At 65.7% G+C, this 56,701-nt stretch carries 52 protein-coding genes and 1 pseudogene (1 of these 53 running past the window's edge); 31 read left to right on the plus strand and 22 right to left on the minus strand.

Annotation, left to right across the window (positions count from 1 at the left end):
- Window positions 1-35 precede the first annotated feature (35 nt).
- Complete coding sequence (locus LRX75_RS09540) at window positions 36-926, plus strand: SMP-30/gluconolactonase/LRE family protein (RefSeq protein ID WP_231813777.1); 891 nt, start codon at window positions 36-38, stop codon at window positions 924-926.
- On the opposite strand, the gene LRX75_RS09545 is transcribed toward LRX75_RS09540, so the two are convergent.
- Window positions 890-2,992, minus strand: coding sequence for a putative bifunctional diguanylate cyclase/phosphodiesterase (locus LRX75_RS09545; protein WP_231813779.1), 2,103 nt, complete (start codon window positions 2,990-2,992; stop codon window positions 890-892). The genes LRX75_RS09540 and LRX75_RS09545 overlap by 37 nt on opposite strands.
- 287 nt (window positions 2,993-3,279) lie before the next feature.
- On the opposite strand from LRX75_RS09545, the gene LRX75_RS09550 reads away from it, so the two are divergent.
- Window positions 3,280-4,047 (plus strand): MOSC domain-containing protein, encoded by a 768-nt coding sequence (locus tag LRX75_RS09550; RefSeq protein ID WP_231813781.1) that lies wholly within the window; start codon window positions 3,280-3,282, stop codon window positions 4,045-4,047.
- 6 nt (window positions 4,048-4,053) lie between these two features.
- On the opposite strand, the gene LRX75_RS09555 is transcribed toward LRX75_RS09550, so the two are convergent.
- Complete coding sequence (locus LRX75_RS09555) at window positions 4,054-5,751, minus strand: FAD/NAD(P)-binding protein (protein WP_231813782.1); 1,698 nt, start codon at window positions 5,749-5,751, stop codon at window positions 4,054-4,056.
- Window positions 5,752-5,969: 218 nt separating this feature from the next.
- On the opposite strand from LRX75_RS09555, the gene LRX75_RS09560 reads away from it, so the two are divergent.
- Window positions 5,970-7,031 carry an SDR family oxidoreductase gene (locus LRX75_RS09560; RefSeq protein WP_231813783.1) on the plus strand — a complete coding sequence of 354 codons (1,062 nt, stop codon included), beginning with the start codon at window positions 5,970-5,972 and terminating at the stop codon, window positions 7,029-7,031.
- A 130-nt stretch (window positions 7,032-7,161) separates the two neighbouring features.
- Entirely contained in the window at window positions 7,162-7,629 is a 468-nt protein-coding gene (locus tag LRX75_RS09565) for a MaoC family dehydratase (RefSeq protein ID WP_231813784.1), read from the plus strand.
- Here LRX75_RS09565 and LRX75_RS09570 read toward each other — a convergent pair.
- Both LRX75_RS09570 and LRX75_RS09575 read right to left on the minus strand, forming a co-directional pair.
- Window positions 7,626-8,690 (minus strand): GGDEF domain-containing protein, encoded by a 1,065-nt coding sequence (locus tag LRX75_RS09570; protein ID WP_338110297.1) that lies wholly within the window; start codon window positions 8,688-8,690, stop codon window positions 7,626-7,628. The two genes, LRX75_RS09565 and LRX75_RS09570, sit on opposite strands and share 4 nt — an antisense overlap.
- Before the next feature lie 36 nt (window positions 8,691-8,726).
- Window positions 8,727-10,463: a methyl-accepting chemotaxis protein gene (locus LRX75_RS09575; protein ID WP_231813786.1), complete on the minus strand. Its 1,737-nt coding sequence runs from the start codon at window positions 10,461-10,463 to the stop codon at window positions 8,727-8,729.
- 270 nt (window positions 10,464-10,733) lie between these two features.
- Here LRX75_RS09575 and LRX75_RS09580 point away from each other — a divergent pair, with 270 nt between their 5' ends.
- From LRX75_RS09580 to LRX75_RS09595, 4 genes are all read left to right on the plus strand, one after another.
- On the plus strand, window positions 10,734-11,507 hold the full coding sequence (locus tag LRX75_RS09580) for an amino acid ABC transporter substrate-binding protein (protein WP_231813788.1): 774 nt from the start codon (window positions 10,734-10,736) through the stop codon (window positions 11,505-11,507).
- 136 nt (window positions 11,508-11,643) lie between these two features.
- Entirely contained in the window at window positions 11,644-12,324 is a 681-nt protein-coding gene (locus tag LRX75_RS09585; protein ID WP_113151003.1) for an ABC transporter permease subunit, read from the plus strand.
- Window positions 12,321-13,076, plus strand: a complete 756-nt coding sequence (locus LRX75_RS09590) for an amino acid ABC transporter ATP-binding protein (RefSeq protein WP_231813790.1) — start codon at window positions 12,321-12,323, stop codon at window positions 13,074-13,076. The genes LRX75_RS09585 and LRX75_RS09590 overlap by 4 nt, the downstream gene beginning before the upstream one ends.
- A 424-nt stretch (window positions 13,077-13,500) precedes the next feature.
- The gene (locus LRX75_RS09595) at window positions 13,501-14,133 is read left to right on the plus strand and encodes a LysE family translocator (RefSeq protein ID WP_231813792.1); all 633 of its coding nucleotides are present in this window, start codon (window positions 13,501-13,503) and stop codon (window positions 14,131-14,133) included.
- A gap of 24 nt (window positions 14,134-14,157) precedes the next feature.
- On the opposite strand, the gene LRX75_RS09600 is transcribed toward LRX75_RS09595, so the two are convergent.
- Both LRX75_RS09600 and LRX75_RS09605 read right to left on the minus strand, forming a co-directional pair.
- Window positions 14,158-14,946: a VOC family protein gene (locus LRX75_RS09600; RefSeq protein WP_231813794.1), complete on the minus strand. Its 789-nt coding sequence runs from the start codon at window positions 14,944-14,946 to the stop codon at window positions 14,158-14,160.
- Window positions 14,947-15,116: 170 nt separating this feature from the next.
- Window positions 15,117-15,539, minus strand: coding sequence for an organic hydroperoxide resistance protein (locus LRX75_RS09605; protein WP_113151008.1), 423 nt, complete (start codon window positions 15,537-15,539; stop codon window positions 15,117-15,119).
- 147 nt (window positions 15,540-15,686) lie between these two features.
- On the opposite strand from LRX75_RS09605, the gene LRX75_RS09610 reads away from it, so the two are divergent.
- The 3 genes from LRX75_RS09610 to LRX75_RS09620 all read left to right on the plus strand — a co-directional run bounded on the left by LRX75_RS09610 (window position 15,687) and on the right by LRX75_RS09620 (window position 18,714).
- The gene (locus tag LRX75_RS09610) at window positions 15,687-16,193 is read left to right on the plus strand and encodes a MarR family winged helix-turn-helix transcriptional regulator (RefSeq protein WP_420851182.1); all 507 of its coding nucleotides are present in this window, start codon (window positions 15,687-15,689) and stop codon (window positions 16,191-16,193) included.
- A gap of 242 nt (window positions 16,194-16,435) precedes the next feature.
- On the plus strand, window positions 16,436-18,319 hold the full coding sequence (locus tag LRX75_RS09615) for a sensor histidine kinase (RefSeq protein ID WP_231813796.1): 1,884 nt from the start codon (window positions 16,436-16,438) through the stop codon (window positions 18,317-18,319).
- Complete coding sequence (locus tag LRX75_RS09620) at window positions 18,316-18,714, plus strand: response regulator (protein WP_231813798.1); 399 nt, start codon at window positions 18,316-18,318, stop codon at window positions 18,712-18,714. Before LRX75_RS09615 ends, LRX75_RS09620 begins: the two co-directional genes overlap by 4 nt.
- A 60-nt stretch (window positions 18,715-18,774) precedes the next feature.
- Here the strand turns inward: LRX75_RS09620 and LRX75_RS09625 are convergent, their stop codons facing one another.
- Window positions 18,775-19,575, minus strand: a complete 801-nt coding sequence (locus LRX75_RS09625; protein ID WP_113151012.1) for a L,D-transpeptidase — start codon at window positions 19,573-19,575, stop codon at window positions 18,775-18,777.
- Window positions 19,576-19,859: 284 nt separating this feature from the next.
- Complete coding sequence (locus tag LRX75_RS09630; protein ID WP_231813800.1) at window positions 19,860-22,196, minus strand: EAL domain-containing protein; 2,337 nt, start codon at window positions 22,194-22,196, stop codon at window positions 19,860-19,862.
- Window positions 22,197-22,307: 111 nt separating this feature from the next.
- Between LRX75_RS09630 and LRX75_RS09635 the strand changes: the two genes are divergently transcribed.
- On the plus strand, window positions 22,308-23,666 hold the full coding sequence (locus LRX75_RS09635) for a TIGR03808 family TAT-translocated repetitive protein (protein ID WP_231813802.1): 1,359 nt from the start codon (window positions 22,308-22,310) through the stop codon (window positions 23,664-23,666).
- 105 nt (window positions 23,667-23,771) lie between these two features.
- A complete protein-coding gene (locus LRX75_RS09640) occupies window positions 23,772-24,431 on the plus strand; it encodes a glutathione S-transferase family protein (RefSeq protein ID WP_231813804.1) in 660 nt (219 codons plus the stop codon).
- A 21-nt stretch (window positions 24,432-24,452) separates the two neighbouring features.
- Here the strand turns inward: LRX75_RS09640 and LRX75_RS09645 are convergent, their stop codons facing one another.
- Entirely contained in the window at window positions 24,453-24,836 is a 384-nt protein-coding gene (locus tag LRX75_RS09645) for a DUF4406 domain-containing protein (RefSeq protein WP_231813806.1), read from the minus strand.
- An 87-nt stretch (window positions 24,837-24,923) separates the two neighbouring features.
- Here LRX75_RS09645 and LRX75_RS09650 point away from each other — a divergent pair, with 87 nt between their 5' ends.
- The 3 genes from LRX75_RS09650 (at window position 24,924) to LRX75_RS09660 (ending at window position 27,217) form a co-directional block, all read left to right on the plus strand.
- Window positions 24,924-25,676 (plus strand): DeoR/GlpR family DNA-binding transcription regulator, encoded by a 753-nt coding sequence (locus LRX75_RS09650; protein WP_231813808.1) that lies wholly within the window; start codon window positions 24,924-24,926, stop codon window positions 25,674-25,676.
- Window positions 25,677-25,720: 44 nt separating this feature from the next.
- The gene (locus LRX75_RS09655; RefSeq protein ID WP_113151018.1) at window positions 25,721-26,152 is read left to right on the plus strand and encodes an EamA family transporter; all 432 of its coding nucleotides are present in this window, start codon (window positions 25,721-25,723) and stop codon (window positions 26,150-26,152) included.
- Window positions 26,153-26,218: 66 nt separating this feature from the next.
- Window positions 26,219-27,217 (plus strand): NAD(P)H-quinone oxidoreductase, encoded by a 999-nt coding sequence (locus LRX75_RS09660; RefSeq protein ID WP_231813810.1) that lies wholly within the window; start codon window positions 26,219-26,221, stop codon window positions 27,215-27,217.
- 401 nt (window positions 27,218-27,618) lie between these two features.
- On the opposite strand, the gene LRX75_RS09665 is transcribed toward LRX75_RS09660, so the two are convergent.
- Window positions 27,619-28,356: a DUF3750 domain-containing protein gene (locus LRX75_RS09665; protein ID WP_231813812.1), complete on the minus strand. Its 738-nt coding sequence runs from the start codon at window positions 28,354-28,356 to the stop codon at window positions 27,619-27,621.
- A gap of 139 nt (window positions 28,357-28,495) precedes the next feature.
- Here LRX75_RS09665 and LRX75_RS09670 point away from each other — a divergent pair, with 139 nt between their 5' ends.
- The 4 genes from LRX75_RS09670 to betB all read left to right on the plus strand — a co-directional run bounded on the left by LRX75_RS09670 (window position 28,496) and on the right by betB (window position 33,357).
- Window positions 28,496-29,506 carry an asparaginase gene (locus tag LRX75_RS09670; RefSeq protein ID WP_231813814.1) on the plus strand — a complete coding sequence of 337 codons (1,011 nt, stop codon included), beginning with the start codon at window positions 28,496-28,498 and terminating at the stop codon, window positions 29,504-29,506.
- 124 nt (window positions 29,507-29,630) lie between these two features.
- Complete coding sequence (gene betI / locus LRX75_RS09675) at window positions 29,631-30,242, plus strand: transcriptional regulator BetI (RefSeq protein ID WP_231813816.1); 612 nt, start codon at window positions 29,631-29,633, stop codon at window positions 30,240-30,242.
- Window positions 30,239-31,780: a choline-sulfatase gene (gene betC, locus LRX75_RS09680; protein WP_338110298.1), complete on the plus strand. Its 1,542-nt coding sequence runs from the start codon at window positions 30,239-30,241 to the stop codon at window positions 31,778-31,780. Before betI ends, betC begins: the two co-directional genes overlap by 4 nt.
- A 113-nt stretch (window positions 31,781-31,893) precedes the next feature.
- Window positions 31,894-33,357 carry a betaine-aldehyde dehydrogenase gene (gene betB, locus LRX75_RS09685; RefSeq protein WP_231813818.1) on the plus strand — a complete coding sequence of 488 codons (1,464 nt, stop codon included), beginning with the start codon at window positions 31,894-31,896 and terminating at the stop codon, window positions 33,355-33,357.
- On the opposite strand, the gene LRX75_RS09690 is transcribed toward betB, so the two are convergent.
- Window positions 33,351-33,719: a helix-turn-helix domain-containing protein gene (locus tag LRX75_RS09690; protein WP_231813820.1), complete on the minus strand. Its 369-nt coding sequence runs from the start codon at window positions 33,717-33,719 to the stop codon at window positions 33,351-33,353. The two genes, betB and LRX75_RS09690, sit on opposite strands and share 7 nt — an antisense overlap.
- 6 nt (window positions 33,720-33,725) lie before the next feature.
- On the minus strand, window positions 33,726-33,971 hold the full coding sequence (locus LRX75_RS09695) for a type II toxin-antitoxin system RelE family toxin (protein WP_231813822.1): 246 nt from the start codon (window positions 33,969-33,971) through the stop codon (window positions 33,726-33,728).
- Between the two features lie 98 nt (window positions 33,972-34,069).
- Between LRX75_RS09695 and betA the strand changes: the two genes are divergently transcribed.
- Window positions 34,070-35,734, plus strand: a complete 1,665-nt coding sequence (betA, locus tag LRX75_RS09700) for a choline dehydrogenase (protein ID WP_231813824.1) — start codon at window positions 34,070-34,072, stop codon at window positions 35,732-35,734.
- A gap of 6 nt (window positions 35,735-35,740) precedes the next feature.
- Here the strand turns inward: betA and LRX75_RS09705 are convergent, their stop codons facing one another.
- Window positions 35,741-36,190, minus strand: coding sequence for a transposase (locus LRX75_RS09705; RefSeq protein ID WP_231813826.1), 450 nt, complete (start codon window positions 36,188-36,190; stop codon window positions 35,741-35,743).
- Window positions 36,191-36,522: 332 nt separating this feature from the next.
- Between LRX75_RS09705 and LRX75_RS09710 the strand changes: the two genes are divergently transcribed.
- The gene (locus tag LRX75_RS09710; RefSeq protein WP_231813989.1) at window positions 36,523-36,819 is read left to right on the plus strand and encodes a hypothetical protein; all 297 of its coding nucleotides are present in this window, start codon (window positions 36,523-36,525) and stop codon (window positions 36,817-36,819) included.
- 31 nt (window positions 36,820-36,850) lie between these two features.
- On the opposite strand, the gene serA is transcribed toward LRX75_RS09710, so the two are convergent.
- Window positions 36,851-38,089 (minus strand): phosphoglycerate dehydrogenase, encoded by a 1,239-nt coding sequence (gene serA / locus LRX75_RS09715; protein ID WP_231813828.1) that lies wholly within the window; start codon window positions 38,087-38,089, stop codon window positions 36,851-36,853.
- Window positions 38,090-38,347: 258 nt separating this feature from the next.
- Window positions 38,348-38,482, minus strand: a pseudogene (locus LRX75_RS23400) (IS5/IS1182 family transposase); the annotation flags it as partial.
- A 362-nt stretch (window positions 38,483-38,844) separates the two neighbouring features.
- On the opposite strand from LRX75_RS23400, the gene LRX75_RS09720 reads away from it, so the two are divergent.
- The 9 genes from LRX75_RS09720 to LRX75_RS09760 all read left to right on the plus strand — a co-directional run bounded on the left by LRX75_RS09720 (window position 38,845) and on the right by LRX75_RS09760 (window position 49,650).
- Window positions 38,845-39,612, plus strand: coding sequence for a phosphoadenylyl-sulfate reductase (locus LRX75_RS09720; RefSeq protein ID WP_231813830.1), 768 nt, complete (start codon window positions 38,845-38,847; stop codon window positions 39,610-39,612).
- Window positions 39,613-39,658: 46 nt separating this feature from the next.
- Entirely contained in the window at window positions 39,659-40,612 is a 954-nt protein-coding gene (gene cysD, locus LRX75_RS09725) for a sulfate adenylyltransferase subunit CysD (RefSeq protein WP_231813832.1), read from the plus strand.
- Window positions 40,612-42,159 carry a sulfate adenylyltransferase subunit CysN gene (gene cysN, locus LRX75_RS09730; protein WP_231813834.1) on the plus strand — a complete coding sequence of 516 codons (1,548 nt, stop codon included), beginning with the start codon at window positions 40,612-40,614 and terminating at the stop codon, window positions 42,157-42,159. Before cysD ends, cysN begins: the two co-directional genes overlap by 1 nt.
- An 85-nt stretch (window positions 42,160-42,244) precedes the next feature.
- Entirely contained in the window at window positions 42,245-42,451 is a 207-nt protein-coding gene (locus LRX75_RS09735; protein ID WP_231813836.1) for a heavy-metal-associated domain-containing protein, read from the plus strand.
- A 109-nt stretch (window positions 42,452-42,560) separates the two neighbouring features.
- Window positions 42,561-45,062 (plus strand): heavy metal translocating P-type ATPase, encoded by a 2,502-nt coding sequence (locus tag LRX75_RS09740; RefSeq protein WP_231813838.1) that lies wholly within the window; start codon window positions 42,561-42,563, stop codon window positions 45,060-45,062.
- A complete protein-coding gene (gene cueR / locus LRX75_RS09745) occupies window positions 45,059-45,505 on the plus strand; it encodes a Cu(I)-responsive transcriptional regulator (RefSeq protein ID WP_231813840.1) in 447 nt (148 codons plus the stop codon). The genes LRX75_RS09740 and cueR overlap by 4 nt, the downstream gene beginning before the upstream one ends.
- A gap of 74 nt (window positions 45,506-45,579) precedes the next feature.
- The gene (locus tag LRX75_RS09750; RefSeq protein ID WP_231813842.1) at window positions 45,580-46,734 is read left to right on the plus strand and encodes an amidohydrolase; all 1,155 of its coding nucleotides are present in this window, start codon (window positions 45,580-45,582) and stop codon (window positions 46,732-46,734) included.
- 117 nt (window positions 46,735-46,851) lie between these two features.
- Window positions 46,852-47,943 (plus strand): extracellular catalytic domain type 1 short-chain-length polyhydroxyalkanoate depolymerase, encoded by a 1,092-nt coding sequence (locus tag LRX75_RS09755; protein WP_231813844.1) that lies wholly within the window; start codon window positions 46,852-46,854, stop codon window positions 47,941-47,943.
- A gap of 174 nt (window positions 47,944-48,117) precedes the next feature.
- Window positions 48,118-49,650, plus strand: a complete 1,533-nt coding sequence (locus LRX75_RS09760) for a cation:proton antiporter (protein ID WP_231813846.1) — start codon at window positions 48,118-48,120, stop codon at window positions 49,648-49,650.
- A 15-nt stretch (window positions 49,651-49,665) separates the two neighbouring features.
- Here the strand turns inward: LRX75_RS09760 and LRX75_RS09765 are convergent, their stop codons facing one another.
- The 7 genes from LRX75_RS09765 to LRX75_RS09795 all read right to left on the minus strand — a co-directional run.
- Window positions 49,666-50,994, minus strand: coding sequence for an LLM class flavin-dependent oxidoreductase (locus LRX75_RS09765; RefSeq protein ID WP_269456133.1), 1,329 nt, complete (start codon window positions 50,992-50,994; stop codon window positions 49,666-49,668).
- A 65-nt stretch (window positions 50,995-51,059) separates the two neighbouring features.
- The gene (locus LRX75_RS09770; RefSeq protein WP_231813850.1) at window positions 51,060-51,713 is read right to left on the minus strand and encodes a methionine ABC transporter permease; all 654 of its coding nucleotides are present in this window, start codon (window positions 51,711-51,713) and stop codon (window positions 51,060-51,062) included.
- A complete protein-coding gene (locus LRX75_RS09775; protein WP_231813852.1) occupies window positions 51,694-52,809 on the minus strand; it encodes a methionine ABC transporter ATP-binding protein in 1,116 nt (371 codons plus the stop codon). The genes LRX75_RS09770 and LRX75_RS09775 overlap by 20 nt, the downstream gene beginning before the upstream one ends.
- Window positions 52,810-52,893: 84 nt before the next feature.
- Window positions 52,894-53,742, minus strand: a complete 849-nt coding sequence (locus tag LRX75_RS09780) for a MetQ/NlpA family lipoprotein (protein ID WP_231813853.1) — start codon at window positions 53,740-53,742, stop codon at window positions 52,894-52,896.
- Between the two features lie 210 nt (window positions 53,743-53,952).
- A complete protein-coding gene (locus LRX75_RS09785; RefSeq protein ID WP_231813854.1) occupies window positions 53,953-55,641 on the minus strand; it encodes a copper resistance CopC/CopD family protein in 1,689 nt (562 codons plus the stop codon).
- Between the two features lie 139 nt (window positions 55,642-55,780).
- Window positions 55,781-56,299 carry a DUF1775 domain-containing protein gene (locus tag LRX75_RS09790; RefSeq protein ID WP_231813855.1) on the minus strand — a complete coding sequence of 173 codons (519 nt, stop codon included), beginning with the start codon at window positions 56,297-56,299 and terminating at the stop codon, window positions 55,781-55,783.
- 170 nt (window positions 56,300-56,469) lie between these two features.
- On the minus strand, window positions 56,470-56,701 hold the 3' end of the coding sequence (locus LRX75_RS09795) for an RBBP9/YdeN family alpha/beta hydrolase (RefSeq protein WP_231813856.1). The gene runs 356 nt beyond the window's last position; only the last 232 of its 588 coding nucleotides appear in the window; its start codon lies beyond the right edge, outside the window — the gene reads right to left on this strand; the stop codon is at window positions 56,470-56,472.

The following is a 56,701-nucleotide window of genomic DNA, read 5'->3' on the forward strand; positions in this document are numbered from 1 at the left end:
AAAAGCAAGCCGTGCGCCAGAGGAGTTAGAGCAGCATGTCGTTTTTCGAAGCCGTCGATCCCGTGTTTTCGACCTATGTCCTCGGCAATGCGCCGGTGAAGCAACTGGCCACCGGCTTCGACTGGGTCGAGGGGCCCGTCTGGTTCGGCGATCTCAACTGCCTGCTCTTTTCCGACATTCCGAACGACCGTATCCTGCGCTGGTCGCCCGATGGCGGGCTGTCGACGTTCCGTGCGCCGTCGAACTTCTCCAATGGCCAGACCCGCGACCGTTCCGGCCGCCTCGTCACCTGCGAACACGGGACGCGCCGGGTGACGCGGACGGAATATGACGGCACCCTCACCGTCATCGCCGACCGCTTCGAAGGCAAGCGCCTGAACGCACCGAACGACGTCATCGTCGCCTCCGACGGCGGCATCTGGTTCACCGATCCGATCTACGGCATCTTCAGCGATTACGAGGGACACCGCGGCGAGCAGGAGCTGCCCTGCAACGTCTACCGGGTCGATCCGTCGGGCAGCATTCGGGCGATGCTTACCGATTTCCGCTCGCCGAACGGCCTTGCCTTCAGCCCGGACGAGCGGCGGCTCTATGTGGCCGATACCGGCCTGCCGGACAGCGACGATCCCCGCCATATCCGGGTCTTCGATGTCGCCGGGGACGGCCGGCTCACCGGCGGCGACGTCTTCCACGTCATTTCACCCGGCGCGGCCGACGGCATCCGGCTCGACAGCGAGGGCAATGTCTGGTCGTCGGCCGGCGACGGCGTGCACTGCATCGCCCCGGACGGCCATCTGATGGGACGCATCCTTCTGCCGGAGCGTGCCGCCAATCTCTGCTTCGGCGGTCGCGCCCGGCACCGGCTGTTTATCACGGCGACGACGAGCCTCTACGTGGTCGCCCTCAACCGCAACGGCGCCCTCTGAGGATCCATCGCGTCGGCGATCATCGCCTCGGTATCGCCGAGCGGACGGGGCCGGCCGAGCAGGTAACCCTGCACCTCGGCAAAACCCTCCCGGCGGAGCGCCTGCAGCTGCTCCTCGGTCTCCACGCCTTCGGCAAGCGTCGTGGCGTTGAAGCCCGAACCGATGCCCACCACGGCGCGGATGATGGCGAGACTGCCGGCATCCGTCTCGATACCGGAGACGAAGCTCTGATCGAGCTTGATCTTGTCGAAGGCGAAGCTGCGCAGATAGGAGAGCGACGAATAGCCGGTGCCGAAATCATCGATGGCGATCCGCAGGCCAAGCGCCTTCATCGCCCGCAGCAGCGGCAGGCTCTGGCCGACATCGGTCAGAAACACGGATTCGGTGATCTCGATCTCCAGCCGTTCGGGCGCAAGTCCGCTGCTCTCGATGGCGAGACGCACCGCATCCAGGAGGCCCGCATCGCGAAACTGGGAGACCGAGAGATTGACGGCGATCCGCAGATGGGCGGGCCACCGGGCAGCCGTCCGGCAGGCCTCGTTCAACGCCCACTCGCCGATGGGCACGATCAGCCCGGTTTCCTCGGCCACGGGGATGAAGTCGATCGGCGCCACCAGCCCGCGTTCGGGATGATTCCAGCGGATCAGCGCTTCGAAACCCGCGAGATCCGGACCGCCGATCCGATAGATCGGCTGGTAGTAGAGCTCGAACTGCCCCTCCTCCAGCGCATGGTGCAGCGCCAGGTTCATCTCGTGGCGGCGTTCAGCTTCCAGGCGCATCTCGGGACGGTAGATGCGAAAGGTCGAGCGGCCGCCCTCCTTGGCGGCGTAGAGCGCGAGATCGGCATCCCGCATCAGCCCGTCATCGTCCGTCGAATGTTCCGGCGCGCGCGCAATGCCGATGCTGCAGGTGACGTGCTCGGCGATGCCGTCGAGATCGAACGGCACGCGCAGGGCAGCCAGCAGCCGGTCGGCCACCTCCTCCGCCACGCGTCCGTCCTGAAGCTGCAGCACGATCGCGAACTCGTCGCCGCCGAGCCGCGCCACGAGATCGCCCTGCCGTATGATCGACAGCAGGCGGCCGCCGACCTGGCAGAGCAGCGCGTCTCCCGCCGCATGCCCCTGGCTGTCATTGATGGTCTTGAAGTGGTCGATATCGAGATAGAGCAGCGCCACCGGCGCCTCCTCGGTCGCCGCAAGCGCCGCACGCCGGATGTGATCGCCGAAATAGGCGCGGTTCGCGAGACCGGTGAGCGAATCGTGCATGGCCATGTAGGCAAGGCGCGCCTCGGTTTCCCGCTCCTCCGTCACGTCCTGGGAAATGCCCAGAACGTAGCGCGGACGGTTGCCCTTGCGGGTCGGCAGCACCCGCTTGGCGGTGCGCAGGATGCGCTTGCCGCCCGAGAGATCCTCGATGGTCTCTTCGAAGCTCACGGTCCCCGAGGTCGCCAGGGCGCGTTCGTCCTGCTTGCGAAACTGCGTCATCTGACGCTCGGAGAAGACCGTGCGGTCGGAACCCATGGCGATCTTCTCGGACGTCGTGCCGAAGATGCTGCCACAGGCGGCATTGTAGAGCACGTAGCGGCCGTCATCCTCCATGTCCTTGACGAAGACGGCGACCGGAAGGTTCTCGATGATGCTGTCAAGCAGCGTCTGGGTCTCGCTGACCTGCTGGCGGGCGGCATTTACCTCCGTCCGGTCCTGAACGATGGCGAGAATGGCCGTCCGCCCCTCGAATTGCAGTTCACGCCCATAGGTCAGGACATCGAGCGCCGTCCCGTCCGCCTTCAGATGCGTCCAGCGCTCGGCGCGATCGACATCGCTGCGCTTCGCCACGGCATCCACCATGCGCTGGCGCTCCGACGCGGGGCGGATGTCGAGCACCGTCAGGCGCGTATAGGCGAGCTGACTGTAGCCATAGAGTTCCACGGCGGCGTCGTTGACGATGAGGAAGCGATAGGTCAGCGGGTCGTAGATCCACATCGGCGAGGGATGTGACTGAAACAACATGCGAAAATCATCCGTCTGCAAAGGCAGGCGTGCGGATGCTCTTAAAGCGCTGACCATCGAGATACCCTGAACCACGTCACGAACGCGGAGCATAACAACGAAACCTAAATGAAATTCGAAGGATATATGCCCCCGAAGGTTGAATTGTCATGCGGAGATCTCCTTAACGTAGGCATCCGGACACCATATCGGCGAGCCGACACGGCACGCCGACGACCTTCTGCGATGCCGTCGGGTCTCCCGCGGGAACCTGCAGCAGGCAGGCGCATTCACAAGGGATCACTGCCACCCGCAGGCTTTCCGCGTACCTGCATATCCCTGACCCCTGCCGGGAGACGACATCCTTGAAATCTGTTGGACGTATCGCCGAACTCTGGCGCTACCCGGTGAGTTCGCTCGGCGGGGAAATGATGGACCACCTCGATGTCGCGGCGGCCGGCACGGGCGAAGACGGCGCGACCGGCCATGCCGGAGGCGGCGTCGCCGGCAACCGCGCCTTCCTTCTTTTCGACCCGGACACGCGAGAACCCGCGGCACCGGAATCGCGCGAGCGCTGGCGCAAGGCGCTGCATCTGGTCGCCCGGCTGCGGGCGGATGGCATGGCGGAGATCGGCTTTCCCGAAGGCACATGGCTGGCGGCCGATGCCGCCGACGTGGAAGAACGTCTGTCCCAGCATTTCGGCTTCCCCGTCGGGCTCGCGGAAACGCGGGGGACGGGCCGAAGCTGGCCGGTGATCGCGCCACGCTATGCCGCAAGTCCGCTCCACCTCCTCACCACGGCGTCGATGACGGCGATCCACGCGAGCGACCCGGCGCTGGTGCTCGATGCGCGGCGCTTCCGCCCGGATATGCTGGTGGACACGGAGGCGGCCTCGGGCTTTCTCGAGAACGACTGGGTCGGCCGCAAGATCGTCATCGGCACGCTGGAGATCACCGTCACCGAAGGCACGAAGCGGTGCGGCATGACGCTGGCCGCGCAGCCGGGCCTGCCGGAACAGCCGGAGGTGCTGCGCAGCATCCTGCGCGGCAACCGGCGCAACCTCGGCGTCTACGCCGAGATCGTCACCCCGGGTCGTGTGTCCCTGGGCGACGAGGTCTGGATCGAGGATTAGAACGGTCTACGCGGCGTTCATGTCGAAGCCGATAATACCATCCGTCCGCTCGCCGCCGATATCGCGCAGGATCGCGGAGGAGACGATGCCGCCAAGTTCATGGGCGCTGGTGATGCCCTGGATGAAGGGTAGCTTGTGCAGCAGGAACGCGATCGACACGCAGTAGAGACGGCGCGTGACCGGCGCCTCGAATAGCGGCCGGAAGGCATCGTCCAGATCGACGCCCCCCGTGCGCACCATCGCCGGCTCGTCCGGCATGTCGATCAGCACGGACGAGACGGCTGTCTTCGCCTTGCGCACGAAACCGCGATTGACGAGGCTCGGGAACGGAATGTCGCGCGCCGACAGCGTGTGCTGCCCGGTGGCGTCGATGAAGGAATCGAAGACCTCCGCCCGCCCGTCGAAGGTGACGACGGCTCCGCGCTCCACGCTCTCGTTGTCGATATCGGACTCCCGGCCGAGACGCAGCACGTCGAGCTTGCCCGCGCGCCGCAGCGCCAGCAGCCGGCGGATCGACTGGTGCGGAACCGTTGCATAGTCGTCGATGAACACGGTCTTGAAGTGCTTGTGGAAACGCTTGAGATCGTCCTCGTTGAAATGCGGCACCGCCCGCGCGATCACCTCGTGCATGCGCAGGATCGCGTAGCGCCAGCCGATGGTGCGCTGTTCCAGCTCGTTCTTCTCGGCCTCCGCGAGGTTTGCGGCCGCCCAGACGAAGGCATCCGCGCCCTCGCGGTCCGCGAAATAGGCCGGTGCCAGCGTCTCCACCGTCAGCATGCCGAGCCCGATCCGCCCGGCATAGGCCGGGTCGGCCGCCAGCAGTTCGGCGCGGAACAGGTCGAAGATCGGATCGAGCAGATCGCCCCGGCCGCTCGCCACCAAGGCATCCACCGCCTCCGGCGTGCAGATCGACAGCGGCAGATAGGGATAGGGACAGTAGAAGTCCGCCTCCGGCAGCACGCCCTTGCGCGACATCAGCGCCGCGGTAAACGCCTCGCTGCCGGGCGACGGGAAATATTCGAGCGATCCCGCCGCATCGAGATAGAAGGCGCCATGGGCCGTGGCGACCGAAATCAGCGCATCGATGGCGCTGAGCGACGTGCCGAGAATACCGACGCGGCCCGGCGGAATGGTTTTGAGCACCGGCGCCGGCCAGGGCGACATGAAATAGCCCGGACGCGTTTCGGTCGTCTCCGGCCAGTCATGGCCGGTCGCCATGACGACATGGTCGAAAGCATAGTCCTGCTCCCCGTCCGGCCCGCTGGCCTTGACGGCGATGTCGCTGGCATGAAGGTCGATATCATCGACGCGATGCAGCGCCTTGATCTCGATCACATGCCCGGCCTTGCGGCCTTCGGTGACGCACTGGCGGAACTGGTCCTGGAAGAACTCGCCCAGCACAATGCGCGGATAGAAGGCACGCTCGGCGATGGCGCTGCGCACGACATTCATCCGCTCGAGCTCGCTGTCCGGCTGACGGCGCAGCCATGTGACGAGCGTTTCGTAGATCGGCGGCAGCTCGATGCTGGCGATATTGGCGAGCATGGCCTGATCGTTGATATCGGGATGATAGGGCGTCCCCTTCCCCGGATCGGCTTCGCTTTCGAACACGGTGATGTCGAGCGGACGCTTCGAGGCGACGAGGCCGTGCAGCGTGTAGATACCGGTCGGACCAGACCCGATGATCGCAATTTTGACTGTCATGAAAACACCGGAACTCGACGGTTGAGGAGGAAACGCGTTTGCCGGACGGTACGCCCGGCGTCACGGCCAAGGTCCGGGACGACGGGTAACCAAGCCCTGCGGGGAATGTTCCCGTCAGGAGCCGATGCGCCTGCCCCGGCACACTGACCCACAAGATAGCGCGGGTGGACAGAAAGAAAGGGATGCCTATGTCCGCCGTGAACGCAAGGAGAATGCAAATGCAAAACAAGGCTTTGATCGTAGGTGCCAGCGGCGTGGTCGGCAGCGCCACCGCGAATGTGCTGGCAGAGGCCGGCTGGGACGTCACGGGACTGGCGCGCAAGCCGGGCCGGCAGGAGAACGTGACGCCGCTGTCCGCCGATCTTCTCGATCCCGCCTCGCTCGGCAAGGCGCTCGCCGATGTCGCCCCGACCCATGTCTTCATCGCAAGCTGGCTGCGTCAGTCGAGCGAGGCCGAGAACATCCGCGTCAACGCCGCCATGGTGCGCAACCTGCTCGACGCGCTGCGCCCCGCCGAAAGCGTGCGCCACGTCGCGCTCGTCACCGGGCTGAAGCACTATCTCGGCCCCTTCGAGGCCTACGGAAAGGGCAAGCTGCCGCAGACGCCGTTCCGCGAGGAGCAGGACCGCCTCGACATCGAGAACTTCTACTACGCCCAGGAGGACGAGGTCTTTTCGGCCGCGAGCCGCGACGGCTTCAACTGGAGCGTCCACCGCCCCCACACCATCATCGGCAGGGCCGTCGGCAATGCGATGAACATGGGCACGACGCTGGCCGTCTATGCCGCGATCTGCCGCGAGACCGGCCGCCCGTTCCGCTTTCCGGGCGTGGAAACCCAGTGGAACGGCCTGACCGACATGACGAGCGCCAACGTGCTCGCCCGCCACATGCTCTGGGCCTCCACGACGCCGGACGCGGCCAACGAAGCCTTCAACGTCGTCAATGGCGACATCTTCCGCTGGAGCTGGATGTGGCAGCGCATCGCCGCCTCTTTCGGTATCGAGGCCGTCCCCTTCGACGGCACGGTCCGCCCGCTGGAGGAGCAGATGGCGGACGATGCCGCGATCTGGCGCGACATCGCCGCGCGGGAGAACCTCGTGGAGCACGACATCGACCGGCTGATTTCGCCCTGGCACACGGATGCCGATCTCGGCCGGCCGATCGAGGTCGTCACCGATATGTCGAAGAGCCGGCGCCTGGGCTTTACCGTCTACCAGCCGACCGACGATGCCTTTACCGGCCTGTTCGACGAGCTGCGGCGCGAGCGTCTGATCCCGTAAGGCGGGATCTGCCATGACGGCAAAGCCCTGAAACCCGCCGGGCGTCGAGGATTGCCCTTGCCGCCCGGCGCTGGTAGCCTTTCCCGCAGCGATCGCTCATATGCGCACGCCGAGCCTGGGGAGGGTGGAGATGGACCAGCAGAAGACGCGCCTGTTTCTGGACGACCTCGTTGTCGGCATGCCGTTCAGCAGCGGCACCATCGACATCACCGCCGACGCGATCCGCAGCTTCGCCAGCCAGTTCGATCCGCAGCCGTTCCATCTCGATGAGGAGGCCGCGCGGCCCACGCTGTTCGGCGGGCTCGCCGCCAGCGGCTGGCATACCGCGGCCCTCACCATGCGCCTGATCGTGGACAGCCTGCCCTTCGACGGCGGCCTGATCGGCACGCGCTGCGACCTGACCTGGCCGCTGCCGACCCGCCCGGGCGACCGGCTGCGTGCGGAAGGCGAGATCGCCGAGATCAACCCGTCGCGATCGAAGCCCGACCGCGGCATCGTGGTCATGCACTGCCGGACGCTGAACCAGGATGGCGGCGTCGTGCAGACGCTGACCGCCAGCCTTCTCGTCTTCCGCCGGCCGGCGACGGAAACCCTCTAATCGGCCGCGCCGTCCACCCGCACGACATACCGGTCCCGCCCGTTCGCCTTGGCCTCGTAAAGCGCCCTGTCGACGGTCTCCAGCAGCTTTTCCCGGCTGGTGCCGCCCTCGGGTGCTGCGGCCGCGCCGACGCTCAGATGCGCCATCACCGCGATGCCGCCGATGAGGAACGGCGCCCGAAAGGCATCGACCAGACGGGCCGCGATGGTCGTCAGCGCATCCTCGCAACCGCAATCGGGGAAGAAGACGACGAACTCGTCCCCGCCCATGCGCAGCGGGATATCGCCGGCGCGGATGACGGAGCGGATGCGCACGGCCGCCTGCCGCAGCACCTCGTCGCCCGTCTGGTGGCCGTGCCGGTCGTTGATGCCCTTGAAGCCGTCCATGTCGAGATAGGCGGCGCCGAACGGCCGGCCCGCCGCGAGCGTGTCGCGCATCTCGCTGTCCACCAGTTCCGGCAGAGCCTGCCGATTGTAGAAACCGGTCATCGGGTCCGTCATCGCCGCCAGCCGCAGCGCGATCTCGCCCTTCACCATCAGCAGATTGGACCGCTGCAGCCGGAAAAGCGCGCTCGCGATCCGTGCGAATTCGCTCAGCTGCCGCCGCTGGCGCGCATCGAGATCGCGCGGATCCGTGTGCATGATGCAGAACGAGCCGACCGTCAGCCCCGGCTCCAGCTCGATCGGCGCACCGGCATAGGAACGCAGATGCGGCTCGCCCGCGACATAGGGCAGGGCCGCCATATCCGGTTCCAGCATCAGATCGGCAACGACGACGACAGTGCCCTCATGGACGACATACTGGCAGATGGATTCCTCACGCGAGCATTTTTCGACGAGGATGCCGGACTGCGCGGTGATGCGCAGCCAGTCCTGATCCACGATATTGACCGCGGCAAAGGCACACTCGAACACGTCGCGGGCAAGAAAGGCGAGATCCTGGAGTTCGGGCATCGTCTCGACGGCACGGATCCCGATGGAGCGGACGGCGGCGAGACGATCGATCTCGTTTTGCGGAATCAGGCGCTGTGACAGCACCTTCCTGCGCCGGTCTTCCTGCATGATAGATCCTTTCCCGCCCGAAGGCGGCATTGTGCCTCAGGCGGCAAAGCTCCTCCGCCCAGGCATGGCCTCGCCGCGCGCGGGGCGCGACTGATCCGAGATGTCCGGCCCGCGCGGGACGGTGCGCCGGTTGAGCTTGAACAGGCTGACCAGAGCCGCCAGCGAGTCGGCGCCGTCCGCCAGCGCCCGGCTGATGTCCGTCGTCCGCTCGCTCATGGCGGCGTTTTCCTGCGTCATCCGGTCGAGATCGTTGACGGCCTTGTTGATCTCGCGCAGGCCGACCGACTGTTCCTTCGCCGCGGTGGCGATCGCATCCACGTTCTGGTCGATCCGGCGCACGAAGACGTCGATCTCCTGCAGGGCAGCGCCCGTCTTGCCGACGAGGCGCACGCCCTCCATCACCTCCTTGCCGGAATTGGTGATCAGCACCTTGATCTCCTTGGCAGCCTTGGCCGAACGCTGGGCAAGCTCGCGAACCTCCTGCGCGACGACGGCGAAGCCCTTGCCGGCCTCCCCCGCCCGCGCCGCCTCGACGCCGGCATTCAGCGCCAGAAGGTTGGTCTGGAAGGCGATCTCGTCGATCACGCCGATGATCTGGCTGATCTCGCGCGAGGCCTGCTCGATCCGCTGCATGGCGGTCACGGTCTCCTCGACGACCGCGGCGGAAGCCCCGGTCGAGACGCGTGCATTCTGCACGAGCGTGCGCGTCTCCTGGGTGTTCTCGGTCGAGGAATTGACGGTCGCCGTCACCTCGTCCAGTGCCGCCGAGGTCTGCTCAAGCGCCGCCGCCTGCTGCTGCGACCGCTCCGCCAGCTGCTCTGCGGCCTGGCGCATTTCCTGGCTGCTGTCGTTCAGCGCGCTGGTCTGGCTGAGCACGTTGGTCAGCGTCTTCTGGAATTCGGCAATCGACGTGTTGAAATCTAGGCGCAGCCTCTCGAACTCGCCGACGAAGGGCTCGTCGAGCGACATGCGGATATTACACTGGGACAGACGCTCGAGCGCCGCGCCCAGTTCCTCCACGGCGTGCATCCGGTCGGTGACGTCGATCGCGAACTTCACCACCTTGAAGACGCGGCCGGCATCGTCGAAAATCGGATTGTAGGACGCCTGGATGAAGACCCGCTTGCCGCCCTTGCCGATGCGCATGAACTGGTCGGTGACGAACTTGCCGTCGCGCAGGTTCTCCCAGAAGGTCCGGTATTCGGGCGAGGCAGCATAAGTCGGGTCGCAGAACATCGAATGATGCCGCCCGGCGATCTCGGCGTGATCGTAGCCGAGCGCAGCCAGGAAATTGTCGTTCGCCCGGATGATGTCGCCCTGCGGCGTGAACTCGATGATGGCCTGCGCCCGCGACAAGGCCAGAAGCTTGCCGCCATCCTCCGCGCTCTGCATCTTGCTTGCGGTGATATCGGTGGCGAACTTCACCACCTTGTAAGCCTTGCCGTTGCGCATGACCGGATTGTAGGACGCCTCGATCCAGACCTCGCGGCCGCCCTTGCCGAAGCGCTTGTATTGCTGGCGCTGAAACGTGCCGCTGGCAAGCCCTGCCCAGAAGGCCTTGTATTCCGGAGATGCGGCTTCCTGCGGCGAGACGAACATGCTGTGATGCCGACCGACGATTTCGGACAGGCCGTAGCCGAGGGCCTTGCAGAAGTTCTCGTTCGCATTGAGGATCCTGCCCGTCAGGTCGAATTCGATGATCGCCTGCGACTGGCTGATGGCCTGAAGAACGGACTTCGAATCGAAGCCGAGAGAGTGAGACAAACTGCGCATAGGCTTCTCCGAATCGCCATCCCGGCCGCTCTCGTCCGGTAGCTCAACAGAATCCGACATAAACGTAAAGGAAGCTTTGCCTAACATAGGGTCATCGCTAAACTTCGCTACCTGCCGACGGTTTACGCTGTGGACAGGAGTAAGATTTTCGCATTTGCCGGTTTCATTCGCAGTTTTCTTTCAATCCTCGGCGCCTATTTCCTGCGATGACAGTCGCGACCGGCCGATGTGCCGACAGGACAGATACCGCCTCAGAAGGACGAGAAGACCATGAACTGGCTCAAGACCATCGCCACAGCCGCCCTCCTCCATGCCGCCGCCATCGCACCGGCGCTGGCAGGAGAGAACCTGTCGGCCATCACGACGGCCGGCGTGCTGAAGATCGGCACCGAGGGCACCTACGCGCCCTTCACCTTCCACGATGCCAGCGGCAAGCTGGTCGGTTTCGACGTCGAGATCGGCGAAGCCGTCGCCGCCAAGCTCGGCGTCAAGGCGCAGTTCATCGAGGGCAAGTGGGACGGTCTGATCGCCGGTATCGACGCCGGCCGCTACGACGCCGTCATCAATCAGGTCGGCATCACCGAGGCGCGCAAGCAGAAGTACGATTTCTCCGAACCCTATATCGCGTCCAAGGCGGTGCTGATCGTCCGGCAGGACAATGACGACATCAAGGGCTTCGCCGACCTCAAGGGCAAGACCTCGGCGCAGTCGCTGAGCAGCAACTTCGGCAAGATCGCCCAGGCTGCCGGCGCCGAACTGGTCGGCACCGATGGCTTCGACCAGTCCATCCAGCTCGTGCTGACGCGCCGGGCGGATGCGACCGTCAACGACAGCCTGTCCTTCCTCGACTTCAAGAAACAGAAGCCCGATGCGCCGGTCAAGATCGCCGCAGAGCAGGACAACGCCGATTATTCCGGTATCATCATCCGCAAGGGCGAGCCGGAACTTCTCGCCGCGATCAACAAGGCCCTGGCGGACATCAAGGCCGACGGGACCTACAAGACGATCGCGGACAGGTATTTCGGTCAGGACGTATCGCGCTAAACACCTGAAATTCCATGGCGAAGCGTCCTTGCTTCGCCGTGGGACGCTACGGTCGCAACACATGATGAAGCCTGTGCGGCGAACGCGGATTCGCCGGACGGGCTTTCTTTCGATTTCGCGCAATTGAGGAGATAACGTGCCGCACTGGCTGCAACTCATGATCGACTCGCTTCCCGCACTGTTGTGGGCGGGCGCGAAATTCACGGTCCCCCTCACGCTTCTCTCCTTCTTTCTGGGCGCGATCCTCGGCCTGATCACCGCGGTGACGCGGCTGTTCGCGCCGATGCCGCTAGCACTGATCGCCCGGTTCTATGTCTGGGTCATCCGCGGCACCCCGCTTCTCGTCCAGCTGTTCGTGATCTTCTACGGCCTGCCGAGCGTCGGCATCCTGCTCGATGCCTTTCCCGCCGCGCTGATCGGCTTCACGCTGAATGTCGGCGCCTACAGCTCCGAAATCATCCGCGCCGTCATTTCCTCCGTGCCCAAGGGGCAGTGGGAGGCGGCCTATTCGATCGGCATGACCTGGAACCAGGCCATGCGGCGCACCATCCTGCCGCAGGCGGCGCGCGTCGCGGTGCCGCCGCTGTCGAACACGTTCATCTCGCTCGTCAAGGACACGTCGTTGGCCGCCGCCATCACCGTCCCCGAGCTTTTCCAGTCGGCCCAGCGGATCGTCGCCACGACCTACGAGCCGCTGATCCTCTATATCGAGGCGGCGCTGATCTACCTCGCCCTCAGTTCCGTCCTGTCCTCGCTGCAGGTGCGGCTGGAACGGCGGTTCGCGCGCTATGGCGGCATGATGGAGGCCAACCGATGATCGAGCTTCGCCACATCGAAAAGCGCTTCGGCGATGCCGTGATTCTGAAGGACATCAACCTCACGATTCCCGAAGGCAGCGTCACCGCGCTGATCGGCCCGTCCGGCGGCGGCAAGAGCACGCTCCTGCGCTGCATCAACCTCCTGGAGATCCCGAGCGCCGGCACCATCCGCATCGGCAGCGAGGAGACGAGCTTCGTCAACGGGCGCAAGCCCGGCTGGAACGACATCCAGAAGATCCGCCAGCAGACCGGCATGGTGTTCCAGAATTTCCAGCTCTTCCCGCATCGCACGGCCATCGAGAACGTGATGGAAAGCCTGACGACCGTGCTGAAATGGCCGGCCGACAAGGCCCGCACGCGCGCGATGGAACTGCTGACCAAGGTCGGCATGGCGGAAAAGGCCACAGCCTGGCCGGCCACGCTGTCGGGCGGGCAGCAGCAGCGCGTGGCGATCGCCCGGGCGCTCGCGCCCTCGCCCCGCGTGCTTCTCTGCGACGAGCCGACCTCGGCGCTCGACCCGGAACTGGCCGCCGAAGTGGTGGACGTGCTCGGCACGCTGGCACGCGAAGGCACGACCATGGTCATGGCGACGCATGACCTGCGCCTGGCCTCCAAGCTCGCCGATCAGGTCATCTTCCTGCAGGCCGGCGACATCGTCGAGTCGGGCCCGGCGCGAACCGTATTCGACACGCCGCAACGCGAGCGCACCCGCCAGTTCGTGTCCTCGATCAGCGCCGCACAGGTTCTGTAGGACCCGCGCCCGGTGGTGGCGCCGCCGCCGTCATGGCGCGTCGCACCTGCCGGCTGTTGAGATGAAACGCGGTCATGGAGGCTGGGGCGGCCCCCGCAAGGCGCGCGCGTGCCGCAGCGAGGAATGCCTCGGCATGCGCCTCCACAAAGGCGATGCAGACCTCCGGCGCCGCAGGAGATCCCCGCAAGGTGCGAAACACGTTCCGGTGCACCACGACGCGGTATGCGCCGTCGAGGTGAAATTCCACGGCGTCGATCTCCGCCCGCCAAGTGGCGCCCGTTGCAGGCATGTCTCGTCTCTCGTCGCTCACAATCCGGCGGCATCGTAGCACGGGTCATGCAGCGGACGGGAGATCTTCTCGAGGCAGCGCTTCCCGTCTACGATGCGTCGAGACAGAACGCGAGTCCCGACGATGGAGCCGACCATGCCCGACCTGAACAGCCTGATCGGATTCACCCTCATCGCCGTGGGCATGGCCATGACGCCGGGGCCGAACATGGTCTACCTCGTCTCCCGCTCGATCTGCCAGGGACCTGCGGCCGGCCTCGTCTCGCTCGGCGGCGTCGCGCTCGGCTTCGTGGTCTACATGCTCTGCGCGGCCTTCGGCATCACCGCTCTGGTTCTGGCCGTCCCCTACGCCTATGACGCGGTGCGGTTCGCCGGCGCCGTCTACCTGCTCTGGCTCGCCTGGCAGGCCGTTCGCCCCGGTGGCCGCTCTTCCTTTGAGGTGCGCAGCCTGCCGAAGGACAGCCCGCGCAAGCTCTTCCTCATGGGGCTCGTGACCAATCTGCTCAACCCCAAGATCGCGGTGATGTATCTCTCGCTGCTGCCGCAGTTCATCGATCCCGCCAATGGCAGCGTGCTCCTTCAGGCGCTCGTGCTCGGCACCATCCAGATCGTCTTCAGCGTCGCCATCAACGCCATGATCGCCCTTTCCGCCGGCTCGATCTCGACCTTCCTGACGGCCCGTCCCGGCTTTGCGACCGTCCAGCGCTGGATCATGGGAACGGTGCTGGCCGGGCTTGCGGTGCGCATGGCAACCGAAGCCCGGCGGTAGGCGCAGGCGGATAGCGCCACCTAGCTAGCGCTGCGCCGCAACGAGCGAGACGAACGCACCCTGCGGATCGACGGCATTGACGATGTAGGCGGGGCCGGGAACCTCCATCGGCCCGTTGACGACGCGGCCGCCGCCCGCCACGAGGCGGGAGATGGCAGCGTCGAGCCTGTCGACGGTGATGTAATAGGCCCAGTGCGCCTTCGGCATCTGCGGCGGACGCGTCATCATGCCGCCGACAGCCTGCCCGTCTTGGGCGAAAATTCGGTAGATGCCGAGGTCGCCCATCTCCATGTCGTGATCGACCGTCCAGCCGAACACATCCGCGTAGAAGGCAAAGGCCGCCGCGCAATCGTCGGCGTAAAGCTCGTACCAGCCGAATTGCCCCGGTGTCGTGGCGGGGACCGCCCGCGGCGGAACGTCCATGGGCAGCGGCGTCATGATACAGAGCACGGCGCCGTGCGGATCGGCAATGACGGCGAAACGGCCGATCTCCGGAATATCCTCCGGCGGCCGGCGGACCGTGCCGCCCAGCGCCTCGACCCGCGCGACCGTCGCATCGCAGTCGGCAACGGAGACATAGGCCGTCCAGTTCGGCGGCACGTTCTCCGCCACCAGTTCCGGCGGGATGGACATCATGCCGGCAATGCCGACCCGCCCGTCGCCATCCGGCCGCGCGGTCTCGAAGACCGTGTAGTCATAGGCGGCCATCTCGACCGTGGTCCAGCCGACCACGTCGCTGTAGAACGCCGCGGCCGCCACCCGGTCTGTCGTCATCAGCTCCGTCCAGATGAATGTTCCATGCTCGTCCGACATCCTGCCCTCCCCGCATTCATCAGTTTTCGCGCGCATCATGCCACCCTTCGCCGTTACGATCAAACGACGACGGCTTGACCCGAAAGCGGGACCGGAAACGCAAAAAGGGTGAAGACGGACGCGCCGTCTCCACCCTTTGCAGTGTCGGGCGATAGCCTTCAGGCAGCCGATCAGGCGACCTTGACCGGCACTTCCGTCGAGGTGCGCATGGCGTGGCTGTAGGGGCAGACGATGTGCGCGGCGGCAACCAGTCGTTCCGCCGTTTCGCGGTCGAGGCCGGGGATGTCGACGAGGAGCGAGACCTCGATGCCGAAGCCGGTGCCGTCGTCACGCGGGCCGATGCCGACCGTCGCGGTGACCTTGGTGTCTTCCGGAACCTTGACCTTTTCCTTGCCCGCCACATTCTTCAAGGCACCAAGGAAGCAGGCGGAATAGCCGGCCGCGAACAGCTGTTCGGGGTTCGTGCCCGTGGCGCCATCGCCGCCGAGTTCCTTCGGAACGGTCAGGACGACGTCAAGCACGCCGTTCTCGGACACGGCGCGACCCGCGCGGCCGCCGGTGGCAGAAGCTTTGGTGGTGTAGAGAATAGCCATTGGTGTCTCCTGTCGTCGCTTGCGACGCGTTTCATGAAGAAGATCTGCTGTCTTCCCCTCCTTCATATCGCACAATTAAATTGTTCTCAACTGAATTTTGCAAATTGCGTTTTATGCCGAGATGTGTAAGGTGGCGGCATGGAAACGATGATGGCAACGGAGACGGGACAGGAGGCGCAGACGGCGCCGTTCAGCGTTCCCCTGCCGATCAGCGACATGCTCTGCTTCGCGGTCTATTCGCTCTCCCACGCCTTCAATCGCACCTATAAGCCGCTGCTCGACCGCCTCGGCCTGACCTATCCGCAATATCTCGTCCTTCTTGCCCTGTGGCAGCACAAGGTCATGACGGTGAAGCAGATCGGGGAGCAGCTGGGGCTCGATTCCGGCACGCTCTCCCCGCTCCTCAAGCGCCTGGACACCGCCGGCCTTGTCAGCCGCACGCGCGACCGCAAGGACGAGCGGCAGGTCAATATCGCGCTGACCGAAAAGGGCGAGGCTCTGCAGGCCGACGTCGGCCATGTGCAAATGGTTTTCGGCAACGCGATCGGCTGCAGCACCGAGGAGGCGCGTTCGCTTCAGATCGTGCTGGAGGCGCTGACCCAGAAGCTGTCCCAGCCGGAGCCTTCGGAGGCGGCAGACGCAGACGACGTCTGACAAGGCCTGCCGCACGCAGCCCGTTGCGGGATGATGCGTTGACGCCACCCGCATGGCGTGATCTCTTCGCCCGGGAGGGACGAAGCGGAGGGTGCCCCAGGAGAATGGTTCGCGCGCAGCCGAGGGAGACGCAGGCCGGGCGACGAGAAGGCGCATCGCTGCTTGGCGCAAACCGCTCCCGCTCGACCCGGAACCGACAGGTCCGGCCGCCGCCGGCCGGCATGATCTGGCAGAAGACCGGCATGGCTGCCGCCGGGTTCTGCGTTCTCGTCGGCATCGCCATCGGCAGTCTCTGGGTGTTGAAGTCCGGCCATATCGCCGACACCCTGCCCGTTCTGTTTCGCATGCAGTTCAACACCGCCGTCAGCTTCGTCCTGACCGGGCTTGCCGTGGCCGCCCTTCTCAAGGGTGCGGGCCGGATCGCGGCCGGGCTCTCGATCGCCGTCATGCTCATCGGCCTCGCGTTCCTGCTGGAACCGTTCATCGACGCCGGGCACCCGCTCGACACGCTGCTGGTCGATCCCTTCCGCCAGACGGCGCCCTATCCCGGGCATCTGGCGAGCGGCACGGCCCTCTCCTTCGTGCTGATCGGCGTCTGCATCCTCGTCAGCGCCGTGACGGGCAGGCCGACGCTGCTGCGCATCGTTCTCGCCGCCACGGTGTTCATGGCCGCCGCCGCCACGCTGATCGGCTACGGGCTGCAGCTGGTCACGGAAAGCGACTGGCCGCGCTATGGCCATATGTCGCCGCACACCGCCTTGTGTTTCGCAGCACTTGCCCTTCCCCTGATCTTCCTGCGCGCCGACGAGCTGGACTACGACGCATCGACCATCGCCGCCATGCTCGGGGCGGCAAGCTACCTCCTGCTGCTGGCTCTCACGCTGCTCGACCTGCAGGACGCCTTCGAGGGCAGCGGCCCGACGATCATTCTCGATCCGGACGGCAAGCCGGTCTCGCAGGCCATCCTCGCCGGCCTGCTCATCGTCTCCGGCATCGTCTATGCCGGCCTCATCGTCTACGCCTTCCGCAACGCCCAGCGCTACCGCGCCATCGCCCTGCAGCTGCGCGAAAGCCAGGAACGCATGAGCGCGATCATCGACACGGCGGCCGACGGGATCGTCACCATCGATGCGCGCGGCATCATCCTGTCGGCGAACCGTGCCATGGAAACGATCTTCGGCTATCGCAGCGACGACATGCTCGGACGCGACATCCGCACCCTCGTGCCGGACCTTCTGCCGGCCGCGGACAACGACGATCACCCCGTGAACATCGCCTGCACCGGGCGGGAAATCGTGGGCACGCGCCGCGGCGGCATGCGCTTTCCCGTCGACCTCTCGGTTGCGCGGATCGAGCTCGACCACACCGTGCTCCACAGCGGCATCATCCGGGATATCTCCCAGCGCAAGCAGCACGAGCAGGACATCCTCGAAATCAATGCCGAACTGGAAGAGTTCGCCTGGCGCACCTCCCACGACCTGCGCGCGCCCATCGCCTCCTCCATCGGCCTCACGGCCATCATGCGCGACATGATCGGCCTGAAGGCCCCGGCGACGCAGCTCGCGCCCGTCATCGGGCGGCTGGAACGCGGGCTGCAGAAGCTCGATGGTCTGATCGAGAACATCATCCAGCTGAAACGCAGCCGCCTGCTGGACGAGCCCGCATCCTGCATGCCGCTGGCCGCCACGGTCGAGGAAACCATCGAGCAGCTGCGGTTCATCGACCCGGGACGGCAGGTCTCCTTCACCGTCGATATTTCCGAAACGCTCGTCGTCCGGACCAAGCCGGCCCGCCTGCGGATGATCCTCGACAATCTCGTCTCGAATGCCATCAAATATGCCGATCCCGACGCGGAAACGCGCCGCGTGACGGTGGATGCCGCGATCGGTGGCGACGGATGGCTGGAACTGCGCGTGTCCGACAACGGCCTCGGCCTCGCCCGGGGCGACGAGAGCGGACTGTTCCAGATGTTCAAGCGCTTCCACCCCTCCCGGTCCGACGGCAGCGGCCTCGGTCTCTACATCGTCAAGAAAAGCGTCGAGCATCTCGGCGGCACGGTGGCCTATATCCGGCTCGACAAGGGCAGCCGGTTCGTCATACGCTTGCCCCAGAGGAACGACGCATGACCATCGGCTCACTCCTGATAATCGACGACGACGAGACGGATCTCTTCATCTGCGGCTACACCATCCAGCGCTTCGACCCGGACATCAAGGTCGTGCAGGCGCTGAACGGCCGCGAGGGCCTGGACCTGCTGCGTCGGGAACGGCCGGACGCGATCATTCTCGACATCAACATGCCGGTCATGAACGGCTTCGAATTTCTCGAGACCTATGCCCGCGATTTCGCCCGCGGCGCCGACGATCCCGTGCCGCTGGTCGTCATGCTCACCAGCTCGCACCTCGGCGCGGACCGGGAGAAGGCACTGCAATATGATTTCGTGAAGCGCTACTTCGAGAAGCCGCTGACCCAGGACAATTTAAAGGCGCTGGCTGGGATCATCGAGACGGGTCGGCACTGACGCACGGCAAAAAGCCGGCGGAAACCGCCGGCCTTGCTGTCGAAGAACGTATCTGGAATGTCAGACGACGAGGATCGGAGACTTCGCCCGCACGCGATCGTAGAGGTCGATGACGTCCTGATTGATCAGGCGGACGCAGCCCGACGAGACAGCCTTGCCGATCGACTGCCATTCCGGCGAGCCGTGCAGGCGGTAGAGCGTGTCTTGTCCGTCCTTGAAGATGTACATGGCGCGCGCGCCGAGCGGGTTGGAAAGGCCCGGCTCCATGCCGCCGTTCTCGATGGAATAGGCGGCGAGATGCGGCTGGCGCGCCACCATCTCGTTCGGCGGCTTCCAGCGGGGCCATTTCTGCTTCCACTGGATGACGCCGCGGCCCGACCAGGCAAAGCCTTCGCGGCCGATGCCGACGCCGTAGCGCATCGCACGTCCGCCCGGCTCCGTCAGATAGAGAAACCGGTCCTGCGTATCCACGATGATCGTGCCCGGCGCCTCGCCGAAGGGGTCGGCGACCTCCTGGCGGTAAAAGCGCGGATCGATCTCCTGATAGGGCACGGCAGGAATGGCATAACCACCATCGACGACCGGGCCGTAAATGCTGGCGGCATAGGCCGAGCGCGGCGGCAGGCCGGTCATGTAAGCGGCGTTCTGCGGCTGGCCGAAGGGCGGGTAGCTGCCGTTCGCGGGCGCAAAGCGATTGTCGAATTCCGGATTGCGGAAATAGGGCCGCGTCTCGGCATTGAAGCTGGCGGTGTTGGACGTGCTGTTGCAGGCCGACAGGGCGGCCGTTGCAGCGGCCACGCCGGTCAGGTTGAGAAACTGACGGCGAGACAGCGGGGATGTCGGAGGCTTGAGCGGGCTCATAAGGGGCGGACTTCCGGTTGACGCGACGATCATGGTCCGTTTTGCCGATCGTGCAGGTCCGTTCAGAGAACGGGCCCGGGCCTTCGGTTTCAACGAGCACAACAGCCAAGCTAGTGCGCGGCAAACGGAGGAACAGCAGGCCTCAACGGGTTTTTGACGACCGTTGCAACTTTGCATCCATCCGCTGCCGGCGGTTGTCGCCCTTTATGGCAGAGACGCGCTGGCGCGAGGCTTGCCACGCGACGGGAAGCGACATGGCGGCGGATGTCGGGCCGGTCGCGGGATCAGGCGTTCACGGCGTCGGCCGTCCGGCCCGTGGCAAGACGCGCCACGAAGGCCGCCGGCGGCAGCGGACGACTGACCCAGTAACCCTGAATCTCGTTGCAGCCGGCATCCCGCAGGAAATCGAGCTGTTCCTGCGTTTCCACGCCCTCGGCGATCACGTCGAGTTTCAGCTTCTGCGCCAGCGAGATGATCGCCGCCGTGATCGCCATGTCGTCCTCGTCGTCGGGGATGTCCTTGACGAAGGAACGGTCGATCTTCAGGCGGCTGACGGGGAAGCGCTTGAGCGCGCTGAGGCTGGAATAGCCGGTGCCGAAATCGTCGATGGCAAGCCGCACGCCGAGCGATTCCAGCTCGTGCATCGTGGCGATCGCCTGCGGCACGTCCTGCATGATCAGGCTTTCGGTGAGTTCGAGCTCCAGATATTGCGGGTCGAGGCCGGTCTCTGTCAGCGTCCGGGCCACGCGGGAGACCCAGGCCTTCTCCGCGAACTGGCGCGCCGACACGTTGACGCTGACGATCAGGCTCGGCAGCCCGGCATCCTGCCATGCCCGGTTCTGGCGACAGGCCGCGTCCAGCACCCATTCGCCGATCTCGACGATCAGCCCCGTCTCTTCCGCAAGCGGCACGAATTCGCACGGAGAAATCAGACCCTGCTGGGGATGGTTCCAGCGCAGCAGCGCTTCGGCCGCAAAGATGCGGCCCGAGGCGAGATCGAGCTGCGGCTGGTAGTGAAGCACGAATTCGTTCTGTTCCAGCGCGTGCCGCAGGGCCTCGACCCGCAAGAGCTTCGCATGCGCGGCATCCGCCATCTCGGACGAGAAGAGCTTGAGATTATTTCGCCCGAGCGCCTTGGCCCGGTACATCGCGGCATCCGCATTGGCGAGCAGCTCGCCGGTGCTTTCCCCCTGCTCCGGATAGCACACGACGCCCATGCTGCAGGTGACCTGCAAGGTCTGCCCGGCCAGCGTCATCGGACGGGCGATCGCGCTGCGGATGCCTTCGAAGCGCGCGAGCACGACCTCGCGGTCGGCCTGAAGCCCGGTGAGGAGAATGATGAACTCGTCGCCGCCGACGCGGATGATCATGTCGCCCTTGCGCACGCAGAGGCTCATGCGCTGGGCGACCGTGCGCAGCAGCTCGTCGCCGGCATTGTGGCCGAGACTGTCATTGACGAGCTTGAAATTGTCGAGATCGAGGAAGGCGAGCGCCACCCACTCGCCCTTTGCCCGCGCCTCCGCCATGGCCGTTTCCATGTGCCCGTCGAGCATGATGCGGTTCGGCAATCCGGTCAGGGCATCGTGATGCGCCATGAAGTGGATCCGTTCGGCCGCCTCGCGACGCTCGATCGCGATCCCTGCAAGACGCGCGGCCATGGCGATCAGGTCGCGCACCGGATCCGCCGGCAGGCCGACCGTCTTCGAATAGAGCGCGAAGGTGCCGAGCACCTTGCCATGGAACGACAGGAGCGGAGACGCCCAGCAGGCGCGATACCCGAAGGGTTTGACGAAATCGACATAGGGCGCCCAGAGCGGGTCGTTCAGAATATCGCCGACGAAGACGGATTCGCCGAGGAACGCCGCCGTACCGCAGGAGCCGTGGTTCGGTCCGATCGGAAAGCCTTCGAGCGCGCTCGCATAGGCGGGATCGAGACCGGGCGCCACACCCTTCAGCAGTCGCTGCCCGTCCTCCGTCAGCATATAGACCGAGCCCTGCACCCCCGGCACATGCGCCTCGATCATCAGGATCAGCTCCCGGAAGAGATCCGGCAGGGGCGTGTCCTTGGCGATCATCTCCAGGACGCGCGTCTGCCCGATCATCAGCTGCTCGGCGCGTTTGCGGTCGGTGATATCCCGCGACACGCCGACGGTGCCGATCGTTCGGCCGAGCTTGTCGCGCAGCGGCACCTTCGACGTCATCAGCCAGCGCTCGGAGCCCTTCTCGACGGCTGCCCGCTCTTCCATGCCGATGATCGGCTCGCCGCTCGCGATGACCTGCCGCTCGCCCTCCGTGATCCGGGCGGCGATCGCCTCGTCGTGCAGATCGAAATCGGTCAGGCCGACGATCTGGTGCATCTCGGCAAAGCCGTTGTCCCGCACCGTCGCCTCGTTGGCGATGAGAAAACGGCCTTGCAGATCCTTGGCGTAGATGTAATCGGGAATGTGGTTGACCATCGTCTCCAGCCAGTAATGGCGTTCGGCGATGTCGGAGCGGGGGCCGTAGAGGCGAGCGGCTTCGCTGGCGAGCCGGCGCGTCGCATCGATCAGGCGCTGCGTATGGTCGTCGCCCGAAGGACTTTCGCCGATCGTGCTGCGTCCGCGAAGGGTCGTTTTGCTCAAGGCTGTCTCCCGCCAGTCATTGGCGTGCGCTGTCCGATACGAAGTGCTAAAGGAAAGAAGTTATTCTTCCCTAAAGATGCCCGATCTCCAGACACCTTCCGCGGAGAAGATATGACGACGCGCCGCACCGTTCTTTTCGCCCTTGCGAGCCTGCCGGTTTCCCTCGGCATCCCGCAGACGCGCGCAGCGTCCCTGCCGGAGGGCTTTCGCGGCGCGCTCGATGCGGCCGATTTCGGCGTCAGGCCCGGCAGACGCGCCGACCAGTCGAAGGCGTTCCGGGCACTGCTAGCCGAAGCCGTCGAACGCCGCCTGCCGGTCATGCTGCCGCCCGGCGATTACAGGCTTTCCGGGATCGCGCTGCCCGACGGCCTGACGCTGGCCGGCACGCCGGGCGCCACGCGGCTGATCGCCTCGGATGAATCTCCGCTGCTGACAGCCGAAAACCGGGCCCGCCTCACCCTGACCGGGCTGACGTTCGACGGCGATGGACACGCCGGCGACCCCGGCCGCGGCCTCGTGGACCTCGACGGCATCGAGCGGCTGACGATCGACAATTGCGCGATATCGGGCCGCACGGCAGGCCACGGCCTCACTCTGAAACGCTGCGCCGGCCGCATCCGCGACAACGACATTTCGGACGCCGGGGGCGTCGGCATCTTCGCCATCGACAGCCGCGGCCTCTCGATCACGGGCAACACCGTCGCCGACTGCGGCAATGGCGGCATCCTCGTCCACAGGTCGCAGGCCGGCTCCGACGGAACGCTGGTCTCGGGCAACCGCATCTCCCGCATGGCCGCCCGCGATGGCGGAACCGGTCAGAACGGCAACGGCATCAATATCTTTCGCGCCGGCGACGTCATCGTCTCCGGCAACCACGTCTCCGACTGCGCCCTTTCCGCCATCCGCGCCAATGCCGCCGAGAACGTGCTGATCTCGGCCAACCAGTGCCTGCGCTCCGGCGAAACCGCCATCTACTCCGAATTCGGCTTCCAGGGCGCCATCGTCACCGGCAACGTCATCGACACCGCAGCCAACGGCATTTCGATCGTCAACTTCGACGCCGGCGGCCGGCTTGCGACCGTCGGGCAGAACATCGTCCGCAACATCACCGGCATCGGCCCCTATGTCTCCGACGGGGCCGGCTTCGGTTTCGGCATCTCGGCCGAGGCCGATACGGTCGTGACCGGCAACGTCATCGAACAGGTGGCGCGCTGGGCGCTGGTGCTCGGCTGGGGCCCGTATCTGCGCAATGTCTCGGTAACGGGCAACGTCATCCGCGTCGCGCAGCTCGGCTGCGGCGTCACCGTTGCCGACGGTGCCGGCACGGCTCTCATCACCGACAATCTCTTCGAAAGCGTCGGCGACGCCATCCTCGGCTATCGCTGGACGGAGAAGGCGAGCGCCGACCTCGTGGACGGGAGGACGGAGGCGTTTCCGCATCTGACGGTGACGGGAAACCGCCGCGTGTGACGCGCCAACCATCAGCAAACATCATGCCTTGCATCAGCGCACCGGCCTTCCATCGCCCGGCGGAAACGTTAGTTTGACGTGGACCATCGGGAACGGGAGATCATCATGCTGACCATCTACGGCGTCTATCGGTCGCGGGCTTCGCGCAATTACTGGATGGCCGGTGAACTGGACATCCCGTTCCGCGCCGTTCCGGTCGTCCAGGCGCGCCGGCTGGTCGATCCGCAGGCGGAGACGGCGCCGCTCAACACCCGGTCGCCGGCCTTTCTGGCCATCAATCCCCGCGGCACGATTCCCGCCATCGACAATGACGGGCTGGTGCTGGCGGAATCGCTTGCCAACAATCTCTATCTGGCCCGCACCCATGGCGGACCGCTTGCCGGCGCGGATGCCGCCGAGGAAGGGCAGATCCTCGACTGGACGCTGTGGGCCGCAAACGAAATCGAGCCGCACGCGGTCAAGATCGTGCTGGCCTATGATGCCGAGCCGAACGGCCCGGCACGCGGCCGGGCCATCGTGGAGGCCGCGACAAAGGTGCTGGAGACGTGGTTCGGCGTTCTCGAAGCCCGCCTGTCGCAGCATGCCCATGTCGTCGGCGACCGCTTTACGGTAGCGGACCTGAACCTTGCGGAAGTGTTTCGCTATGCCCAGAGCCAGACGGCCCTGTTCGACCGGCACCCCGGCATCAAGGCCTGGATCGAGCGCTGCCAGTCGCGCCCGGCCTTCCGCGCGATGATGGCCGTGCGCGAAGCCGAGCCCGCCTGAGCGGCGGGCGGCGGGAAAGGTTCAGGCCGGCACCGCGCGCGGCGCGACCCCTGCGCAACCCGGCACATCCTCCAGCCTCTCATAGACAGGAATGCCGCGTTCGCGTGCGATCCGCACGTCGTTGTCGGCCCCTTTCGAGGCGCCGGGCAGCCGCAGCACGGCATCGCAAAGCGCGAGCAGCCGGCCGGCGACCGGGTGGAAGATCTCCTCGTAGAGCGCATCCCCGACCGTCTTTCCGCCGGCGGCATGCCAGATCGGCAGCGCCACCCATTCCCCGATCATCGGCACGTGGCCGGCCTGAAACAGCGCATGCGACGGCGCCTCCAGCACCTTCAGATTGGCTGCCATCTTCGCGGGATCGTCATGCGTGCCGGAGCGATAAGGGCCGGCGATCAAAATCAACATGGGAACTCCTTCATGGTTTTGCAGGTATTTTCTTGATATTTCGCGTTTGACCACGCATTATAGGGAAGAGTCAAGAAGGAGATTTTGATGCTGACCAGCCAGCGGCACGCCCTCATCCTCGATCGCCTGCGCCGCGACGGGCAGATCGTCGCGACCGCGCTCGCCGGTGAGCTCGGCCTGTCGGAGGACACGATCCGCCGCGATCTGCGCGAGCTTGCGGGGGCGGGCAAGCTGCAGCGCGTCCATGGCGGCGCCCTGCCGGTCGCCCCGCCTCTCCCCGATCTCGGCGCCCGGAAAGAGATCGCCAAAGCCACCAAGCAGGCTTTAGCGCTGCGGGCGGTCGAGCGGATCGCCACGGGCCAGCTCGTCTTCCTCGATGGCGGCAGCACGAACGAGGCGCTGGCCCGCGCCCTGCCGCGCGATCTGCGCATCACCATCGCCACGCACAGCCCGACGATCGCCGCAGCGCTCTCCGGTCACGATGCCGAGGTGATCCTGATCGGCGGCCGGCTCTACAAGCACTCGATGGTCGCAACCGGATCGGCGGCACTGGCCGCCATCGAGACGATGCGCTTCGACCTGTTCTTCCTTGGCGCAACCGCCCTTCATCCGGCGCACGGCGCCACCACGGGCGATTTCGAGGAGGCGGCGATCAAGCGCGCCATTGTCCGGCAATCTGCGCAGACCTTCATTCTTGCCGCTGGCGACAAGCTGGGCGCCGTCTCGCCGCACCGCATCCTGCCGCTTGCCGACCTGACCGGTCTTGTGGTTCCCGCCGATATCGAGGACACGACACTCTCGCTCTATCGCGAGGCCGGGCTGGAGATCCTTCCGGCCTGAGCCCCCCGCGACCCACGATCAACGGCGCCGGAAAGGTCTGACCGATGCGATCCCTGTTTCTTTCCTGGCAGGCCTGGGCCCTGCTCTCGGCCGTCTTCGCGGCGCTCACCGCCATCTTCGCCAAGATCGGCATTGAGAACGTCAATTCGGACTTCGCGACCTTCGTGCGCACCGTGGTCATCCTCGCGGCGCTGGGATTGCTGCTCGCCATAACGGGACACTGGCAGTCGCCCGCCACCGTCTCGCCGAAAAGCTGGCTCTTTCTCGTCCTGTCGGGGCTTGCGACCGGCGCATCCTGGCTCTGCTATTTTCGCGCACTGCAGATCGGCGATGCGGCGCGGGTGGCGCCGGTCGACAAGATGAGCGTCGTTCTCGTCGCCCTCTTCGCCGTCCTGTTTCTCGGCGAAAAGCTGTCGGCCCTGCACACGCTCGGCATCGGCCTCATCGCCGTGGGCGGCGTCCTTCTGGTTCTGTAAGTGCCCGGCCTTTGACCCCATTGCGCAATGCCCTACCTCTTGCAGCAACCAAGCACAGGAGTTCCCATGCCGCTGCCGACGCAAATGACGTTCATCGACCTGCCCTCGCCCGGCGGACCGGATGCCATGGTGCTTGCCAAGGGCCCGCTGCCGCAGCTCGACGCCGGCCACCTGCTGGTGCGCGTCGAGGCCGCCGGCATCAACCGGCCGGATGTGATGCAGCGCAAGGGGCTCTATCCCGCCCCGCCCGGCGCGAGCCCCATCCTCGGATTGGAGGTTGCGGGCGAAGTGGTTGCCATAGGGGACGGGGCCGAAGGCTTTGCCATCGGGGACCGCGTGACGGCGCTCGCCAATGGCGGCGGCTATGCCGAATATTGCAGCGTGCCCGCGACGCAGGCTCTGCGCTGGCCGACCGGCTATGACGCCGCCCGCGCCGCGGCACTGCCGGAAACCTTCTTCACCGTCTGGGCGAACGTGTTCCAGATGGCGGATCTGGTGGAGGGAGAATCCATCCTCATTCATGGCGGCTCGAGCGGCATCGGCACGACGGCAATCCAGCTCGCCGGCGCCTTCGGGGCGCAGGTCTTCGTCACCGCCGGCAGCGGCCCGAAATGCGAGGCCTGCCTCTCCCTCGGCGCCGTCAGGGCCATCGACTATAAGCAGGAGGATTTCAAGGAGGTCATCCTGGCGGAAACCGGGGGGCGCGGCGTCGATGTCATCCTCGACATGATCGGCGCCTCCTATTTCGAGCGCAACCTCGAATGCCTCGCAACCGACGGCCGGCTTTCCATCATCGCCTTCCTCGGCGGCGCCAAGGTGGAGAGCGCCAATATCGCCCCGATCCTCTCCAAGCGCCTCCGCATCATGGGCTCGGCCCTTCGCCCGCGCACGGCCGTGGAAAAGGAAGCGATCCGCGACGATCTGGAGGACAATGTCTGGCCGTTGCTCGACGACGGCACCGTCGCCCCTGTCATGAGCGCCGTCCTGCCCTTCGCCAACGTCGCCGAGGCCCACCGGCTGATGGAGGAGAGCGGCCATATCGGTAAGATTGTGATTACTCTTTAGCGATGCGGCGTGGCGTTCACGCCGCAACAAGCAAACGTCATTCTTCGTGATCGCCGTTGCTGAACCGATCTGAAAGAAGGACTTGCACTTCTTCGAAAATCACCTATCTTTTCCTCATGTTCAACGTAATGAAAGGAAGGTGGTCCAATGTCTAATGAGATTTCGGTACTCGTAACGGACACGGGAAGCATGGTTGCGGAAACGAGGCAGCCCTCGCTCTGAGCCTTCCTTCTACGGACTGAGCCAGCAGCCAGTCCGGGCCGTTTACGGGCCGTATTTCGTGGAAAGGGTCGCTAACGCGGCCCTTTTTCCGTTTCAGGGATTCGTCAGGCGCCGGCAGGGCTCGCGCTTTCCACGGCATCCGTTAAACGTAAACGTAGAATTACTATTGACGGCAGCCCTTAGACCCCCAGCCGTCCGAAAGCGGGGATCTTGAGCGCGGGGCGTGCGAAATCCACGCCGGCGACGAGACCGAGGAAATGCAGCTCGAACCCGCTGCGCACCCCGGCGGAGATGCCGAGCAGACCGTAGAGCGTGGCATGCATGTCGCGACCGTCGGCATCGATCGAAAACAGCCTGCCCTCCGGCAGGTAATCGCGCCCGACGGCATCCGGCGGCAGCACGGCGCCGAGATCGGGCACGGTGCGCAGCACATGCGCGACGAAGGTGTTGGAGTTCGGACCCGGCCAGATGCGGTAGGCGCCGGGCGTGGCATAGGGGTAGGACTGGATCGCCGCCTCGACCTGCGGGATGAGCCGTGCCGCCTCCGCGCCCGTGATGGCGACGACCACGTTCGGCCGGTTGGAATACCAGGCACCGTCGGCCTCGCGCATGTTGCGCCGGATGGGCGTCCCCCAGCCGACCTTGTCATAGCGGTTGTAGACGCGATCCCCCGCCGCCTTCGTCACGATCCAGGCATGGCTCGCGACCGCGCCTTTCAGACCGCCTGTCGCCGCCGAGAGCACATAGACGGCGGCCTCGCCGTCCGCTGTGGCCTTGGGCAGCACGCCCGACGAGGACCAGTCGGCATTGCGCCAGCTCTCCGGACGCTCCCGGACATACCAGAGGCCGGCCGATGCCAGTGCCGGCAGGAGATAGACGACGAGGATGCCAAGCAGGAGAATACGGATCAAATTCATGCAATGTCCGGGTTTGACGGGGAAGCGCGATCGGTTATGGCAGGGGATGGAAAGCCGCGGTGATCTCGCAAGAGAGATCGTCGTGCCGGGAACGGATGGCAAGATCCGCACCGAAATGTGATGACGAGAGGCTTGTGACATGACGAATCCGGTACTGGTCGAGGTGACGCGCGGGCCTCTGGTGGAAAGCCGCCATCGCGGCATGGTGATCGCGGTCGATGGCGACGGCCGTACCGTCTTCTCCCTCGGCGATGTCGATGCCGCCATCTTCCCGCGGTCCGCCTGCAAGGCGATGCAAGCCCTGCCCCTCGTTGAGACCGGCGCCGCCGACGCTTACGGGCTCGACCAGCGGATGCTCGCGCTCGCCTGCTCCTCCCACAACGGCGAGCCGGAACATGCGGCCCTTGCCGCCGACATGCTGGCGCTGGCCGGGCGCGACGTCTCGACGCTCGAATGTGGCGCCCACTGGTCTTTCAGCCAGCCGGTGCTGATCGACCAGGTGCGGGCGATGGACAAGCCGAACGCGCTGCACAACAACTGCTCCGGCAAGCATTCCGGCTTCATCTGCGCCGCCTGTCATGCGGGCGTCGATCCGCAAGGCTATATCGGCTACGACCACTTCATCCAGCGCGAGATCCGCGATGCGATGGAAAGCCTGACGGGCGCCGCCCTCGGCCACGACAATTGCGGCATCGATGGCTGCGCCATCCCGACCTACGCCGTGCCGCTGAAGGGTCTCGCCCACGGCTTTGCAAAGATGGCGACCGGAACGGGCCTTGCCCCCGAGCGCGCCAGAGCCGCGCGCCGGCTGATCGACGCCTGCATGGCCGAGCCCTTCTACGTCGCGGGAACGAAACGCGCCTGCACCCGCCTCATGCAGATCGCGCCGGGCCGCATCTTCGCCAAGACCGGTGCGGAAGGGGTCTTCTGCGCCGCCATTCCCGAACAGGGCATCGCCATCGCGCTCAAATGCGAGGACGGCACCACCCGCGCCGCGGAAGCGATGATCGCCGCAACGCTCGCCCGCTTCTTCCGCGACGAGCCCGAGATCGAAGCTGCCTTGCTGGCGGAAGCGACGACGTCGATGCACAACTGGAACGGCATGCATGTCGGCGATGTCAGAGTCACCGAGGCCTTCGGCCGCGCCTGAAAGCAGAACCCTCGGCAGGTTACAGCGCGTTCCGCAATGACTCCATGCGCGAAGCCGCACCCTCTTTTTTTCTTGATTGACGGATCAATCAAAATTAAGCTCTCGCCGACGACGGGAGATGCGGATGCCGAAGGTCGGAATGGAGCCGGTGCGCCGAAAGGCTTTGGTCGATGCTGCCATCAGCGCCATCGGGGACCAGGGCACGCTCGCCGTGACCATGTCGGATATCGCCCGCCGCGCCGGCGTCTCCCCTGCACTCGCCCATCACTATTTCGGCAGCAAGGACCAGCTGCTGACGGAAACCATGCGCTCGCTGCTGCGCGACCTGCGCCGCGATACCGTGTCGGCACTGGCCGAGGCTGACGGCCCCCGCGCCCGCGTCTCGGCCATCATCCGCGTCAGCTTCCATGCCGGGCAGTTCGCGCCGGAAACGGTGGCCGCCTGGCTTGCCTTCTACACCGAGGCACAGCGCTCGGAAGCCGTCCGCCGGCTGCTGGCGCTCTACGCCCGCCGTCTGCACTCGAACCTGACGGCCAGCCTCTCGCAGCTCTGCCCGAAAACCGAGGCCTCGCGCATCGCCGAGGCGACGGCCGCGCTGATCGACGGCCTCTACATCCGCCGTGCCCTGGGCGCCGCGCCGCTGACGACCGAGCGGTCCATCGCGCTGGCGGAAGACGCCGTCGATGCCGCCCTCGCCCGTCTCGCGCCCCCACAAGAGAAAGGATCCGCCGCGTGAGCCCCGTCGAGAGCAGCAAGCCGAACATCCTGATCATCATGGTCGACCAGCTCAACGGAAAACTCTTTCCGGACGGCCCGGCGGAATGGCTGCACGCGCCGCACCTGAAGGCTCTCGCCGCGCGCTCGGCCCGCTTCGTCAACAACTACACCTCGTCGCCGCTCTGCGCGCCGGCCCGCGCCTCTTTCATGGCGGGCCAGCTGCCGAGCCGCACCGGCGTCTACGACAATGCGGCGGAATACGTTTCCTCCATTCCCACCTTCGCCCATCATCTGCGCCGGGCCGGCTACTATACGGCGCTCTCCGGCAAGATGCATTTCGTCGGCCCCGACCAGTTGCACGGCTTCGAGGAGCGGCTGACGACGGACATCTACCCTGCGGATTTCGGCTGGACGCCGGACTATCGCAAGCCCGGCGAGCGGATCGACTGGTGGTACCACAACCTCGGCTCCGTCACCGGCGCGGGCGTGGCCGAGATCACCAACCAGATGGAATATGACGACGAGGTCGCCTTTCTCGCCGAGCAGAAGATCTATCATCTCGCGCGCGACATCGGCGCCGCCGGACGCCGGCCCTGGTGCCTGACGGCCTCCTTCACCCATCCGCACGACCCCTACGTGGCCCGCCGCCGGTTCTGGGATCTCTACGAGGACTGCGCTCATCTTCTGCCCGACGTCGGCATGCTGGAAACGCAGGACCCGCATTCCCAGCGCCTGATCGCGGCCTGCGACTATGCCAGCTTCACCGTAACCGAGACCGACATCCGCCGCTCGCGGCAGGCCTATTTCGCGAATATCTCATACATCGACGAAAAGGTCGGCCGGCTCGTGGACACGCTGGAACGGACGCGCCAGCTGGACGACACGCTGATCCTGTTCTGCTCGGACCATGGCGACATGCTGGGCGAACGCGGCCTGTGGTTCAAGATGAACTTTTTCGAGGGCTCCGCCCGCGTGCCGCTGATGATCGCGGGGCCGGGCGTCGCGCCCGGGCTGCACACGGCCCCCGTCTCCAACCTCGACGTCACCCCCACGCTCTGCGACCTCGCGGGCATCTCGATGGACGAGATCATGCCGTGGACGGACGGGGAAAGCCTGCGGCCCGTCATCGACGGCGCCGAGCGCGCCTCGCCCGTGCTGATGGAATATGCCGCGGAAGGATCGATCGCCCCGCTCGTCGCCATCCGCGAGGGCAAGTGGAAATACGTCCATTGCGCCGATGACCCCGACCAGCTGTACGATCTGGACGCCGATCCGCTGGAACTGGACAACCTTGCTCCATCCCCCCCGACCCCCGCCATCGCCGCAACGCTGGAGGCTTTCCGCCAGATGCGCGAGGCCCGCTGGGACATGCCGGCCTTCGATGCCGCCGTGCGCGAAAGCCAGGCCCGCCGCTGGGTGGTCTACGAGGCGCTGCGCAACGGCGCCTACTACCCCTGGGACCACCAGCCGCTGCAGAAAGCCTCCGAACGCTACATGCGCAACCACATGAACCTCGACAATCTCGAAGACTCCAAGCGATTTCCACGCGGAGAATGAAGGATGGCGAAAGCGCAACGGTCGATCTTTCTCAAAGGCCCATCTGGCCGAAGCATGAACCGTCCGGCCGACGAGGCCTCGAAAAAAAGAACCGCCCTGAAGGACAAGACAACATGAGAGCCCAGCCGAAAGCGTCCCACTTCATCGATGGCGCCTATGTCGAGGATACCGCGGGCACCCCGTTCGACAGCCTCTATCCCGCAACCGGCGAGGTCATCGCTAGGCTCCATGCCGCAACGCCCGCCATCGTCGAGCAGGCCGTGGCGGCGGCGAAACGGGCGCAGCCGGAATGGGCGGCGCTGAGCCCGACGGCACGCGGGCGGATTCTGAAGAAGGCGGCCGACATCATGCGGACGCGCAACCGCGAACTGTCGGAGCTGGAAACGCTCGACACCGGCAAGCCGATCCAGGAAACGATCGTCGCCGACCCCACCTCGGGCGCCGACAGCTTCGAGTTTTTCGGCGGTGTGGCGGCTGCGGCGCTGAACGGCGAGCACATCCCGCTCGGCGCCGACTTCGCCTACACCCGGCGTGTGCCGATCGGCGTCTGCGTCGGCATCGGCGCCTGGAACTACCCCCAGCAGATCGCCTGCTGGAAGGCGGCACCGGCGCTCGTTTCGGGCAATGCGATGGTGTTCAAGCCCTCGGAAAACACGCCGCTCGGCGCGTTGAAGATCGCCGAGATCCTCATTGAGGCGGGGTTGCCGAAGGGGCTGTTCAACGTGATCCAGGGCGACCGGGACACCGGCCCCCTGCTCGTCGGCCATCCCGATGTCGGCAAGGTGTCGCTGACCGGCTCGGTGCCGACCGGACGCAAGGTCGCGGCCGCAGCGGCCGGCCAGCTGAAGCATGTCACCATGGAGCTCGGCGGCAAGTCGCCGCTGATCGTGTTCGAGGACGCCGATCTCGACAGCGCCATCGGCGGCGCGATGCTCGGCAATTTCTATTCGACCGGCCAGGTCTGCTCCAACGGCACGCGCGTCTTCGTGCAGAGGAGCGTCAAGGACCGCTTCCTCGCCGGCCTCAAGGCCCGCACGGAAAAGATCGTCATCGGCGACCCCATGGACGAGGCGACCCAGCTTGGGCCGATGGTCTCGCGGGCTCAGCGCGACAAGGTGCTCGACTACATCGAGACCGGCAAGGCGGAAGGCGCAACGCTCGTCACCGGCGGCGCTATCCCCAACGACGTACCGGCCGAAGGCACCTACATCCAGCCGACCGTCTTTGCCGATGTCACCGACACGATGACGATCGCCCGCGAAGAGATCTTCGGCCCTGTAATGTGCGTGCTGGATTTCGACGATGAGGACGAGGTCGTCGCCCGCGCCAACGCCACCGAATTCGGCCTCTCCGCTGGCGTGTTCACAAGCGACATCACCCGCGCCCACCGCGTGGTGGACAAGCTGGAGGCCGGCACGCTCTGGATCAACACCTACAATCTCTGCCCGGTCGAAATCCCCTTCGGCGGCTCCAAGCAGTCCGGCTTCGGCCGCGAGAATTCGGTGGCAGCACTCCAGCACTACACCGAGCTGAAGACGGTCTATGTCGCGATGGGCAAGGTCGAGGCGCCCTATTGATGGGCGTCGCGCTCCACCACGAGATCGTCCAGATCGACGTTCAGCGCCGTGGCGATGCGAGTCAGCACATCGACGGAGCCTGTTGTCGTGTTGCTCTCGATGTCCGAAAGGTCTTGTTCCGAAATATCTGCTGCTTCGGCGAGGGCGGCGGTAGAGATTTTGCGGTACTCCCGAAACGTCCTCACGCGACTGTCTGTCTCAAACAGTTCTTTCACCAGATCGAGAGGCCATGTCTCCTCGCCGGCAGCAATCCGCGCCATGATCGCGCTGGCCTGAAGTCCGTCGACCAGATCCTCGTAGTCGTCTTCGCTGAGGAGAACATAGTTCTTGCCGTCGATCGTCAGTTTTTGAACATCGCTCATTCGTCGTTACCTTTTATAGATGCTTCCGCGCGGCCCCGCGTCGATGACCGTAATCACGCGGCCCAGATCGTCGATCACGACGCGATCCTGTCCAACCCGGATGCGGAAATAAGGGTATCCCTGCATTTTCTTGATGTCGACAGCTTCACCACGCGCATAGGCGTCAAGTCTTGTAAAAATGGCAGCGCGGCGCTGTGGCTGCATCTTTTTCAAGCTTTTCTGCGCCTCGCGCGTCACGACGATCTCTTTCATCCGGCAAACATACCTCCGAGGAAATTCGACGGCGAGTCCTTTCATCGCAAGCAGCGCATTTGCCAGGACGTCTTTCACTAGGGCGACAGGATACCATTATGGAAGCAGACTTCATCATCATCGGCTCCGGGTCCGCCGGCTCCGCGCTTGCCTATCGCCTGTCCGAAGACGGCCGGAACACCGTGATCGTCATCGAGGCCGGGGGGTCCGATATCGGGCCGTTCATTCAGATGCCGGCGGCGCTCGCCTGGCCGATGAGCATGAAGCGATACAATTGGGGGTATTATTCGGAGCCCGAGCCGAACCTCAACAATCGCCGCATCAGCGCACCGCGCGGCAAGGTCATCGGCGGCTCCTCGTCGATCAACGGGCTCGTCTACGTGCGCGGCCACGCCGAGGACTTCAATCGCTGGGAAGCGCTCGGCGCCCGTGGCTGGGCCTATGCGGACGTGCTGCCCTATTTCAAGCGGATGGAGCACAGCCATGGCGGCGAGGAGGGATGGCGGGGCACCGACGGTCCGCTTCACGTGCGGCGCGGCCCGGTGAAGAACCCGCTCTTCCATGCCTTCATCAAGGCCGGAAGCGAAGCGGGCTTCGAGATGACGGAGGACTATAACGGCTCCAAGCAGGAGGGCTTCGGCCTGATGGAGCAGACGATCCACAACGGCCGCCGCTGGTCGGCCGCCAACGCCTATCTCCGTCCGGCCCTGAAGCGGGCGAACGTCTCCCTCCTGCGCGGCTTCGCGCGCCGCATCGTCATCGAGAACGGGCGGGCGACCGGCGTGGAGATCGAGCGCGGCGGCGCGATCGAGGTGATCCGAGCGAAGCGCGAGGTCATCGTCTCCGCCTCCTCGTTCAATTCGCCGAAGCTGCTGATGCTCTCCGGCATCGGTCCAGCCGCGCATCTCCAGTCGATGGGGATCGAGGTCAAGGCCGACCGACCGGGCGTTGGCGCCAACCTTCAGGATCATATGGAGTTCTACTTCCAGCAGGTCTCCACCAAGCCGGTCTCGCTCTATTCCTGGCTGCCCTGGTTCTGGCAGGGGGTCGCCGGGGCGCAATGGCTGATGACGCGGACGGGGCTCGGCAGCTCCAACCAGTTCGAGGCCTGCGCGTTCCTGCGTTCCGCGCCGGGGCTCAAGCAACCCGATATCCAGTATCACTTCCTGCCCGTCGCCATCTCCTATGACGGCAAGGCGGCGGCCAAGAGCCACGGCTTCCAGGTGCATGTCGGCTATAACCTGTCGAAATCGCGCGGCGCGGTGACCCTGCGCTCGTCCGATCCGAAGGCCGACCCGGTCATCCGCTTCAACTATATGAGCCATCCGGAAGACTGGGAGAAATTCCGCCACTGTGTCCGCCTCACCCGCGAGATCTTCCGCCAGCCGGCGTTCGACACCTATCGCGGCCCGGAGATCCAGCCGGGCGAGACCGTCACCAGCGACGAGGAGATCGACGCCTTCCTGCGCGAGCACCTGGAAAGTGCCTACCACCCCTGCGGCACCTGCCGCATGGGCGACGCGAGCGATCCGATGGCGGTGGTCGATCCGGAAACGCGCGTGATCGGCGTCGAGGGTCTGCGCGTCGCCGACTCCTCCATCTTCCCGCACGTCACCTACGGCAACCTCAACGGCCCCTCGATCATGACCGGCGAAAAAGCCGCCGACCACATCCTCGGCAAGCAACCCCTGCCGCGCTCGAACCAGGCGCCATGGGTGAACCCGCAGGCGGAAACGGGCGGGAGACGGATGTCGTCGCGATAGAGCAGTTCAACAATAGCGCGAAGCGATTTTGCGTTCTGAGGTTCCTAAGATCCAAACTCTCAACCAACAGATGACGGTCGCTGCTAGTTCGATTGCGCCCACGGAGTTTTTGATGTTGCGGTCGAAGCGGGTTGCGATGCGACGCCAGTCCTTGAGCCGACAGAACATTCGCTCGATGACGTTGCGCTGCTTGCAAGTGGCCCTGTCGTATTCGTACTTAATTTTGCGGTTCTTGCGCGTCGGGATGATGGCCTGGGTACCACGATCGTCGAACCACTCGCGCAGAGCCTGGCTGTCATAACTTTTGTTGGCGACGCTTTCAGCTTTAGATAACAGAGCCTCGAGAATTGCAACCTTGCAATCATGGGCGTTTCCGGGTGTCGGGAGCAGGATGTGAGAGCGGCCTTTTTGCTTGGAGCTTAGTATTCCGTCCACCTTTGGTGCGGCCGATACCAAGAGCCACGGCCCCCTTTTTCCTCAACCTGATCAGCGGTGGACCGTGATGTAACGGCTGTCGATGAACAGCCGGTCCTGCGCATCATCGGCCCCGCCATCGTACTGAAGATGTCCTCCCAGATGTCGCGTTCGGACCATCGGACAAAGCGGGCGTAGAGTGTCTTCTTCGGTCCATAGACATCTGCACAATCGGCCCAACGGCAACAACAGCGCAGCGCATTGAAAGTCCCGAGACCCGGCGGTCATCCACGCGCGGCTTGCCTCGCACATCTATCGGTGAATGCGGCTCTATCCGCTCCCACTGCGCGTCGGAAAGCCAGAAGAAATCAGACATGCAACTGCCTCTTTTGCTGAGGCGAGTGAATCACGTCGAAGTGCGCAATGAAACCAAATTATTGGTACAGAACCTGGCAAGTGTGCCCGCGCCTCGCCACGGACCGCGTAATGTTCTCGATGTGCTTGCAACCCAAATCATGAAGCAGATCGGCTCCTACGAGCAGGCACGCTATGCCATACCGGGTACGCCGACGGGTCGGCAGGCACGACGGCCGGTTTCGGCCGCAGGACAAGGCGGCATGATGGACGTTTCGCGTATCCGTCTAACGGGGTGCAGCACCTGCTCGTCGTAACGGCATCCGCCATCGCGTCAGGCGCCACGCGTCAATAAAGCAATCTCGTCCTGATCGTGCCGGGTATCGCGCGGAGCACCTGAAGGATTTCGTCCGCGGCCTGATCGACACTCTCGACTTCGATGACCACGTAACCCGTGTCGCCGTGGGTCTGCAGGAACTCGGCGAAGATGTTCACCCCGCGCGACGAGAAGATTTCGTTCAAGCGGTTGAGCATGCCGGGGCGGTTTTCGTGGACGTGGATGAAGCGCGTTCCGTTCGGGCGCTCGGGCAACTGGACCTGCGGAAAGTTGACCGCGCCCATCGTCGAGCCGATGTCGGAGTACTCGACCAGCTTTCTGGCGACTTCCCCGCCGATGCGCTCCTGTGCCTCTTCGGTCGAGCCGCCAACATGTGGTGTCAGAATGACGTTGTCCAGGCCCTGCAGCGGGCTTTCGAAACGCTCGTTGTTGGAAGCCGGTTCCTTGGGAAACACATCGATCGCGGCACCTGCCAGATGGCCTTCCCTCAGCACTTTCGCAAGCGCATCGAGATCGACGACGGTGCCGCGGGCGTTGTTGATGAAGATGGCGCCCTTCTTCATGCGGCGCAGCTCGGCTTCCGTGATCATGTTGTGCGTCGAAGCCGTCTCCGGGACATGCATCGTCACATAGTCGGATATGTCGAGAAGCTCGCCGAGCGACGCCATCGACTCGGAATTTCCGCGGCGCAGCCTGTCGGAGAGATCGAAATAGCGGACCACCATCCCCATGCTTTCGGCGAGCGCACTCAGCTGCGAGCCGATATTGCCGTAGCCGACGATGCCGAGGGTTTTGCCGCGAACCTCGTGGCTGCCGACAGCGGATTTCTCCCATCCGCCCTGATGTGCGGACGCCGACCGCGGAAAGATCTGCCGCGTCAGCATGATGATCTCGCCGATCACAAGTTCGGCCACCGAGCGGGTGTTCGAATACGGCGCATTGAAGACCGGAATCCCACGACGCCGCGCCGCGTCCAGATCGACCTGATTGGTACCGACGGAAAAACAACCGACCGCGATGAGCTTCCTGGCGGACTCGAAGATCTCTTCCGTCAGTTGCGTCCGGGACCGGATGCCGATGATATGTGCATCGGCGATATGGGCCTTGAGATCCTTGTCATCGAGCGCTTTGGGCAGATGCACGAGGTTGGTGTATCCACATGACGTGAAATAATCGACGGCGCTCTGGCTGATGCCTTCAAGCAGAAGCACGGAGATTCGGTCACGTGCGAGAGACAGCTGGCGAGGCATGAATGAACCTTCGTTTTCCGGTTTCGGAACAGGTGATGTCGTCTGCCGACCACGATGGCCCGCTTCACCGGTGGTTTGCGATCATCCGACAGAAAGCACAAGCAACCGGAAGCTGCTCATGCACACGCCGTGATAGGTGGATGCCACCGCTGATGGATGGTTTCGTTCCATCAGCGGTGAATGGCGGCTTGGGTGCAACGATGGCATTCACAACGATGCGTGGAGCGGTTCAGATGCGTTATTATCTATGGTCCGGACTCATAACCACCAGATGACGGTCGCTGCGAGTGCGATTGCGCCCATGAAGTTTTTGATGTTGCGGTCGAAGCGGGTTGCTATGCGACGCCATTCCATCAGGCGACAGAACCTACGCTCGATGTCGTTGCGCCGCTTTTATGTGGTCTTGTCGTATTAGTACTGGATTCTGCGGTTCTTGCGCGGCGGGATGATGGCTTGGGTACCACGATCGTTGAGCCTTACCATTGGCATTCGAGCCGCATGGCACGTCGACTTATCGTGAGGTCACCGCAACACCGCATCCTCTGTCAGGTGTTTACGGTCTCGTTCGACAATCGTGCCGACACCTCGCATCTCAAGGCCCAAGACCTGTTGCCGAAAAGCAAGGCAACCTCCGTTTTTCCGCATCCGCACCGATCGGAGTGATATTTGCTCCGATCTCCGGCCATTGGAAATCCGTTTTTCTGTCTTTTATCAGCCAAGACTGCGATAAAGGCTGCAACCATACAGGATAACCCATGACATCCATGTCTCTTGAAACAACTGCGGCGGCGCTGGCCCGGCAGCTGGAATGTCTCACCCTCGGCGAGAGGCTGGCGCTGGTCGCCTCTCTCGACGGGCGGGCCGTCTTCACCACCAGCCTCGGCATCGAAGATCAGGTCATCACGGCTGCCATCGGCACGGCGAAGCTCGACATCGCGGTGTCCACGCTCGAAACCGGCCGGCTGTTCAACGAGACCGTCGCCCTGATCGACACGACGGAGCAGACCTACGGCATCCTCATCAAGCGCTTTCATCCCGAGCAGGCCGATGTCGACGCCTATGCCGCAAGCTATGGCCTGAACGGCTTTTACGAGAGCATCGAGGCCCGCCACGCCTGTTGCGGCGTGCGCAAGGTGAAGCCGCTCGCCCGTGCGCTCGCCGGCGCGACCTACTGGATCACCGGCCTGCGCCGCGGCCAGTCCGGCAATCGCGCCGATACGCCCTTTGCCGAAGCCGATCTCGACCGCGGCCTGATCAAGATCAATCCGCTTGCCGACTGGGATATCGATACGATCCGCGCCTATGTCGTGGCCGAAGCGATCCCGGTCAATCCGCTGCACGCCCGCGGCTATCCCTCGATCGGCTGCGAGCCCTGTACGCGGGCCATCAAGCCCGGCGAGCCGGAGCGCGCCGGACGCTGGTGGTGGGAAAACGACGAAACCCGCGAATGCGGCCTGCACGTGGCGGACGCCGCTTCGCAGCCGATACCCGACACGAAGGCGATGGCCGGTAGCGCTGCCTGACGCGCGCCCCGCCCGACCCCGACCGAACGAGACTGGAGACCACCCGATGTCCCTGACGCTTCCGGAAACGGAACTTCACAATCCGCAGAGCGCCCGCCCGCCGCTCGACCCGCATCTCAAGGCGCTCGAGAACGAAGCCATCCACATCTTCCGCGAAGTGGCCGGCGAGTTCGAAAAGCCCGTGATGCTCTATTCCGTCGGCAAGGACAGCTCCGTTCTGCTGCACCTCGCGCGCAAGGCGTTCTACCCCGGCCGCGTGCCCTTTCCGCTGCTGCATGTGAACACCGGCTGGAAATTTGCCGAGATGATCGCGTTCCGCGACGAGATCGTCGAGCGCTACGACCTCGACCTGATCGAGCACATCAACCCGCGCGGTGCGGCGGAGAACGTCACGCCGTTCACCCACGGCTCGGCGCTCTATACCGACATCATGAAGACCGAGGGTCTGCGCCAGGCACTGGACGCCGGCGGTTTCGATGCGGCCTTCGGCGGTGCACGCCGCGACGAGGAGGCCAGCCGCGCCAAGGAACGCATCTACTCGTTCCGCACGCCCGACCACCGCTGGGACCCGCGCAACCAGCGCCCGGAACTCTGGAACGTCTATAACGGCATGATCCGCAAGGGCGAGAGCGTGCGCGCCTTCCCGCTGTCGAACTGGACCGAAGTCGATATCTGGCGCTACATCCAGGCCGAGGAAATCCCGATCGTCCCCCTCTACTTCGCGGCGGAGCGCCCGGTCGTCGAGCGCGACGGCATGATGATCCTGGCGGAAGATCCGCGGCTGGAGCTGCAGCCCGGCGAAGCCAAGCGCCAGGAGCTGATCCGCTTCCGCACGCTCGGCTGTTTCCCGCTGACCGGCGCCATCCGCTCCAGCGCCACCACGCTGGCCGACATCATCGCAGAACTCGAGACCGCGACCGTTTCCGAACGTCAGGGCCGCGCCATCGACCGGGACCAGTCCGGTTCGATGGAGAAGAAAAAACGCGAAGGATATTTCTGATGACCGTTTCCGCTTCCACAGGCAGCCATGCCGCCGGTGTCCAGGCTTCGGGCCATACGGGCGTCAGCGCAAGCGAGGCCAAGATCTCCGGCAACGTTACGGCCTTCACCGGCTCGGATGCGCGCGCACCCCGCGACAGCCGTCCCCTGCGCCTCATCACCTGCGGCAGCGTCGACGATGGCAAGTCGACGCTGATCGGCCGGCTTCTCTGGGACACCAAGGCCGTCAAGGAAGACCAAGCGGCGACGCTGGCCCGCGACTCCAGCGGCAAGCAGAACGATCTCGGCCTGCCGGACTTCGCCTTGCTTCTCGATGGCCTCCAGGCCGAGCGCGAACAGGGCATCACCATCGATGTGGCCTATCGCTATTTCGCGACCGAAAACCGCTCCTTCATCGTCGCCGACACCCCCGGCCACGAGCAGTACACCCGCAACATGGCGACCGGCGCCTCCACGGCCGACCTCGCCATCCTGCTGGTCGATGCTCGCGTCGGTCTGCTCGAGCAGACGCGCCGCCATGCCACCATCGCCACGCTGATGGGCATTCGCCAGTTCGTGCTGGCGGTCAACAAGATCGACCTCACCGGCTACGATCGCGCCCGCTTCGACGCGATCAGCCATGATTTCCGCGAGCTGGCCCTGTCGCTCGGCGTGCGTCAGGTCACGGCCATCCCGGTGTCCGCGCTGAAGGGCGAGAACGTCGTCTATGACGGCCGCGCCTCCATGCCATGGTACGACGGCCCGACGCTGGTCGAGGTTCTCGAGCTGGCCACGGTCCGCTCCGGTCAGACGACCGGCTTCCGCCTGCCGGTCCAGCGCGTGTCGCGTCCGGGCGAAAGCTTCCGCGGCTATCAGGGCACCGTTGCCGGCGGCTCGGTCAAGCCGGGCGACAGCGTCGTCATCCTGCCCTCGGGCATGGTCGCCAACGTCACCAAGATCGTCACCTTCGACCTCGTGCGCAATGCGGCCGTGGCCGGCGATGCGATCACACTCGTGCTCGATCGTCAGGTAGACGTGTCGCGCGGCGATATGATCGTCGCCATCGACAGCCAGCCCCAGACCGGCGTCGCCTTCGATGCGCAGATCGTGGCCCTGCAGCCGGACGGCATCCAGCCGAACAAGCGCTACTGGCTGAAGAGCGGCTCCCGCCGCCAGCGCGTCAGCGTCGAGCCGGTCAGCCAGCTGGACCTGAAGAGCGGCAAGTGGGGGCCCTCCGACGCGCTCTCGATGAATGCCATCGGCAAGGTGCATCTCGCCTTCGACGAGCAGGCCATGTTCGACGCCTACGAGCAGAACCGCACGACGGGCGCGTTCATCCTGATCGACCCCGACACCAACAACACGGTGGCCGGCGGCATGATCACGGGCAAGCGCTCCTCGCTCGGCGGCATCCATACCGAGGAGACCCGCGTCCTCCTGTCCCTGCCCGCCGATCTGGCCGACCGGATCCTGGCCAGCGACCTCGTCGCCGGTCGCCGCGACGAGCTGGAAGTCCGCCGCATCTCGGCCGCACGCGCCCAGGATCTGCTGGATGCGCTCGACGGCTGATGCCGGGAGACGCTATAAAGTAAGCCTTGACCTTCCAAGTGTTGGAAGCCCTATCATGGGGACGGATCTGAAAGGAGACGTCCCCATGACTGTGTTCGACATACCCGACATGACCTGCGCCCACTGCAAGAGCACGGTGGAAAACGCGATCCGCAGCGTCGACGGCCAAGCCGGAGTGCGCATCGACCTTGCGGCGAAAACGGCGGATGTGGAAACCGACGCGAGCGCCGAAGAGATCGCCGCGGCCATCACGGCTGCCGGCTATACGCCCGGTCTTCGCGCCCCGCTCTGATCACTCCGTCTACCCCGGCTCTTCACGCGATCATTCCCGTCACGCCCCTTGACCTTCCCATGATGGGAAGCACTACCTATATCGGCAGATGACACACGGGATGCTCACTATGACCGCCCATACCCCGCTTCAACCACCTCTCACAGCCTCGAAGACGACGAGCTTCGCCATCGACGGCATGCGTTGCGCCTCCTGCGTGGCCCGGGTCGAAAAGGCCATTGCCGCCGTGCCCGGCGTGGTTGGCGCCAGCGTCAACCTCGCGACGGAGCGGGCAACCGTGACCCATGACGCGGCCCTTGAGCCGAAAAGAATCGTCGCGGCAATTGAGACCGCCGGCTATACGCCAAGGCTTGCCACCCACGCCTTTCCCATCGAGGGCATGAGCTGCGCATCCTGTGTGGCGCGGGTGGAAAAGGCGCTGGCGGCCGTGCCCGGCGTGCAGGAGGCCAGCGTCAATCTGGCGACGGAAACCGCGACCGTCCGGCTGGTCGAGGGTACGGATATCGCCGCGATCGAGGCCGCCATTGTCAAAGCCGGTTACGCCGTGCGGCCGCAGGCCGAGGGCCAGCCGGAGACGGACGCCGGCGACCGCCAGTCGCGGGAAGCCAGACGGCTCGCCCGCGCCTTCACCATTGCCGCCGTGCTCACCCTGCCGCTCTTCCTGCTCGAAATGGGCTCGCATGTCGTGCCCGCTATCCACGACGCTGTGATGGCGACGCTCGGCATGGACATGAGCCGCCGTCTGCAATTCGTGCTGGCGACGCTGGTTCTCTTCGGGCCCGGCCTCACCTTCTTCCGCAAGGGGGTGCCCAACCTGCTGCGGCTTGCGCCCGATATGAATGCGCTGGTCGTGCTCGGCACCTCGGCCGCCTGGTCCTACTCCGTTGTCGCCACCTTCATGCCATCCGTGCTGCCGCCGGGCACCGACAATGTCTATTTCGAAGCCGCAGCCGTCATCGTCACGCTCATCCTGCTCGGCCGGATGCTGGAAGCGCGCGCGAAAGGTCGCACCGGTCAGGCGATCCGCCGGCTGATGGGTCTTCAGGCGCGCACCGCGCGTGTGGTCCGGGCGGAGGGCGTCGTGGAGGTCGCTATCGGCGCGGTCAAGCCCGGCGATCGTGTGCTGATCCGCCCCGGCGAGAAAATCCCCGTCGATGGCGAGGTCGTGGAGGGGCGCTCGCTGGTCGATCAGTCGATGATGACCGGAGAGCCTCTGCCCGTCGCGGTCTCCGAAGGCGCATCCGTCGTCGGCGGCACGATCAACGGCACGGGCACCTTCACCTTCGTCGTGACGAAGACCGGAGCAGACACGCTGCTGTCGCAGATCATCCGCATGGTCGAGACGGCGCAAGGGGCGAAGCTGCCGATTCAGGCGATGGTGGACCGCATCACAGCGCGCTTCGTGCCCGCGGTGCTTGCCGCAGCGCTCCTGACCTTCGCGGCATGGCTCATCTTCGGGCCGACGCCGTCGCTCGCCCATGCGACGATCAACGCCGTCGCCGTCCTCATCATCGCCTGCCCCTGCGCCATGGGGCTGGCGACGCCGACCTCCATCATGGTCGGCACCGGACGTGCGGCCGAACTCGGCATCCTCTTTCGCAAGGGCGATGCGCTACAGGCCCTGCGCGATGTCGAGGTCATCGCTTTCGACAAGACGGGAACGCTGACACGAGGAAATCCGACGCTTACCGATTTCATCCTGATGCCCGGCTTCGAGCGGGCCGTCGTGCTTCGGCGGATCGCGAGCCTGGAGGCGCGGTCCGAGCACCCGATCGCCGCCGCCATCGTCGCCTCGGCCGAGCGGGACGGCATCCCCTTGGCGGACATCACCGACGTCGCCGCCCTGCCCGGCTCCGGCATCGAAGGCACCATCGACGGAGAGATCGTGCTGGTCGGCTCCGACCGTGCCATGCGCGAGGGCGGCATCGACGTTTCCGCGCTTGCCGCGCAGGCGGCCGAGCTTGGCGATGCCGGCAAGTCGCCGCTTTATGCGGCCATCGGCGGCCGGCTGGCAGCCGTGATCGCCGTGTCCGATCCGGTCAAGGACAGCAGCGCCTTGGCCATCGCGGCCCTGAAGGCCGAGGGCCTCAAGGTGGTGATGATCACCGGCGACAACAGCCGCACCGCCCATGCTATAGCCCGCGCGCTCGGCATCGACGAGGTGGTGGCGGACGTCCTGCCGGGCGGCAAGGTCGAGGCGGTACGGGCGCTGCGGAAAGACGCCCGTGTCGCCTTCGTCGGCGACGGCATCAACGACGCGCCGGCTTTGTCGGAAGCCGATATCGGCATCGCGCTCGGGACGGGAACCGACATTGCCATGGAAAGCGCCGATGTGGTGCTGATGTCGGGCGATCTCGCCGGCGTGCCGCGCGCCATCGCGATCAGCATGGCGACGATCCGCAACATCCGCCAGAACCTGTTCTGGGCTTTCGCCTACAATGTCGGCCTCGTGCCGGTGGCCGCGGGCATCCTCTACCCCGTAAGCGGCACGCTGCTGTCTCCCATGCTTGCCGCCGGCGCCATGAGCCTTTCCAGCGTCTTCGTCCTCGGCAACGCCTTGCGGCTGCGCCGCTTCTCCCCCGCGACCCTGCCGCACAGGATGCCATCATGAATATCGGCGAAGCCTCCAGAGCCTCCGGCGTCTCCGCAAAGATGATCCGCTACTACGAGCAGATCGGCCTGATCGCCCCCGCGCATCGCAGCGAGGCGCAATATCGCACCTACGCCGACACCGACGTGCACACGCTGCGCTTCATCCGTCGCGCCCGCGATCTCGGTTTTTCCGTCGAGCAGATGAAGACCCTGCTGGCACTCTGGCATGATCGCGCGCGCGCCAGCGGCGACGTGAAGGCGATCGCGCTCGAGCACATCGCCGAACTCGACCGCAAGGCCGCTGCCATCGCCGCGATGACCGCGACGCTGCGCCATCTCGCCAGCAACTGCCACGGCGACGCCCGGCCGGATTGCCCGATCCTCGACGATTTCGCCGATGCGCCACCGGAGACGGACATGCCCGAGTTTTCCGCCCGTTTCGGACGCGCGAACATCGGCTAGCCGGTTTGCACCTTGAGCATTGTCGCGCAGCCTCCACACGATATGATGGCCCGGTATCGAACGGGAGAGCCTGCATGTTTCTGACGGAGAGGGATCTGGTCGAGCTCGTGGCCTTTCGGCACGATCTGCACCGACACCCGGAGCTCTCGGGCGAGGAACGGGAAACGGCAGCGCGGGTGCAGGTGCATCTGGCGGCCCTCAAGCCCGACCGGGTGATCACCGGCCTTGGCGGCCATGGCGTGGCGGCTGTGTTTTCAGGCGTCGAAACGGGGCCGACGCTGCTGTTCCGTTGCGAGCTGGACGCCTTGCCGATCCCCGAAATCTCCGATGCCCCGCACCGCTCCGACAGTCCCGGTAAGGGACACCTTTGCGGGCATGACGGACATATGGCGATCCTCGCAGCGCTCGGCCGCGGCCTTGCCCGGCGGCGGCCCGTCCGCGGGCGCGTGGTGCTGATGTTCCAGCCGGCCGAGGAAACCGGCGCGGGCGCGGCCGCCGTGCTTGCCGATCCCGCCTTCGCCGACATCCGGCCGGATCTGTCCTTTTCGCTGCACAACCTGCCGGGCCTGCCGCTCGGCCATGTCGCGCTCGCCACTGGCCCCGTCAACTGCGCCTCGCGCGGCCTGCGCATCCGTCTCGATGGCAAGACGGCGCATGCCTCCATGCCCGAGACGGGCATCTCCCCGATGCAGGCCGTCTCCCGCCTGATGCCGCAGCTGACGGAACTGGGCAGAGGCGCGTTTCCCTCGGCGGATTTCGCCATGGTGACGCTGACCCATGCCGTCCTCGGTGAACCGGCCTTCGGCATCGCGCCCGGCCGCGCGGACGTCTGGGCGACGCTGCGCACGCTCACGGATGCCGGCATGTCCGACCTCTGCGCCCGCGCCGAAGCTCTGATCTCCGAGACGGCAGCGCAGGAAAGGTTGACCCTTTCCTACCACTATGAAGACATCTTCCATCATTGCGAAAACGCGCCGGAAGCCGTCGCGCATCTGCGGCAGGCTTTGACCGACGAGGGCATCGACCACGACGAGGCCGGGCTCCCGATGCGGGCTTCGGAGGATTTTGGCCGGTTCGCCGCCTGCGGCCCCTCGGCCATGCTGTTTCTCGGCAGCGGCGAGACACATCCGGCACTGCACAATCCCGATTACGATTTTCCGGATGTGCTGATCGAGCGCGGCGCGCGCATCTTCCTGCGGGTCATCGACACTGTATTAGAATTGTCGTAAATACGGACGCGGGACCACCGGTGCCCTTGTCTCGCCATGATGGCATCCCATCTGTTGTGCACTGCACCATGCGCCACCCCACATGTCCCGGGTCCGGCCCAGAGCTGGAGACGGCCCATGCGAAAATTATCCGACACGATCGAACGTCTGGCGCGCCTCAAGGTACGCCCGGACGGCCTGCAGCCAGCCACGTCCGGTTTGCAGCCGCTCGAGATCGTCGGCAGCAATCCCGGTGCGCTCACCGCCTGGTACCGCGCGCCTGAAAAGACAAAGACCGCGCCGCCTCTGGTCGTCGTGCTGCACGGCTGCACCCAGAATGCCGCCGGCTACGATCGCGGCTCCGGCTGGTCGGCGCTGGCAGAGGATTACGGTTTCGCCGTGCTGTTCCCCGAGCAGAGCCGCGGCAACAACGGCAATCTCTGCTTCAACTGGTTCTCGAAACCCGACGTGACGCGCGGATCGGGCGAGGTTCTCTCGATCCGGGAGATGATCGCCACGATGATCTCCGATCACGGGGTCGATCCGCGCCGCGTTTATGTCACCGGCCTGTCGGCCGGCGGGGCCATGGCGAACGCGCTGCTCGCCACCTATCCCGAGATCTTCGCCGGCGGCGCGATCATCGCCGGCCTGCCCCATGGCGTCGCCGGCAGCGTGCCCGAAGCCTTCGACCGCATGCGCGGCCATGGCCTGCCGGACGTGGACGGGCTGCAGGCGCGGCTCTCCGCCGCCTCCCCGCACAAGGGCCCCTGGCCGACCGTCTCGATCTGGCAGGGCACGGCGGACACCACCGTCGCCGACGCCAATGCCGGCGCGCTCATCGACCAGTGGCGCGGCGCGCTCGGCGTCGTCGAACGTCCGGAACGGGTCGAAACCGTGGATGGGCAGGAGCGGCACATCTGGGTGGACAAGACCGGGCGCGAAGTGCTGGATCTGTTCCTCGTGCACGGCATGGGCCATGGCACGCCGCTCGATCCGCAGAGCGGTTACGGCGAAGCCGCCCCCTATATGCTGGATGTCGGCATCGCCTCGACGGTCCACATCGCCCGCAACTGGGGCATCATCCCCTCCTTCGAGAAGAAGGCGCGCCCCGCCGTATCGGCCGGAACCGGGGCCTCTGCTGCCACGCCCGGCAGACCGGAAAACGTCAAGCCGGAAAGCGTGAAGGACGTCATCGAGAACGCCCTGCGGGCCGCAGGCCTGATGAAATAGGTGCCCGCCGCGCTCGCAACCTTGCGGAAACGCTCTTTCCCGACAGTCCTGCTCTGGACCACCGACGGCGGCTGAGGCAAAGTCGGTGCTGACATCACGCCAAGCCGGCCACATGCGGTGGGCGGCCTGCGGTACACGTCGGCGAAGAGGACATCGGGGGATGACGCAAGACCGATGAACTTCTTCGAAAGCCTCCTCGTCCTCCTTCTCGTCGCCATCGCCCTCCTGCAGGTGTCGCGGCGGCTGTCGGTGCCGTATCCCTCGATGCTGGCCATGGCCGGCGTTGCGGCGGCGCTGGTGCCGGGCGTTCCCTATATCGCGCTGGAGCCCGAAACGGCGCTCGCTTTGTTCATCGCGCCGGCCCTCATGGATGCCGCCTTCGATTTTCCGGTCAACACCGCGCGGCGTTACTGGGCGGCCTTGATCGTCTTTGCGGTCGGCGGCGTCGTGGCGACCGCCGCCGCCGTCGCCTTCATCGGCTGGTCCTATGCCGGCCTGCCCGTCGCCGCCGCCCTCGTGCTCGGCGCCATCGTCGCGCCGCCGGATGCCGCGGCCGCGACCGCCGTTCTCTCCGGCATGTCCATTCCCCGCAGCACGGATGCCGTTCTGCGGGGCGAAAGCCTGTTCAACGACGCGGCCGCCCTGCTGATCTTCGGCGCAGCCTTGTCGGTGCAGACGTCCGGCGGTCTCGGGCCGACGGTCGCGCTGCATTTCGCCGTTGCGGCACCGGGCGGCATCCTGCTCGGCATGGCCGCGGCCTGGCTTTCCGCCCGCGTCACCGGCTACGTCGCGGGAACGCTCGGCGGCAACCTCCTGCAGTTCGTCCAGACATTCCTTCTCTGGATCGTCGCCGAACATCTCGGCCTGTCGGCCGTGCTCGCCATCGTCGCCTTCGCCATGACCATCGCGGCCAGCAGCACCAGCCGCTCCTCGGCCCGCATGCGCGTGCAGTCCTATGCTGTCTGGAGCGCGGTCGTCTTCGTGCTCAACGTCATGGCCTTTCTGCTGATGGGCATGCAGGTGCGCGATATCATCGGTGGCATGACGACCGAGAGACTGCTGCATGCCTCGAGCTTCATCGCCGCCGTTGTGGTCACCGTCGTCGTGGTCCGGTTCGTCATCTGCATCGGCTTCAACCGCGTTCGCAATGCCTTGCTGCGGGACGAGGAGCCGACGGATGTGCGCCAGTCGGTCCTGGCGGCCTGGTGCGGCATGCGCGGCCTCGTCACGCTGGCGACGGCTTTCGCGCTGCCCTCCGATTTCCCGCAGAGAGATCTCGTGCTGCTGGCCGCCTTCGCTGTGGTGCTTGCGACCCTCGTCCTCCAGGGCCTGACGCTCGCACCGCTGATCCGGCTGCTCGGCCTCGACCGGCGCGAACAGGGCGCCCGCGACATGACCGGTTTCCGGCTCGAGATCGCCTCGGCCGGGCTCGACCGGATCGGCGACCGGACAGGACGGGAGGCCGAGCTGGTGCGGACCAAGTTCGCCATCGAACGGGCCGCACTGGCCGATACCGAAGGTGCGGAGGCGCTGCAGACCTATCGCGCGCTGGCGCTGGAAGCGATCGACGCCCAGCGAACGGCACTGGAGCGACTGCGAACCGGCAACCGCCTCAATGTCGACGAGTACAATCTGCTCCTGGAAGAGATCGACTGGCGCGAACTCGCCGTTCTGCCCGACGACCAGCGACGCATCGAGGAAACCTGACCTTGCTGCGCGCGGTTAGCGGGTCGGGAAGAAGCGGTTGTCGGGCCGCGGCAGGCCGAGATGATCGCGCAGCGTCGTGCCGTCATACGCCGTCCGGAACCGGCCGCGCCGCTGGAGTTCGGGAACGAGCCGGTGCGCCACGTCGTCCAGCCCTTGCGGCAGGTAGGGAAAGACCACGTTGAAGCCATCCGAGCCTTCCGCGTCGATCCAGGTCTCCATCTCGTCGGCCACGCTTTCCGGCGTTCCGACGAAGGCAAGGCCGGAGTAGCCGCCATAGCGCTGCGCCAGCTGCCGCACGGTCAGCCCCTCGGTTTCGGCCAGCTTCAGCACCTGCTGGCGGCCCGTCTTGCTGGCGTTGGTGTCGGGAAGATCGCGCGGCAGCGGCGCATCGAGGTCAAAGCCCGAGGCATCGAGACCGAGCGCGATCGACAGCGAGGCGATGCCGCTTTCGAAATGGACCAGACCGTCGAGCAGCGCACGCTTGGCCTTCGCCTCCGCGATCGTGTCGCCGAGGACGATGAAGGCGGCCGGCAGGATCTTCAGATGATCGCGCGACCGGCCGAGCGCGTCCTGCCGCCCTTTGATATCGGCGAAAAGCTCCTGCCCGCCGGCGAGATCGCGCGGCGCGGCGAAGATGACCTCCGCCGTTTCCGCGGCCAGCTGGCGGCCGGGCTCGGATTGTCCCGCCTGCACGATGACGGGCCAGCCCTGCGGCGGGCGGGCGATATTGAGCGGGCCGCGCACGTTCAGGCTCGGCCCGTGATGGTCGAGCACATGCATCCGCTCGGGGTCGAAGAACAGCCCGCTTTCCTGATCGCGCAGGAAGGCGTCGTCGGCAAAACTGTCCCAGAGGCCGGTGACGACGTCGAAGAACTCGCGTGCGCGGCAATAGCGCTCGCCATGCTCCACATGCTCGTCGAGGCCGAAATTCAGCGCGGCATCCGGATTGGACGTCGTGACGATGTTCCAGCCGGCCCGGCCGTCGCTGATGTGATCGAGCGAGGCGAAGCGCCGGGCGATATGATAGGGCGCATCGAAGGTGGTCGAGGCCGTGGCGACGAGGCCGATCCGTTCGGTGACGGCGGCCAGGGCGGAGAGCAGCGTGAAGGGCTCGAACGACGTCACCGTGTGGCTGCGCTTCAGCGCCTCCACCGGCATGTTGAGCACGGCAAGGTGGTCGGCCATGAAGAAGGCGTCGAATTTCGCCGCCTCCAGCGTCTGCGCGAAACGCTTCAGGTGGCTGAAGCTGAAATTCGCATCCGGTGCGGATCCCGGATAGCGCCAGGCGCCGGTGTGCAGGCTGACAGGCCGCATGAAGGCGCCGAGATGCATCTGCTTGGACATGGACACTTCCTAGGGGTGCGCCCGGCGCCGACACGCCGGGCCTTGAAGCGAAAACGGGAAAGGCGTCAGCGATGGTCCAGGCGATCGACCAGACGGTCGCCCAGCCACTGGATGGCGCAGACGAGCACGATGAGGACGACGACGACCGCGACCATGACCGTGGTCTCGAAGCGTTGGTAGCCATAGCGGATCGCGAGATCGCCGAGCCCGCCGGCACCGATGGCGCCGGCCATGGCCGAGGCGCCGATCAGCGTGACGAGCGTGACGGTGAAGCCGGCGACGATGCCGGGCAGCGCCTCGGGCAGCAGCACCTCGCGCACGATCGTCCAGCGATTGCCGCCCATGGAGCGCACCGCCTCGATGAGCCCGCGATCGACCTCGCGCAGCGACACCTCCGCGATCCGCGCGTAATAGGGCGTCGCGGCGATGGAAAGCGGTACGATCGCCGCCCAGGTTCCGATCGAGCTACCGACGATGAAGCGCGTGACGGGGATCAGCGCGACGAGGAGAATGATGAACGGCACCGAGCGGAAACCGTTGACGACGGCGCCGAGCACGCGGTTGACCCACAGGTTTTCCGATATGCCGCCCTTGCCGGTCATGACGAGGGCAAGGCCGAGCGGCAAGCCGGCGACCAGCGAGATGACGCCGGAGGCGAGCGTCATCAGCACGGTCTCCCAGAGGGACCGCATCAGAAGGTCAAACATGATCGGCGACATGACCCGCGGTCTCCACATGGGCGCCGTGGCGCGTCAGAAAAGCGATCGCCTGCGGCAGCGAGGTGCCGGGGGCAAGCGTGATGAAGAAGCGGCCGACCGACTGCCCCTGGATATGATCGATGCCGCCATGCACGAGGCGAATGGGCGCACCGAGCTCGATGGAGAGCGCGGGAAGCAGCGTCGCCGCCTCCGGGCCGACCAGATCGACGCTGAGAACCGTCTCGCCGCTCGCCGCGAGGGCTGTGCCGATGGCGGGCGGCAGGCTTGGTCGGATGGCGCCGAGCAGGCTCTTCGTGGTCGCCGCCTTCGGATCGGAGAACACCGACCAGACCGGCCCATCCTCCACGATCTTCCCGGCATCGATGACCGCGACACGGTCGGCGACGCCGCGCACGACCTCCATCTCATGGGTGATGAGCAGAATCGTCAGGCCGAGCCGCGTGTTGATGTCCTTCAGGAGTGCCAGGATCGACGCCGTCGTCTCGGGATCGAGCGCCGATGTCGCCTCGTCGGACAGCAGGAGCGCCGGCCGCGCCGCCAGCGCCCGGGCGATGCCGACCCGCTGCTTCTGCCCGCCGGACAGCGCCGAAGGGTAGGCATCGGCCTTGGCCGAGAGGCCGACGAGATCGAGCAGATCCGCCGCGCGCTTGCGTCGCTCGGCGCGGGGCATGCCCTCGATCTTCAGCGGCAGCATGACGTTTTCCGCCACCGTTTTGGCCGAGAGCAGGTTGAAGTGCTGGAAAATCATGCCGATACGGCGGCGCACGGGCTGAAGCTCGGCTTCCGAAAGTCCGGTAATGTCCCGGCCCTCGATCTTGATCGACCCGCGATCCGGGCGTTCCAGCCCGTTCAGGCAGCGGATCAGCGTCGACTTGCCGGCCCCGCTGCGGCCGATGATGCCGAGCACCTCGCCCTTGCGCACCGAAAGCGAAATGCCGTCGAGCGCCGCCGTCTCGCCGAAATGGCGGAAGACGCCGTCGAGCCGCACGACGGGTGCCTCCGCAGTGCCCTCGGCGCGCCGGTCGGTGCCGGACGTCTCCCGGCGGTCAGCGTCCGCCAAGACGTTCCTGGCGATCGCGCTGGCAGTGATGGTCATTCTCAGGTCCTTCCTCGCCGCAACGGCGAACGGCTCGCGGCAGCCGGGGCCGCGAGCCGTTTCTCGTCTTCGACGCTGTGAGCGTTAGTATGCGCTGATGCCCGTGCCCTTGTACACACGGTCGAACTCGGCTTTCACCGTCTCATTCTGGTAGGACGAGACCAGCGTCTTCACCCAGGGCGCATCCTTCTGGTCTTCCTTGACCGCGATGAAGTTGCGGTAGGGGTTGCCGTCCACGGGCTCCTGCGCGATCCGGTTGTCCGGCGTTAGGCCGCTCTTCAGCGCCCAGTCGGTGTTGACGACAGCCGCGTCGAGATCGTCGATGGAGCGGCCGACGATCCCGGCATCCAGCTCCTTGATCTCGATCTTCTTCGGGTTTTCCTCGATATCGGTGATCGTCGCGAGAATGCCCGTGCCGTCCTTCAGCTTGATGAGGCCTTCGTTCTGCAGCACGCGCAGGGCGCGGCCCTCGTTCGACGGATCGTTCGGCACGCCGATCACGGCGCCTTCCGCAAGATCCGCGATCTTGGAGGCCTTGCGCGAATAGACGCCGATCGGCCAGACGCCGGTGTAGCCGGCAGGCGTGATCTTGTAGCCGTGCTGCTTGATCTGGTTTTCAAGATAGGGAAGATGCTGGAAGGCATTGGCGTCGATTTCGCCGCGCTCCAGCGCCTCGTTCGGCTGGGTATAGTCGTTGAAGACGACGGTTTCGACCGACAGGCCCTTCTTGCCGGCTTCGGCCACGACGACGCGCCAGACATCCTCGTCCTCGCCGCTCATGATCCCGACCTTCACGGAGGTCTTGTCCTGCGCCAGAGCCGGTGCCGGCCCGACGGAGACGAAAGCGGCAACGGCGGCGGATGCGGCGAGCGCCAGGCCGGCGCGCCGGGTGAAGGCGGTCTTTTCGATGAGGGCGGCCAAGGTATTCTTCATGACGGGTCTGCTTTCGCTCTTGGGAGGAGGACGCTTTAGAGAGTGCCCTGAAAAATTGCAAATGCCGACATATGAAGCAACGAAGGATGGCCTGCCGATCGGCGCTGGCGGAGAAATTTGGTCCAAAGTCTCGGCCGGTCGCGCAAACTCATTCTGGACGCTTCGTAAGCCGCTGTTTCTACAGAGCGCCGCCATGCTGCATGCGGAGGATCACGGCGCGGCGATATCGAAGCGGCTCGCCATCGTGACGGAGGTGAAGTCGTCCACCAGCACGGTCACGCGCACGGTCCAAGCGCCCCCGACCGGCAGCACGAAGCCCTCCGCCTGAAAAACCCCGTCTCCGCCGCGCCGCGCCGCGCGCGTGAAAGGCCCGACGCCGCTGACGGGATTGTCGAGTTCCACCGTGATCGACAGCGGATCGATGGATTGCCCGTCGAACATCAGATCCTGCAGGGATATACGCACCGGCCCCGTTCGTGCCGGCGCGATCGAGAGGGTCGCCATCAGCCCCTGTTCGGCCACCTGCCGCTCCTGAACGGGCGGGACCGACGACGCGAGTGCTCGCGGTGGCGGCGTGAAGCGCCAGAGGCCGAGGACGGCGAGCACCAGCGTGCCGAGCACGACCTCCGCGACGATGCTGCGCCGGAGACGCCACAGGGCGCCGGACGACCCCTCTGCCGCAGGGCGGCTCCAGAGAAACCGGTTCGCCGCCGCCAGCAGAACCAGAAGCGCGACGATGGCCAGTTTGATGAGCAACACCTGGCCATAGGCGGTCGCCCACAGGTTCGACAGCGTCTGCACCTGCACGATCGCGAGCAGCAGGCCCGAGGCAACGAGCACCGAGAGAACGAGCGGGATGAGACGCGAGAACAGAAGAAGCGCCGCACGATCGGGATACCCCACCGGAGACGGTCGGCTGGAACCACGCAGCGCTGCCAGAAGCGGCAGGAGACCGCCGATCCAGGCCATGGCGGAAAGCATATGCAGAACGACGGCAGGAAGGGTCGCAAACCGCGGCGGCGCCGTCACGGCGTGCCCCGCCGCCGCGGTCGCAAGGGCCGCCAGCGCGAAGCCAAGCCCGGCAAGTCCCAGGCGAAGACGAACATGGCGGATCCGAAGCGACACGAGTGCCGCGACCATGGCTGCGGCACCGATCACCGCGGCCCGGCCATAGGCGGTGGCCGCGAGACCGGCGGACCAGACCGCCGCCGGGACCCACGCCACCGGCGCCTCTCCGAGAGCATCGAAGCCCTGACATGCGATCCAGACCGGCGTCGCGGCAATGCCGAGCCAAAGGAAGAGCGCAACGCGCGCGGACCCGAGCGAACCGGCCTCTCCGCGCAGATGACGCTCTCGAAAAAACAGCGCCACCCATCCCGCACCGCCGACACCCATGACGAGCCCGGCCATGGCCAGCAGGCGGGACGCCCAGAGACCGGCCGACGTCAACGGGTCGATCGCCGATGCCCTCCCCGGCCCGCTCGCATTGGCTCTGCCGACCGAAAACAGCAACCCGCCGCCGATCGGATGTCCGTCCGCGGACGTCACGCGCCACGACAGGCTGTGCGTGCCGGCAACAAGCCCGGCGGGAAGCGCCACGACGAGCCGCGTCACGCCCGAGCCGGAGCCGGCCACGGGCAGCACATCCACCTGTCCCGCAGGATCGCTCAGCCGGAAAACGAGGGGATCGACCGGCTCTGAGAAGGTCAGCACGATCTGATGTGGCGAAGCCTCGAGAACCGCACCATCCGCCGGATCGGACGCGACGAGCTGTGCATGCGCGAAGGCGTTCCCGGCGCTCGCCAAGAGAAGCAGCAGCCATGTCAGGATTACGACGAGGCGGGACACAAGCCGGTTGCGACGCATCATGACAGCCCGGGTGCAGGCCAGAGCGCTCATGCTGCTTGCGTCCAGGTGCGGCGCTGGCAAACCAATCGGAACGCCGAGACCGACGAAGCGCGGTCCCGCTGCCCCTGCAGACGCGTCATAAAGGTGCGGTGCTCCGCGATGCCGGCTCTCCGGGTGCGACACCGGCGGATCAGGGTTTCACATCGAAAGCCGGAGCCGGCTTGCCGGGTTCGCCAGCCTCCGGACCTGCAGGAAGGTCGATCCACCGCTCGGCCGCATCGCCGCACTGCTGGACGATCGGGACATAGACCCGGCCCTTCGCATCCGCGGCGACCTTGGCCGTGAAGGCGAACTCCGCGTGCTCGGCCGCGGCGATCGTGCCGCCGGTCCAGGCGATCTGCGCCCGTTTCGCGCTCGCTCCGGTTCCTTCGCCGGCGGGTGTCACCACCGCCGTCCAACCGGGCTTGTCCTGCGGCGCGATGGCGGAGAGAACGCCGGGCACGGCGACCCGCAGACCGGTCGTCGCCGCACCGGCGCAGCCATGCGGAATCTTCAGCACGAAGGTCGCCGTCTGCCCGGCCTTCACGCCCTTCGCGGCAATGGTGACATGCGCCGCGGCCGGTCCTGCGGCGATAGCAAGGCCGGTCGCAAGGGCGATCGTGCCCGCGGCCCGAATGCGGGACAGCGCGGCGGTTCGGGAAGATTGCACGGAATGCCTCATCGTCTGCCTCTTTCTGCGTCCGCGCCGTCCGGACGCGGCCATGCCGATCGGCGCGACAGCGAGGGAAGCGCGACGTCGAATGGGCGCAGATCTAGCGCGCGATCCGGCTTCAGGGAAGACGGGCCGGGGCCGAAGGCCTGCGGCTATCCGGCGCGGCGCTAACGGTAGGCGGCGGATCGCTCGGCGAAAGCCGGCTGCGCGTCCACCATCGCGCCGCCCTCGACATCCGCCCTGAAGGCATCGAACAGCGCATAGCCCTGTGCCCATCGGCCATAGCCGCTGGCGATGTTGATATGGCCGGCAGCGCCGATCGTATGAAGCGGCGATTCGAGATCGTCCCGCAGCCGATCGAGCTCGCCCGGCGCCATGTAGGGATCATCGAGGCTGCCG

Origin of the sequence: Rhizobium quercicola, from assembly GCF_021168455.1 — a bacterium.
Taxonomy (GTDB): domain Bacteria; phylum Pseudomonadota; class Alphaproteobacteria; order Rhizobiales; family Rhizobiaceae; genus Ferranicluibacter; species Ferranicluibacter quercicola.

Coding starts and splice junctions, on each gene's coding strand:
- LRX75_RS09540 (WP_231813777.1), top strand. CDS start 36: ATGTCGTTTTTCGAAGCCGTCGATCCCGTGTTTTCGACCTATGTCCTC.
- LRX75_RS09545 (WP_231813779.1), bottom strand. CDS start 2,992: ATGGTCAGCGCTTTAAGAGCATCCGCACGCCTGCCTTTGCAGACGGAT.
- LRX75_RS09555 (WP_231813782.1), bottom strand. CDS start 5,751: ATGACAGTCAAAATTGCGATCATCGGGTCTGGTCCGACCGGTATCTAC.
- LRX75_RS09560 (WP_231813783.1), top strand. CDS start 5,970: ATGCAAAACAAGGCTTTGATCGTAGGTGCCAGCGGCGTGGTCGGCAGC.
- LRX75_RS09565 (WP_231813784.1), top strand. CDS start 7,162: ATGGACCAGCAGAAGACGCGCCTGTTTCTGGACGACCTCGTTGTCGGC.
- LRX75_RS09570 (WP_338110297.1), bottom strand. CDS start 8,690: ATGCAGGAAGACCGGCGCAGGAAGGTGCTGTCACAGCGCCTGATTCCG.
- LRX75_RS09575 (WP_231813786.1), bottom strand. CDS start 10,463: ATGCGCAGTTTGTCTCACTCTCTCGGCTTCGATTCGAAGTCCGTTCTT.
- LRX75_RS09580 (WP_231813788.1), top strand. CDS start 10,734: ATGAACTGGCTCAAGACCATCGCCACAGCCGCCCTCCTCCATGCCGCC.
- LRX75_RS09590 (WP_231813790.1), top strand. CDS start 12,321: ATGATCGAGCTTCGCCACATCGAAAAGCGCTTCGGCGATGCCGTGATT.
- LRX75_RS09595 (WP_231813792.1), top strand. CDS start 13,501: ATGCCCGACCTGAACAGCCTGATCGGATTCACCCTCATCGCCGTGGGC.
- LRX75_RS09600 (WP_231813794.1), bottom strand. CDS start 14,946: ATGTCGGACGAGCATGGAACATTCATCTGGACGGAGCTGATGACGACA.
- LRX75_RS09605 (WP_113151008.1), bottom strand. CDS start 15,539: ATGGCTATTCTCTACACCACCAAAGCTTCTGCCACCGGCGGCCGCGCG.
- LRX75_RS09610 (WP_420851182.1), top strand. CDS start 15,687: ATGATGGCAACGGAGACGGGACAGGAGGCGCAGACGGCGCCGTTCAGC.
- LRX75_RS09615 (WP_231813796.1), top strand. CDS start 16,436: ATGGCTGCCGCCGGGTTCTGCGTTCTCGTCGGCATCGCCATCGGCAGT.
- LRX75_RS09620 (WP_231813798.1), top strand. CDS start 18,316: ATGACCATCGGCTCACTCCTGATAATCGACGACGACGAGACGGATCTC.
- LRX75_RS09625 (WP_113151012.1), bottom strand. CDS start 19,575: ATGAGCCCGCTCAAGCCTCCGACATCCCCGCTGTCTCGCCGTCAGTTT.
- LRX75_RS09635 (WP_231813802.1), top strand. CDS start 22,308: ATGACGACGCGCCGCACCGTTCTTTTCGCCCTTGCGAGCCTGCCGGTT.
- LRX75_RS09640 (WP_231813804.1), top strand. CDS start 23,772: ATGCTGACCATCTACGGCGTCTATCGGTCGCGGGCTTCGCGCAATTAC.
- LRX75_RS09645 (WP_231813806.1), bottom strand. CDS start 24,836: ATGTTGATTTTGATCGCCGGCCCTTATCGCTCCGGCACGCATGACGAT.
- LRX75_RS09650 (WP_231813808.1), top strand. CDS start 24,924: ATGCTGACCAGCCAGCGGCACGCCCTCATCCTCGATCGCCTGCGCCGC.
- LRX75_RS09655 (WP_113151018.1), top strand. CDS start 25,721: ATGCGATCCCTGTTTCTTTCCTGGCAGGCCTGGGCCCTGCTCTCGGCC.
- LRX75_RS09660 (WP_231813810.1), top strand. CDS start 26,219: ATGCCGCTGCCGACGCAAATGACGTTCATCGACCTGCCCTCGCCCGGC.
- LRX75_RS09665 (WP_231813812.1), bottom strand. CDS start 28,356: ATGAATTTGATCCGTATTCTCCTGCTTGGCATCCTCGTCGTCTATCTC.
- LRX75_RS09670 (WP_231813814.1), top strand. CDS start 28,496: ATGACGAATCCGGTACTGGTCGAGGTGACGCGCGGGCCTCTGGTGGAA.
- betI (WP_231813816.1), top strand. CDS start 29,631: ATGCCGAAGGTCGGAATGGAGCCGGTGCGCCGAAAGGCTTTGGTCGAT.
- betB (WP_231813818.1), top strand. CDS start 31,894: ATGAGAGCCCAGCCGAAAGCGTCCCACTTCATCGATGGCGCCTATGTC.
- LRX75_RS09690 (WP_231813820.1), bottom strand. CDS start 33,719: ATGAGCGATGTTCAAAAACTGACGATCGACGGCAAGAACTATGTTCTC.
- LRX75_RS09695 (WP_231813822.1), bottom strand. CDS start 33,971: ATGAAAGAGATCGTCGTGACGCGCGAGGCGCAGAAAAGCTTGAAAAAG.
- betA (WP_231813824.1), top strand. CDS start 34,070: ATGGAAGCAGACTTCATCATCATCGGCTCCGGGTCCGCCGGCTCCGCG.
- LRX75_RS09710 (WP_231813989.1), top strand. CDS start 36,523: ATGCAACTGCCTCTTTTGCTGAGGCGAGTGAATCACGTCGAAGTGCGC.
- serA (WP_231813828.1), bottom strand. CDS start 38,089: ATGCCTCGCCAGCTGTCTCTCGCACGTGACCGAATCTCCGTGCTTCTG.
- LRX75_RS09720 (WP_231813830.1), top strand. CDS start 38,845: ATGACATCCATGTCTCTTGAAACAACTGCGGCGGCGCTGGCCCGGCAG.
- cysD (WP_231813832.1), top strand. CDS start 39,659: ATGTCCCTGACGCTTCCGGAAACGGAACTTCACAATCCGCAGAGCGCC.
- cysN (WP_231813834.1), top strand. CDS start 40,612: ATGACCGTTTCCGCTTCCACAGGCAGCCATGCCGCCGGTGTCCAGGCT.
- LRX75_RS09735 (WP_231813836.1), top strand. CDS start 42,245: ATGACTGTGTTCGACATACCCGACATGACCTGCGCCCACTGCAAGAGC.
- LRX75_RS09740 (WP_231813838.1), top strand. CDS start 42,561: ATGACCGCCCATACCCCGCTTCAACCACCTCTCACAGCCTCGAAGACG.
- cueR (WP_231813840.1), top strand. CDS start 45,059: ATGAATATCGGCGAAGCCTCCAGAGCCTCCGGCGTCTCCGCAAAGATG.
- LRX75_RS09750 (WP_231813842.1), top strand. CDS start 45,580: ATGTTTCTGACGGAGAGGGATCTGGTCGAGCTCGTGGCCTTTCGGCAC.
- LRX75_RS09755 (WP_231813844.1), top strand. CDS start 46,852: ATGCGAAAATTATCCGACACGATCGAACGTCTGGCGCGCCTCAAGGTA.
- LRX75_RS09760 (WP_231813846.1), top strand. CDS start 48,118: ATGAACTTCTTCGAAAGCCTCCTCGTCCTCCTTCTCGTCGCCATCGCC.
- LRX75_RS09765 (WP_269456133.1), bottom strand. CDS start 50,994: ATGTCCAAGCAGATGCATCTCGGCGCCTTCATGCGGCCTGTCAGCCTG.
- LRX75_RS09770 (WP_231813850.1), bottom strand. CDS start 51,713: ATGTCGCCGATCATGTTTGACCTTCTGATGCGGTCCCTCTGGGAGACC.
- LRX75_RS09775 (WP_231813852.1), bottom strand. CDS start 52,809: ATGACCATCACTGCCAGCGCGATCGCCAGGAACGTCTTGGCGGACGCT.
- LRX75_RS09780 (WP_231813853.1), bottom strand. CDS start 53,742: ATGAAGAATACCTTGGCCGCCCTCATCGAAAAGACCGCCTTCACCCGG.
- LRX75_RS09785 (WP_231813854.1), bottom strand. CDS start 55,641: ATGAGCGCTCTGGCCTGCACCCGGGCTGTCATGATGCGTCGCAACCGG.